Here is a 45,791-nt window from a genome sequence, read left to right as displayed (position 1 = left end):
CAGTCCACACAACTCACGATGATCAACGGTGGCCGCACCCATGCCCACACCGGCCCTACCAGCAAGATCACGATCTACGGCTGGAGTACTAGCCAGCAGAGCCCTGCCGAGCGGGCATGAAATCAGCCGGTTCAGCCGTAACCGGGATGCCAATCCAGCTGTTGGATGGAATCCAGATCGCCGCGAACCAACATGCCTATCACCTTGAGCATTTCTGCGCGCGGGACGTCACGAATGTGGCGGGGCCGCACATCACTGTCATCTAGATTTTCGAGTACCAGAGTTCCGTCTTGAAACGCTGAAACATTCCAGGAGGAATCATCGTCCGTGACCGCCACGTCTGGATGTTCCTCATCGACTGGCTCGTCGAGCTCGGCGACGAGGGCTGCAAGGTCGGCCTCAGTGCCGCCCTCCATGCCTCCATCGCGATGCGTTAGCGTGATCGACACTTTCTGCTCACCTCCTGTTACGTGGGGCGCCGTTCGGAACCGCCCACTCCGCATAGCCACCGGCCCCGCCGGGGTGCAGCAGATGCTGCCACAGCGACCCAGGATCATGCTGGGAGCGCGGTACAAGGCGCATTACACCCTGCCGCCCGCCGGCGTTGGAGGCCGGCTCATGCTGCCAAGTCCAACCGGCCGGGGTTCGCCTACCTCCCCGCGAGGAAACCGCACTCCCGATACCAGGAATGAGCTGATCCATCGATTGAGCGAAGCCCGCGTCCGACTGAAGCGCCGCATCAAGCGCCTCGTTCGCCCGCCTAAAATGCGTGCTGCGAGATCGACCGAAATCGGCGGCATTCAGCGTCATCTCGAAGGCAACCGAATAGGCCTGAGGGCCACCTCCACAAGCGCACGCATCACCAGCCGAGTTCACACCAGAGTTGCAGTTGTGAACTAGTACCGGCGCAGCCCCCGCCAGCACATAGTACGTGTGGAGGTCGTTGACCGTGAGGTTGTGGACCTTCGCGTGCCCCACTGTCCAACGGTCGACTGCCGTGATCTGGATGTAGGTGCCTGCGCTCGTGCGGAGCCATTCGCCGGCCGTGAGGTCGGTGGCGTCGATCCACTTGCCCAGCGCCTGAACCCAGAATGGGTGGCCGTCCGTTGCTGTGACTGAGGAGGTCTTGCTTCCCTTCTCGCCATCCGTGTCGATCGTGACCTTGACCAGGTGCTTGACGCCTTCGCCGACGATCTCGGCCGTGACGGTCTCGACGCTCGTCTCGCCCGTTTCCGGGTCTGTCGCGACGACCTTGTCGCCGTTCTTGACCTTTTCGATTGGCTTTGTCGATCCGTCCGCCATCACCACCTGGGTGCCGGGAACGAAACTGTTGCTTTCGTCCTCGCAGCTCTTCTTGGCGTTACTGCTGACCGATTTCCGCTCCTTCTGGGCAGCGCTCTTGACTTTCTCGTTCGTCTTGGCTGCTGCTTTTTTGGACTTCTGGGCGACGTTTCCGGTCTTCTCCGCTGCCTTTTTCGCTGCTCTGGTGGCTGCCTGCTGTGCTTTCTTCTTCGCTTGCTGTGCGGCCTTCTTGGCCGCTGCCTTGGCTGCTGCGGCAGCGCGCTTGGCCGCTTCGCGGGCTGCCTTGGCGGCTGCGATGATCTTGCGGGCCTTCTCCTGGGCCTTGCGCCAGGCGCTGATCGCGCTGAACGTCTTCTCGACCGCGCGCCAGATCTTCTTGCCCTTGCTGAAGACCGACGTCCACGGGATCGCGTCGATGATCAGCGAACCGCAGGCCCACATGTCGCCGCGCGAGAAGTAGCTCACGACATCGTTCCAGCCGACGAACTCCTTGAAGACCGCCCAGCCGACGTTGAGGATGATGTCGGACATCGACGTGTTCAGCTGCTGGTTGGCCCACGCCTCCTCCGCGGTCTCGGCCGTGCCGCCACCGCCGCCAAAGCCTCTGCCTCCGCTGCCGTCGTCCGACATCAGACCGCTCGGGTCGGCGAAGGTGACCGGGTTGTTCTCGCAGTAGACGTACCCGTTCATCTGGACCGGGTCGGCCAGGTCCAGCACGGGGTCGGCCGAGATGAACCGGCCCGTCTCCGGGTCGTACTCGCGGGCGCCCAGGTGCACGAGCCCGCTGGAGTTGTCATCGGTGCCTCCGATGTACCCCTTATGGGACTGCCAGTTGGCGCTCTCCTTGCGAGCGACACCGAACGGATCGGTCTTCTCGAACTTCACCGCGTTGCCCGCGGCCAGCTTGACGTCGGCGTAGGCAGTGCCGTTCTGGTCGGTGACCTGCATCGACAACTGGTCGGCGCCGCCGCCCTGCTTGAAGCGCATCACCACCGGGCCGCCGGCCTGCTGGTAGTAACGCTCGGTGTAGGCAGGCGTCCCGTCGACGTTGACCGAGACGGTGGTGTCCCCGAGGTACAGCGTCCGGGTGCTCGCGGTGAGCGCCATCAGCCGCTCACCGGAAGGCCCGTAGACGTACGTGGTCTCGTCCGCGGGGGCCCACGACTGGGCTGCCCCGCTCGCGTCACACGTACCGAGCTGAAGGTCCGTGCCCGAGGCCGTGTTGGCACCCGGGACCACCAGGCACTTGCCCGAGGCGACGTGCTTGAGTTTGTGACCGGCCTCGACCGCGGTCCACTGCTGGTCCGCGGCCCCGGTGCAGTCCGCGATCACGACCGCTGTTCCGTCGGCGGTCGCGCCGTCCTTCGGCACGACACACCGGCCGAGGACCTTCAACGTGCCCTTGGACGAATCGGTGGGTGTGGCACCCTCGATCCTCAACTGCTGGGCGCGGGTGCCGTTGCAGGCGTAGAGCTGGAGCGCGGTGCCCGCGACCGTTGAACCGGACGAGAGGTCGAGGCACTTGCCGGAGAGACCGATCCAGGCCCCCGCGCCGCTCTCGCCGAAGCCGGTGACCGACTCCAGCTTGCCGTCCCAGGTCCAGGTGAGGCCCTGTTCGTCGCCGCCGTCGGTTCGGGTCTCGGTGTTTCCGGCCTTGTCGTACGTCCGGGTCGAGGCCTTGGTGACCTTGGCACCCGCGTCCGTCAGGTAGGTGGACGATATCCCGGTCAGGGTGTGCGGCTGGGTGCCGTCCGCCTTGCCGTAGGTGTACGAGGTGGTGGCGTCCTTGGCCGGGTCGAGGACCGTGGTCGGGCTGCCTGCGGCGCCGAGGTAGTGGTCGACCTCGGTCTTGCGGTTGCCCATCGCGTCGTACGTGTACGACTTGTGGTACCCGTCGCCCGCGGCACCGATCGTCGGCGCGCTCGGCGTCCCGTCGGCCTGCACCGCGCACTCCGTGTCCGACGCCGTCCACGCCTCCGTCAGCTGACCGATGGGGTCGTAGCTGAAGCACTGGCGGTCGGTGACCGAGTCGACCTCGTCCTCGATCTTCGTGACGTTGCCAGCCGGGTCGTACGCGTAGGAACGCATGTTGACGCGGTTGCCGAGCACCGCCGAGGTGTCGCTGGTGGACTCGCGGTCGGTGTACGTCTTCGTCAGCTCACCGGTGCGCTCGTCGTACAGGTTGGTCGTCCAGACCCGGTTGGGATTCTCACCCGTGACGGCCCGGAGCACCTGGCCGTACACGCTGTAGTCGGTGTCCGCGTTGTACCAGTCAAGACCGGACGTCGAGACCGGCAGACCGTCCTCGTTGTACCGGGTGACGATCTTCTCCGGGGACAGTCCGCCCGCCGCCGGAAGGGACGCCGTCCTCAGCTGGCCGCTCTCGCTGTACTCGTAGGCGTAGGCGTACGTCTCCTGCAGCCCGTACTGCGCCGCGATCGTCGCGGGCAGCGTCAGCTTGGTCCCGGTCGGCTGGTACTCGGGGGTGTAGCCGGTGATCGTATCGGTGTACGGCAGCCCGTCCGTGTAGCGGGTGGACGAGGACGGCAGCCCGAGACCGCCGATGACCTGGTCGTAGACGGACGAGGCCAGTAGTTCACCGGTGGACGAGTCGCGTCGCTGCTCGGTCGCGCGGCCGAGTTCGTCGTACGCGGTCCAGATCGTGTTCTGCTTGCTGTCGGTGACCGTTTCGGGCCGGCCGAGCACGTCGTACGTGGTGCTGCTCGTGCCGGTGTCCGGATCGGTGGAGGTCAGCTGCCGGCCGAGCGCGTCGTAGGTCCAGGACCAGACGTTCTTGGACGAGTCCTCCGCCTTGACCTGGTCGCCCCGCGCGTCGAAGGAGTAGGTGGTCGAGCGGAACGCGGTGCGTGCCGCGTCCGTGAAGGTGTCGACCCGGACGGTCCGCCCCTGCGCGTCGCTCCAGCTGCGCTGGGCGGCGCCGCCGGAGACGTGACCGGCGACGGGGTGGCCGACCTTTACCTCCTGGACGCCACCGGTGACCTGCGGCTGTACCCGGCGACCACCACCGGTGACATCCACGTGTCGCTCCAGGCGGCCCACCGGGACGGTGTGAGCCTGGAAGCCGACCTCGACGAGGACGGCATCTCCGACGGCGGCGACTACTGGCTCGACCAGGCCGGGAAGCCGTCGCTGATCACGCACAACGGTGACTTCCTGCCCGGCGACGGCATCCAGGACCTGGTCGCCCGGACCGGCGACGGCAAGCTCTACATCTACCGGGGCGACGGCTACGGCAGTGTCGACGTCGAGCAGCGCACCGAGGTGTGGCTGCCGTCGAACGCCCCCAGTCCGTCGACGTTCACCCAGATCCTCGCGACCGGCGACATCACCGGCGACGGCCGCCCGGAGCTCTTCGCGACCTCGGGCGACGCCCTGTGGGTCTTCTCCGGGTACACCGGCGGCACCTTCCAGACCGCGACGCCGCTCTCCTTGTCGGCCTGGGCGGTCCGTGACCTGGTCAAACGTGGGCGACTACAACGGCGACGGCTCAGTGGACCTGGTGTATCGGACGTTCGTGTCCAACCGGCTGCTGCTGCGCCTCGGCAAGCCCGACGCGGGCGGCGGCACCAGCCTGACCTCCCTCGCCAGCGCGGCGAACTCCCTGACCGGGGTCGACGCCGAGTTCGGTACGGGCTGGAGCCTGGCGAGCATCCCGGTGATGACCGGCACCCCGGACGTCTCCGGTGACGGCATCCCCGACATCTGGGCGCTCATGGCCGACGGCAGCGTGCGCTTCTACAAGGCGACGGCCACCTGGGCCGGCAGCGCGACCACCGTCATCAGCGGCGGCTGGGAGAACAAAATGGCGCTCGGCTGATGCGGCCCCGCTCCAACCACCGGGCACGTTCGAGGGACAAGACGATGAAGCAGTACGCACGCGGCGCGGGCAGAAGCATCAGGGACGTCCGCCCCCGTCCCGCCGCACGCAGGGTCACGGCCGCCGTGCTGTCGGCTGCCGCAGTGGTCCTTGCGACGGCGTGCTCCGTGGCGGGGGGCGGTGGGGCGGGCTCGACAACGTACGGCCTGCAGCGCGGGGCGGCCGCCAGTCCGACCGCCATCGGGCCGGCCGGACTGGTCGGTAAAGCGCTGAAGAACGGCAGCGTCCCCGGGACGACGGTCACCACCCCGACGGGGAAGGAAGCCCCGAAGGCCGACGACGTCGAGGCGGACCAGGCATGCCGACCGCTCGCCCGCGCGGTGGCCGGCACGGCGCTCGGCGGCCCCGAGGACACCGTGGTGCGCCAAGTCTCCGGCGATGGCCTGGCGACCACTGTGACGCTCGCCTCGTACAAGGAGGAGGAGGGTGCCGTCGACGCTCTGGTGGGGCTCTCCACCGCCGCCGACTCCTGTGGGCAGGGCTTCACCATGAAGGTCGCGGGCAAGGAGCGGCAGGTGACGGGCGCGGTGCGGGAGTTGGCGCCCCAAGGGGCGGACCAGGCGATGGGGTTCGGAGTGACCCTGCGGACGGGCGGGAGCGAGTCCGCCCAGAAGGTGATCGTGATGCGCCGGGGGGCCACGGTCTCCCTCTTCACCACCACCACTGCCGGAGCGGCCGCGTCCCCGAAGGACCTGGCCGTGCCGCCCGCGGTCGTGGACGCGCAGTTCGCCGCCCTCTCCTGAGCTTGTGCCCGGCTCACGTGCTGCCCTGCTTCACCCTTGACGGCACCGACCACCCCACTGTGACCCCCGGACTGGGAAGACGTACGGGACGGGACGGGGAATGAGGGCGTCCGCTCCCGCGTTGTGCACGGGAGTGGAGGGTGGCTCCGCGCTGCCCGAGCCGTTCGTACGAGAACACGGAGAGAAGAAGAGACATGCGCGTCGAGATCTGGAGCGACATCGCCTGCCCCTGGTGCTACGTAGGGAAGGCCCGCTTCGAGAAGGGCCTGGCGGGGTTCGCCCACCGCGACGAGGTCGAGGTCGTGCACCGGTCCTTCGAGCTCGACCCCACGCATGCCAAGGGTGACACCGTGCAGGTGATCGACATGCTGGCGCAGAAGTACGGGCGCACCCGCGAAGAGGCGCAGGCCATGGAGTTGAACGTCGCGGCCAACGCGCAGGCCGAAGGGCTCGGCTACCTCGCCGAGGGCCGCGACCACGGCAACACCTTCGACATCCACCGGCTGCTCCACCTGGCCAAGGCCCGCGGTCGCCAGGACGAGCTGCTGGGCCTCGCCTACCGGGCGAACTTCGCCGAGGAGCGTTCCGTCTTCGACGGTGACGTGCTCGTCGAGCTGGCCGTCGAGGCCGGGCTCGACGCCGACGAGGCGCGCGCCGTTCTCGCCGATCCGGAGGCGTACGCGGCCGAGGTGCGGGCCGATGAGCGCGAGGCGTCCGAGCTGGGGGCCAACGCGGTGCCGTTCTTCGTATTCGACCGGCGGTACGGGATCTCCGGTGGCCAGCCCGCCGAGGTCTTCGCCCAGGCGCTCGAACAGGCATGGAAGGACCGGCCGCTGACCGTGATCGGCGGGGACGCCGCGGCGTGCGGCGCCGACGGCGCCTGCGAGGTCCCGCAGGCGGGCGGTGACGCCTGAGCCCGCAGGCGGGCGGTATCGCCTGAGCCCGCAAGCTGGCGGTATCGCCTGACGCCCCGCTCAGCTGCATGCATAAGTGTTGCTTGGGTGTGCCTCTTGGCTTTTATTAATTGACGATAAGTCAAGGGGGCTCCAGGCTGAGCGCATGGAGACCACTTCGCTCGGCCGTACGGTGCACGACGAGTTCGCGCCGGAGACCACCTACCTCAACACCTCCACCTGCGGGCTGCTGCCCCGACGCACCGTGGACGCGGTCAAGGCGCTCGCCGAGGCGCTCGCCACAGGCCGCAGGGCCGGCTCCGGCGACTTCGAAGCGGTGGAGGCGGCCCGGGCCGGCTTCGCCCGCCTCGCCGGAATCGACGCCGACCGGGTCGCCACGGGCAGCTCGGTCTCCGTGCACGTCGGGCTGATCGCGGCCTCGCTGCCGCCGGGAGCCGAAGTCGTGGCGCCCGAGGGGGAGTTCAGCTCCGTCGTCAGTGCGTTCGCGGTCCGTGGTGACCTCAAGGTGCGGTATGTCCCGCTGGATCGGCTGGCCGATGCGGTACGGCCCGGCACCGCGCTCGTCGCCTTCTCCTCCGTGCAGTCCGCCGACGGCCGGATCGCCGATCTCGAAGCGGTGCGCGCGGCGGCGGCCGCCCATGGCGCCCGGACGCTGCTCGACGCCAGCCAGTCGGCCGGCTGGCTGCCGCTGGACGCCGGGGCGTACGACTACACCGTCTCCGGTGGCTTCAAATTCCTGCTCTGCCCGCGCGGTGCGTCGTTCCTCACCGTCACCGAGGAGGCGCAGCGCACCCTGCCGACCGTCTTCGCCACGTGGGTCGCGTCCGACGAGCCCTGGAACAGCACGTACGGCCCGGTCGAGCGGTTCTCTTCGACGGCCCGTCGCTATGACGAACCGCCGGCCTTCCTCTCGTACCACGGCGCCGAGCACTCCCTCGCCTTGTTGGGCGAGATCGGCGTCGACGCCGTCCACGCCCACGCCACCGGGCTCGCCGCCCGCATGCGGGCGGGGCTGGCCGGGCTGGGATACGAGGCGGTGCCGGGGGATTCGGCGATCGTGGCCGTGCCCGGACTCGGCGGGCGGGAGCCGGAGCTGGCGCGGGCCGGGGTGATGGTCTCGAACCGGGCCGGGAGTCTGCGCGCGGCCTTCCACCTGTACAACACGGAGGCCGATGTGGACCGGGCCCTGGACGTGCTCTCCGGCTGAACCCGCCCGGATGCCGAGGGAGCAGCGGCGCTCGGGGCAGGCCGCGTCCTGGCGCCCGGCCGCGCCCCGGCAGCCCGTTCCGGCCGGTGCGGTGCGCGTGGTCCGTCGCGACGACTGACGGGTGAGACCTCGTTCAGGAGATTCTGCTGAACAGTCAGGGCCGGGCGTCTTTGAAGAGGTTCCGCACGTCCTCCTGCAGGCTCATGATGTCGGACATGCTCCAGAAGCCCTCGCCCGGCCGAGGATCCTCACCGCGCGGCGGGTGGGGCTGTCGTATCTCGATCCAGTATCTGGTGGGCGGGGTCGGGCATATAGGTCAGACCGACGACACCGAAGCGGGCACGACCCCGCTCGGCGGCCGCGGCCCGGTCCGACAGATCGGCCCAGGTGGGCGGACGGGTGAAGGAACCGGCATAGAACTCGATCACGGGGAACTCATTGGCGCCGTGCATCTCGAGCACGAAAGCGGCGTGGAAGCGGCCGGAGAGCTCGAAGGAGATCACGTCACCGGGCCGCAGGGACGACAGCGTCCGGGGCCGGCGCGGTCGGCGCGTCAGCGGAACCGGTGCCGACTGCAGCAGCTTCTTGATCTCCGCGGACTGCCGTTCGAAGGCATCGGAGAGCACGACGTCACGGTTGAGTGCATCCACCGCCCTCAAGGCGTTGGCCGTGGTGTCGGCATCCTGGAACCCGTACTTGTGCAGCAGCGTGGCGAGCGCGACCCGGGTGACGTTCTTCGTCGCCGGGCCGATGTCCTCGGCATCGAGCAGACACTGCCACCGGCTCAGGACCGGAGGCATCACCGCCTGCTCGACATCGGAGTGCGAGCTGCCCGGGTAGCACATCCGGTGCCCCACCCAGCGCGCCAGTTCCTCGTCCATCGCCTGGACAAGTCCCCGAGCTGCCAGTTTCTCCAGGATCTGTTGATGCTTCACGCGTTGATTCTTGCAGCAGCCCCAGGGGTGCCCGCCTGTTCGGGTCGCTGCCCGGTGGTCGCTACTTCCGGCCAGACTCGTCCAGCGGCGCACTGTGCCACTTCCACGAGGTGACACGCGGGTGACCGGGCAGTTCGCCGCGGCCGGTGGCCCAGAGCAGGACGGCCCACCGGTCGGCGTCCTTCGGGGCGTCCGGGAACAGCCGGGCCAGTACCCGGTCGCAGAGGCCGGCGGGCGGGGTCCAGGGGACGTCCAGGCTCGCGGCGAGGTCATGCGTGTGCACCAGGGTCTCCACGATGCCCATGGCGGCGAAGCCCTCCGGGTCGGACACCCCGTAGGAGTGGTACGAGCGGACCTCGGGCGAGACCGTCCGTACCATCGCCGCGAGCAGTGCGCCGCTCGCCTCCAGCGTCTGGAGCAGCCCGGCGGGTCCGGCCGACCGGTCCGCGAAGATCGCGTTCGCCGGACCGTCTTTGTACTCGGCGCTCCAGCGGTAGGGGACATACGTGTCCAACGGCGGTTGCTGCGGGCCCAGCTGGGCGGCGTAGGAGAAGAGATCATCGCTCAGATGCTCCGTGGTCTCCCAGCAGTTCCATTCCAACGACCCGGCCGGTACCAGCCAGTTGTCCGCCGGGGACTCCCGGAGCGCGGCGACCGCCAGACGGACCGCGGTGGTCACATCGTCCGCCGTGACCGGCAGCCGGGTTCCGGTCAGCGCGGCCCGTTCCACCGCGCTGCACTCGACGCAGAACTCATTGCCCTCCGGATCGGCGAGCGTCACCCAGCCCCGTCCGTTCGGCCTGCGGTGGTCGGCCACGAGGGTGGCGCCCAGGCCGAGCAGCCGCTCCACCTCCTCGTCGCGGGTACGGTCCTGCGGCTGGATGTCGAGGTGCAGACGGTTCTTGGTGCTCTTCGGCTCCGGTACCGAGATGAACAGCAGCGCGGCACCGGGGGCCTCGACCAGTGCCTCGGGATCGCCGGGGGCGTCCTCGTCGGAGAGCGGGGCGCCGAGCACTCCAGCCCAAAAACTGCCGAGATTGTAGGCGTCGGCGCAGTCGATCGTGATGTGACGTACCAGTGAAGTCATGGCCCCCATCGTCGCCGCTGACGCCTGTCGCGGTCCACCGCCTTTAGAGCGGGGGTGGGGCAACGAACGCCGCCCCACGCCCCGCCCGGTTCAGTTCGCCTGCACGTCACTTCACCGGTGTGAAGTCCCGCGCCCCGATGAACTCCGGACGCCGCGCCGGAGCTGCGAACGGCTCCTCGGCGGCGTTCTCCACGCTATTGAAGACGATGAAGACATTGCTGCGCGGGTACGGGGTGATGTTGTCCCCCGAGCCGTGCATGCAGTTGCAGTCGAACCAGGTCGCCGAACCCGCCTTGCCCGTGAAGAGCTTGATGCCGTGCCGGTCGGCCAGCTTCGTCAGCGCCTCGTCGGACGGGGTGCCGGCGTCCTGCATCTTCAGGGACTTCTTGTAGTTGTCCTGCGGTGTCTCGCCCGCACAGCCGAGGAACGACGTGTGCGAACCGGGCATGATCATCAGCCCGCCGTTGGTGTCGCGGTTCTCGGTCAGCGCGATCGACACGGACACCGCCCGCATGATCGGCAGGCCGTCCTCGGCGTGCCAGGTCTCGAAGTCCGAATGCCAGTAGAACCCCGAAGCGCCGAAGCCCGGCTTGACATTGATCCGGGACTGGTGGACGTACACATCCGAACCGAGGATCTGACGGGCCCGGCCCACCACACGCTCGTCGCTGACCAGCCGGGCGAAGACCTCGCTGATCCGGTGGACCTCGAAGACCGACCGTACCTTCTGCGATTTCGGCTCGATGATCGAGCGCTCGTCGGCCCGCACCGCCGGATCGGTGATCAGCCGGTCCAGTTCGGTGCGGTAGACGGCGACCTCGTCCGGTGTGATCAGCTGGTCCACGCCGAGGAAGCCGTCGCGCTCGAAGCCCTGCAGATCCTTCACGGCGACCGGCCCCGGGGCCCCGGGCGGGGACCAGATGACCGGGTCGTGACGGGGCGTGATCACCTCGGCTGCGCCGCGTGTGGGGTACAGATCCCTACGTACACCGGTGGTCATGGTTCAGCCCTCCTCGGTCGGGAGGGCGTCCCCCCAGGCATCCAGCTCCGGGGGAGGGTAGACACCGTTCTCGTCGTGCTCCTCCCGTCCGGTGACCGCAGGGTTGAAGACGCAGACACAGCGGAAGTCGGTCTTCGGCCGCATGGTGTGGTGCTCATGGCCGTTCAGCAGGTACATCGTGCCGGGCGTGATCCAGTGCTTCTCGCCGGTCTCGTCATTGGTGAGCTCGGCCTCTCCCTCGACGCACAGGACGGCCTCGATGTGGTTCGCGTACCACATCGATGTCTCGGTACCCGCGTACATCGTGGTCTCGTGGAGCGAGAAACCAACCTTCTCCTGTGCGAGCACGATGCGCTTGCTCTCCCAGGTGCCGGAAGCGGCCTTCACATGCCTGTCGGTGTTCTCGATGTCACTGAACGATCGAACGATCACGGTGGGTCGGTGCCTTTCTCTCTGCGGCGGTGTTTCTCGTCGGACCCGCGTCGGGGGCAGGTCCGGGATCAGGCGGTCTCGCGGACCGCGCGGGCCAGTGTCCGCAGGCCCTCGTCCAGCTCCTCGGGGGTGACGGTCAGCGGCGGCAGCAGCTTCACGACCTCGCTCTGCGGACCGGAAGTCTCGACGAGGAGGCCCAGCTCGAAGGCGTGGGCGCAGACCGCCGTGGCACGCGACTTGTCGGTGAACTCCATGCCCCAGACCAGGCCGCGGCCCCGGAACTGCGCACCGAGTCGGGCATGTTCGTCACAGATCGCAAGGAGTGCCTGCTCGATCTGCTCGCCCCGGGCCAGGGTCTGCTTCTCCGTCTGTCCGTCCGCCCAGTAGGCGTCCAGTGCGGCGGCGGCCGTGACGAACGCCGGGTTGTTGCCGCGGAAGGTGCCGTTGTGCTCGCCCGGCCCCCAGATGTCCAGCTCCGGTGTGAACAGGCAGAGCGACATGGGCAGTCCGTAGCCGCTGATGGACTTGGACAGGGTGACGATGTCGGGGGTGATGCCGGCCTCCTCGAACGAGAAGAACGCCCCCGTGCGTCCGCAGCCCATCTGGATGTCGTCGACGATCAGGAGCATGTCGCGGCGGTGGCACAGGTCGGACAGCGCCCGCAGCCACTCGGGGCGCGCCACATTGATGCCGCCCTCGCCCTGCACCGTCTCGACGATCACGGCGGCGGGCTGGTTGAGACCGGAGCCCTGGTCCTCCAGGAGCCGCTCGAACCAGAGGAAGTCGGGTACCCGGCCGTCGAGGTAGTTGTCGAACGGCATCGGGGTGCCGTGCACCAGCGGGATACCGGCCCCGGCCCGCTTGAAGGCATTGCCGGTGACGGCGAGCGAGCCCAGCGACATGCCGTGGAAGGCGTTGGTGAACGAGACGATCGACTCGCGCCCCTTCACCTTACGAGCCAGCTTCAGCGCCGCCTCGACCGCGTTGGTGCCGGTCGGGCCGGGGAACATCACCTTGTACGGGAGATCACGCGGGCGCAGCACGTTGTTCTGGAAGGACTCCAGGAAGGAGCGTTTCGCGGTGGTGGCCATGTCGAGGCCGTGGGTGATGCCGTCGCGTTCGATGTAGTCGATCAACGCGCGTTTCAGCACAGGGTTGTTGTGCCCGTAGTTGAGAGATCCGGCGCCGGCGAAGAAGTCGAGGTAGGTGTGGCCGTCCTCGTCGGTCAGATGGGCGCCCTGCGCATGGTCGAACACTGCGGGCCAACTGCGGCAGTAGCTTCGTACCTCCGACTCCAGGGTCTCGAAGACACTCAGCGCGGGCGGGGTGATGGTCACAGGGAATCTCCTGCTTGAGGGGGTGTGACGGGCGGCGGTGTGCTCAGGTGCGGAACGGGCCGAGGCGCTCGGACGTGGAACGGGCCGAGGTGCTCGGACGTGGAACAGGCCGATGCGCTCAGGCGTGGAACGGGCCGATGCGCTCAGGCGTGGAACGGGCCGATGCGCTCAGGCGTGGAACGGGCCGATGCGGTACAGCACTTCCGGCAGATGCGTTCCCTCGGGAAACAGCTCGCCGTGGAAGAGCACTTCACGCTCCAGGGCCACGTCGTGGCGCAGCGCGTAAGAGGTGAACAGCCGGTCCGACGCGGTGTTGTCCGGGGTGACAGTTGTCTCGACCGAGGCCAGGCACTGCGAGGCCGCGACCCGCGAGGTCAGCGCGTCCAGCAGCTTTCCCGCCAGTCCGGTCCCGCGGTGGCCGCGGTCGACGGCCACCTGCCAGACGACGAGTGTCTCGGGGCGGTCCGGCCGGAGGTATCCCGTCACGAAGGCAACGGGCCCGCCGCTCTCGTCGCGGGCGACCACGGAGGTGGCTGCGAAGTCACGGCACCACAGCAGATAGCTGTACGAGGAGTTGAGGTCCAGGACCTCGGAGTCGCGGGCGATGCGCCAGATCGCGGCTCCGTCCTCCACTCGTGGGGTGTCGATGGTGAGGAATTCGCTTCGGGCACTTGCAAAATCTGCGGGTGCGGCGGTCATGCGAATTGAATTTACCCAGCAAATTCTGAAATTGCATCGACGAAAGGGGTTGGGTGGATTGATCCTTTGTGTTATCGCGCGGGTGCGTGCACCGGCGCGACCCGGCCGCGCTTTCTTCCGTTTTGGGTGCCATTTATCCGGCATAACGGTCGCGATGTGGAGTCGGTCACAAGGTTATAACTCTGGGGTGGCGCAACGGAATTGTGTGGATCGAGCTCCTGGAAGCTTGGGTGTTTAGGGTCCGGAGAAGCGGGCAGAAGAATGCGGGGAGCTGCTCTGAATAAAGCAGCTCCCCGCATTTATGGAATATTGACGTTCCGGTGTGGATCTACTCGCTCGGCCAGGTTTCCGAAACGGCTTTGCGGGCAGTTTCGAAGTCGACCTGCCGGCCCGCATCGGCCAGCGCCGCCCCCAGAGCCGCGAGCGAGGACTGCACCGCGCCCCGCGTCGCGTCCACACCGTAGTGATTGACCCGGATCATCTCCTTGGACAGCGCACCGCCGCCCGCGATCAGCGGCAGCGAAGGGTCGGCCGCGAGCGCCCGCGCGACCAGCCCGGAGGCATCGACGCCCGCCGGGGCGCGCAGCGTCGTGGCGACCGGTGCCGCGTCTTTCGCCTCGTGCACATACGGCGACAGGCCGCCGCCGAGCGCCACCGCACCCGCACGCGTCGCCGCGGCAGCCGAGGCGTGGCGGGCCGTCAGCGCATCCAGGCCCTCGGACTCGATCCGCTCCACGCAGGCCTCCAGCGCCAGCATCTCCAGCTGGGCGGGGGCGTGCAGCAGCGCCCTGCGGCCGCCGTCGATCCAGCGCTCCTTCCAGTCCAGGAGGGAGAGGTACGAGTGGCGCGGGGCCTGCGGGTTGGCGGCGATCCGCTCCCAGGCCCGCTCGCTCACCGACACCGCCGACACCCCGGCCGGGCCGCCCATCGCCTTCTGCGCGCCGATCACGCAGAGGTCGACCCCCCACACGTCCGGCAGCAGCGGCTCGGCGCCCACCGAGGCGACGGCGTCCAGCATGAACAGCGCCCCGTGCGAACGGACCACCTCGCCGATCTCGGCGACCGGATTGGTGTTGCCGGTCGCCGCCTCCGCGTGCACCAGGGAGACGAAATCGATCTCCGGGTGCTCGGCCAGCGCCCGCGCGACCTGGTCCGCGGTGACCGCCGTGTGGAACGGAACCGCCAGATCGACGACATTGGCACCGCAGTCCCGCAGCCAGTTCCCGAAGGTCTGCCCGTACGGTCCGGTGACGACGTTCAGCGCGGTCGAACCGGGCCGGGCACCGCCCCGGATGCAGCCTTCGAGGGGGAGCAGCGCCTCGCCCTGCATGATGACGACGTCCTGCTCGGTGGCGAGGAGGCCGGCCACCCGCTTCTCGATGGCCGCGAAATGCGCGGCGCTGAGCGGGGCGAGGTCGAGGAAGGGGTGCGTCACAGTGGTGCTCTCTTCGGATCGGGTCGGTGCGCCGCGGTGCTGCGTACGGACAGTGCTTCCGTCGAAGCGTACCCAGGGCGCCGAGCGGTGCCTCGTACAGTGCTGTACATGAGTGATCACAGGGCACCGCAGGTGCTGCACGTGAAGGGGCGGGTGCTCGTCGGTCCCGAGGACGTCCGGGACGAGCTGTGGGTCGTCGACGGGCGGATCTCGTACGGGAGGCCGGCCGGCGCGGACGAGGCGGTGACCGTCACCGGCTGGGCGCTGCCGGGGCTGGTCGACGCCCACTGTCATGTGGGGCTCGACCGCCACGGCCCCGTCGACGCGGCGACCAGCGAGAAGCAGGCCATCGCCGACCGGGAGGCGGGTGCGCTGCTGCTGCGGGACGCGGGTTCGCCCTCCGACACCCGGTGGATCGACGACCGCGAGGACCTGCCGAAGATCATCAGGGCCGGCCGCCACATCGCCAGGCCCCGCCGGTACACCCGGAACTACGCCCACGAGATCGAGCCGGACGAGCTGGTCGCGTACGTCGCTCAGGAGGCGCGCCGCGGCGACGGCTGGGTGAAGCTGGTCGGTGACTGGATCGACCGGGAGGTGGGCGATCTGACCGCCTGCTGGCCGCGCGAGGCGGCCCGGGCGGCCATCGCCGAGGCGCACCGGCTCGGCGCCCGGGTCACCGCGCACTGCTTCGCCGAGGACTCGCTGCGCGATCTCGTCGAGGCCGGGATCGACTGCATCGAGCACGCCACCGGGCTCACCGAGGACACCATTCCGCTCTTTGCCGAGCGCGGTGTCGCGATCGTCCCCACGCTGGTCAACATCGCCACGTTCCCTTCGCTCGCGGCGGGCGGCGACGCCAAGTTCCCCCGCTGGTCGGCCCATATGCGGCGGCTGCACGAGCGGCGCTACGACACCGTGCGCGCCGCGTACGACGCCGGGATTCCGGTCTTCGTCGGCACCGACGCGGGCGGTGTGCTCGCCCATGGACTGGTGGCGGACGAGGTCGCCGAGCTGGTGAAGGCGGGCATCCCGGCGCTGGACGCGCTGTCCGCGACGACCTGGGGTGCGCGTGAGTGGCTCGGGCGGCCGGTGCTGGAGGAGGGCGCCCCGGCGGACCTGATGGTGTACGACGAGGACCCGCGGGCGGACGTACGGGTGCTGGCGGGGCCGCGACGGGTGGTGCTGAACGGGCGGGTGGTCGGCTGAGGGACGGGCGGCTCACGGGTCAGGCCTCCCGACCGGGGTGTGCCGTGTTGACAGGCGGTTACCGAATCCCCGCCGTGTCGTTCAAGCACTTCTGCGCGCACCCCGGCGCAGTCAACCTCCGGACCGTACGCGCTCAGTGGATCGGGTGACTCCGAGGAACGAACGTACCGAGATAATCGAATACAAGCGCGGAAACCCCCCTTTGGGGTGAACTCACGTCAGGTGTCTGCCAGTTCACCCTCCGTGCGTAAAGCTTTCGGGGTCGAGGTCACCGGTGCCCGCGATGTCCCCCATTGGACGGCGCCGGTGGCTCCATGTCTCTTGTGGGGGTTCCACCATCTTGAACAGCAACACCTTCCGCCTGGCCGCCCTGGCGGTCGCCGCCGCTCCCGTCGCCCTGCTGGTCGCCGTCCCGGCTCAGGCCGCGACCGCGACCACCACGACCACCGGCGACGGGAAGGCGAGCGCGGTCGTGCTCCGTACCGCACTCGACGTCTCGCTCCTGAACAAGACGATCGATGTGCCGCTCAAGGCCACGCTCAACGAAGTGCAGGCACCCGCCAGCGCCGGCAAGACCGCGCTGAGCGTGCGGCTCGACGGGGTGGACAGCGGACGGCCGTTCAGCGTGCTGAGCGCCGATGTGGCAACCGCGAAGGCGACCGTCGGCAAGCACAGGGCCGAGGGCTACAGCAATCTGGCGAAGGCCCGGATCCACGTGCCCGGACTGCGGCTGCTCTCACTGATCGAGGTCGAGAAGGTCACCTCCAAGGCGGTCTGCGAGGTGGGCAGGAAGCCGGTCGCCGAGTCGAACGTGCTGGGGCATGTGTCGGTCCTCGGCAAGCGGATCACCCTCACCGCGGGCGGCACCACGCAAGTGAAGGTGCCGGGCATCGGCGAGGTGACCCTCGACCTGTCGAAGACGCACACCACCTCGCGCACCGCAGCGGCGGCCGCGCTTCAGCTGAAGGTCTCCGTCAACCCGCTCAAGTTGAATGTCGCCGATGTGCAGGGCGAGGTCACGCTCGCCGAGGCGACCTGCGAGACGCCGAAGGCCACCGAGCCGGGCGGCGGCAACAACGGCGGTACGAGCAACGGCGGTACGAGCAACGGCGGTACGAGCAGCGGAGGGTCCAGCAGCGGAGGGTCCAGCGACGGAGGGTCCAGCGACGGAGGGTCCAGCAACGGCGGTACGAGTGCCGGAGGCGCCTCCGGCAGCGGTGGCTCCAGCGACGGCGGCAGCACCTCCGGCAACGGCGGCAGCACGTCCGGCAGTTCCTCCGGTTCCGCGGGCGGTGGTGACGGCGGTGATGTGAAGCCCCAGACCGGCACCGGCCACGCCCCGGCCGTCGACTCCAGCCTCGCGGAGACGGGCGGCAGCTCCACGACGCCGTACATCGCGGGCGGCGCGGCCCTGCTGCTGGCGGTGGGCGCCGGGGTGATGGTCGTGGCCAGGCGGCGCGCCCAGGGCTGACCCTCCGCAAGGCCCGAGTAGGGGGGGTGACCGGGGCCAGGAGGGGAGAGGGGAGCGGCGTTCGCGTGATGGAACGCCGCTCCCCGTGAGTCCCGTCGGTGTCAGTGTGCGACCGCGGTCAGCGTCTGCAGCGCCTGGTCGAGTGCCTGAAGGAAGCGGTTGGTCGTCGCACGGTCGCGTACCGCCAGCCGCAGCCACTGCGGATCGAGCCCCGGAAAGGTGTCTCCACGCCGCGCCGCGAACCCCAGCGCCCGCAACCGCTCCCGTACCTCGACGGCCCCCTCCAACCGCACCAGGACGAACGACCCCTCGGCCGGCTCCGCCACCCGCACTTCGGTGAACTCCCGTAGCCCCGCCACCAGATGGGCCCGGTCCACCGCGATCCGGTCCGCCGCGGCGGCCGCCTCGGTCAGGGCCCGCGGCTCCATGCACGCCTCGGCCGCCGCCAGAGCCGGGGACGACACCGGCCACAGCGGCTGTGCCTCCTCCAGTGCGCGGACGGTCTCCGGGGCGGCCAGTACGTATCCGATCCGCAGCCCCGCGAGCCCCCAGGTCTTGGTGAGGCTGCGCAGCACCACGAGCCCCGGGATGTCCGTACGCCCGCACAGCGCCTCGCGCTCGCCCGGCACCGCGTCCATGAATGCTTCGTCGACCACCAACGTCCGCCCGGGGCAAGCCAGTTTCTCCAGCACGGCCGCAGGATGCAGGACCGACGTGGGGTTGGTCGGATTGCCGACCACCACCAGATCCGCGTCCTCGGGCACGGCCGCCGGGTCCAGCCGGAAACCGTCCTCGGCCCGCAGCAGCACCCGCCGCACCTCGTGCCCGGCCGCGCGCAGCGCCGACTCGGGCTCGGTGAACTGTGGATGGATCACGACCGGACGACGGGCCGGAAGCGCCCGTGCGATCAGCACGAACGCCTCCGCCGCACCCGCCGTCAGCAGCACGCGCTCCACCGGCAGCCCGTGCCGGGCCGCCACCGCCGCCTGTGCCGGACGGCCGTCCGGGTAGGCGGCGAGCGTGCCCAGCGACGCGGCGATCCGCGCCCTCAGCCACGCCGGCGGCGTATCGGCCCGTACGTTGACGGCGAGATCGGTCAGATCACGGTCCCGTCCCCGTACCTCCGCGTCACCGTGGTGCCGCAGGTCGTGCGTGTTCGCGCCCGTCGCATCGGGACATTCAGTGGGAGTGTGCATGACCGCCGTGGGAGTGGTGATGGTGGCCGTCGTCGTCGGGGTGGAAGTGCGGCTGCTGCGGCAACCCCACCTTGTCCTCGAAGCCGGGCAGCGAGATCCGGTACACGCATGAGTCGCAGTTCATCCGCAGATCGCCCTTGACAGCCTCTCGGTAGCGCTCCATGACCAGGTCGTACAATTCCTCGGCCGCACCGATGACTTGGGCCGAGCGGACATCGAGCTCCGGGTGGGCGGCGGCCCACTCCTCGGTCTGATGACGCACCCGGTCCGGCAGGATGCCGGTGAAGAGGAAGTACGGCAGAACGACTATGCGCCCGGCACCCAGCTTCACGCAACGGTCGAGACCGGCCGGTACGTCCGGCGCCGCGAGCGAGACGAACGCCGTCTCCACCCCCGCGTAACCACGGCCCTCCCAGAACAGCCGCGCCGCCTTGTGCACCTCGGCGTTGGCGTCCGGGTCGGTCGAACCGCGCCCGACCAGCAGCACCGTCACCTCGGACCGGTCGGTGTCGCCCAGCACCGCGTCGACCCGGCGCTCCAGCACCTTCAGCAGCGCCGGGTGCGGGCCGAGCGGACGGCCGTAGGTGTACGAGATACCGGGGTGGCGCTCCTTCTCACGGGCCAGCGCCGCCGGAATGTCCCCCTTGGCGTGTCCGGCGGACACCAGCATCAGCGGCACCGCGGCGAAGCGTTCGACGCCGCGCTCGACCAGCTCGGTCACGGCGTCGCCCAGCGGCGGCGGGGACAGCTCGATGAAGCCGCCCGCGACCGGCAGTTCGGGGTGGCGGTCGCCCAGCTCGGTCACGAAGTCGCGGAAGGCCGCGGCGCCGCCCTCGTCCCTGGTGCCGTGGCCGGCGATGAGCAGTGCGGGCTGGGTGGACGGGGTGGTCACAGGTTCTCCTCGGTGTTCGTGGGAGGTATGGGGTGGTACAGCAGGGCGTTGAGCGCGGCGGCGGCGACCGCTGATCCGCCCTTCTCGGACACATTGCTCACGGCGGGCAGCCCGCTCTCGCGCAGCGCCGCCTTCGACTCGGTCGCGCCGACGAAACCGACCGGCAGCCCGATGACGAGCGCGGGCGCGGCATCGAGGACGAGCAGCTCCTCCAGCGCGGTGGGCGCATTGCCGATCACCCAGATCGCACCGGGCCCGACCTGCTCGTACGCGAGCCGGATCGCATGTGCCGAACGCGTCAGCCCGGGGCCGGACCTGGCCTCCTTCAGACAGCACACGGTCTCGCGGCGGGTGATGCCCGCCGCGACCATCTCCACATCGGTGACGACCGGCGCACCGGCGTGCAGCGCCGCATGGGCGACGACGAGCGACGCCTCGTCACAGACCAGGTCCGTCGCGTACTCCAGATCCGCCGCGGAGTGGATGACCCGCTCCACGACGGCCCGGGTCAGCGGTGCGAAGTGCGAGGTGTCCAGGCGGGCGCGCAGCCGCCGGAACGACTCCTGCTCGATGGGGTGAACGGTCCTCTCCCAGGGCCGGTTCACTCCGCTCCTCCCTGGGCCGGGACCGTGGCGGCCGACTGCCAGCGGTAGCCGCGCGGTGTCACCATGCGGCCCGCGATCTCCCGGGTGGCCGTGTTGCCGACGGTTACGACCGTCATCATGTCCACCGTCGCCGGGTCCAGACCGGCGAGCGAGGTCACCCGGCTGCTCTCGTCCGGGCGCGAGGCATTGCGTACGACACCGACCGGTGTCGCCGGTTCCCGGTGCTCGGCCAGGATCGACAGGGCCTTCGGGAGCTGCCAGTCACGGCCCCGGCTGCGCGGGTTGTAGAACGTCACGATGATGTCGGCCTCGGCCGCGGCCCGTACCCGGCGCTCGATGACCTCCCACGGCGTGTGCAGATCGGAGAGGCTGATCGACACATGGTCGTGGCCCAGCGGGGCGCCCAGGATCGCCGCAGCCGCCAGCGCGGCCGTCACACCCGGCACACCCACCACATCGATATCGGCGTCGGCCTCGGCGAGCGCGGGCGACGCCATCGCGTACACGCCCGCGTCACCGCTGCCGATCAACGCCACCGCATGCCCCTTGCGCGCCTCGGCGACCGCCGTACGGGCCCGCTCCTCCTCGGCGCCGAGCCCCGACTCCAGGATCGTGGTGCCGGGCCGCAGCAGGTCCCTGATCTGGTCGACGTACTGATCGAGCCCGACCAGCACCGAGGCCCGCCGCAGTTCCTCGCGGGCCCTCGGAGTCAGCAGATCGCGCGCGCCCGGGCCGAGACCGACGACGGCCAGGCGCCCGCGCGGGCTGCGGCGCACCACCGCACAGGTGACCATCGCCGCCCGCCCCTCGGGCGCCGACTTCCGCTTCGGTACGAGGAGTTCGCCTCCCGCGGCGAGTGCGGCGGCCTCCGCCACGGACGGCGTTTTGACGGCGGCGAGCGGCGCGCCGGACGGATTGGGCACCTCGATACGGGCCAGCTCCTCGGCGGCGTACGTCCGCAGCGGTACGCCGAACTGCGAGGCCGCGGCGACGATCCCCGGCTCGTTGGCCTTTGCCGCCACCGTCACCAACTCCGCGACGCTCAGCGGCGAGAGCCCGGCCTCGCGCAAGGTGTCCCGGACCAGTCCGACGACCTCATCGGTCGGTGCGTCCTTGGAAGCGCCGACCCCGACGGCGAGCGAAGCGGGCCGCAACACGGCTGCCTGCGAGCCGAGTTCCACGATCCGGTCGGTGACATGCAGCAACGCCGGGCCCTCGGCGCCAAGAGACACATTCGACGGCATCGGCGGCAACGGCCACACCGCATCCGCCCGCAGCCCCACCGGAGCTCCGTCGAGCATCGCGCGCGACACCCCCGCCACGTCTCCCTCCACCGGGAGGCCCAGCATGTCCAGCCCCGGCACCCCCGCCGCGTCCGTCGCCGTCGTCACGACCGGCGCCGCGCCCAGCACGTCGGCGACCGCCCCGGCCAGCGCGTTCGCCCCGCCGGCGTGCCCGCCGAGCAGCGCCACCGCATGGCGCCCCGCCTCGTCGACACAGACGACACCCGGGTCCGAGGACTTGTCCGACAGCACCGGCGCGAGCAGCCGCACCACGGCCCCCGTAGCCAGGAAACACACCAGCTGCTCGCACTCGGCGAACGCCCGCTGCACGGCCTCGCGCACCGGTCCCTCGTAGACCACGGTGCGGCCGGGCCAGGCCGCGGCCAGCCGGTCGCGGGCGACAGTGCCCGCCGCCGTGGCGGAGATCAGGCCGATCACTGGGTTGCTCCTTCACTCGCACGAGCCGCGGGGCGGGTGCCCCACAGCAGAAAGACCGGGTTGGTCGCGGCGAGCCGCGTCACCTCACCGGGCAGCGGCGCCAGCCGGGAGGACTGCAACAGCACACCCTCGGGCACGAACCCGGCACCGGCCAGCGCCGCACGCACCTCGGGCACCCGGTCCAGCGCCGCCAGCACCACCACCACCGAGCGCCGCGCCCGCCGGGCGCACGCCGTCACGATGGCGGGCAACTCACGCCCACCACCCCCGATGAACACCGCGTCCGGATCGCCCAGACCGTCGAGCACGGCGGGCGCGGAGCCGTGCACCGCGCGCACGTACACCCCGTGCGCGGCAGCGTTCGCCCTGATCCGCTCGACCCCGTCCGAGGTCTTCTCCACGGCGACGGCGGCCGCGCCGAGCCGCGCGCACTCCACCGCCACCGAACCCGAACCCGCACCGATGTCCCACACCAGGTCACCGGTGCGCGGTCCCAGCCGGGCCAGTGCCAGTGCCCGCACCTCGAACTTGGTGATCATCGAGTCGCGGTGCTCGAACTCCGTCTCGTCCAGCGCCCACAGGCCGGGCCCGGCGGGCGCTCCCGCGACGGTCCGTACCGGGGACAGGACCCGGGACTCGTCCAGACACAGCACCACACTCACCGGATCCGGCCAGTCGCGGGCCACCGCCTCGGCGGGCGTCAGCCGCTCGACGCGCTCCCGTTCCGGATCTCCCAGCGCCGTCGCGACGACCAGGGTGCGCCCCTCGGCTCCGTGCGCCAGCCCGGCCGCCAGTTCCGCTGGCCCGGCGCCGGGCCCGGTCAGGACGGCCACCTTCGGGTGCGCCAGACACACGTTCACCGCGGTCCGCGAGCCGCGGCCGTGCGCACTGACCACGACCGCGTCGTCCCACGCCAGACCGAGCCGGGCGAACGCGACCGCGACGGACGGCGCACCCGGCCGCACATCGAGCGCACCCGCCCCGAAACGCTCCGCCAGCGCCCGTACGATCCCGAAGAACCCGGGGTCGCCGGAGGCCAGCACGACCACGCGCGCCCCGTCCTCGGGCATCTGCTCCGCCACACGGTCGAGCGCGGGCGCCAACGGACCGAGCACGATGCGCTCGACCCGCTCCGGCAGCCGGGCGGCTTCCAGATGACGCCGGGCGCCGACCACCAGCGTGGCCACGGCCAGTGCCTCCCGGGCCCCGGGACCGAGCGGCTCGCCCGTCCCCGTACCGAAGACCCGGATCACGAGCCGGACCGCTGGGCGCGCAGCTGGGCCCGCGCCGCCTTGTCGGCCTTGCGGAAACCGTGGAAGTGCCCCGGATGGTAGAGGTGCGAACGCGTCCCCGAAGCCGAAAGCGCCGGCCCGACCAGGAAGAGGGTGTGTTTCCAGAGCTTGTGCTCCTTGACCGTCTCCTCCAGGGTCCCGATCGTGCAGTGCAGGATCAGCTCCTGCGGCCAGGTCGCCTGGTACGCGATCACGACCGGCGTCGATGTCGGATAGCCGCCCTCCAGCAGCTCCTGGGTGAGCTGGCCGGACCGGGCGGCCGACAGGAACAGCGCCATCGTCGTGCCGTGGCGCGCGAATTCCCGTACCTCCTCACCCGGCGGCATCGGCGTCTTGCCGCCACCGAGACGGGTCAGGATCACGGACTGCGCGACCTCCGGAATCGTCAGCTCCCGCTGCGCGATCGCCGCGACCGCCGAGAACGACGACACCCCCGGCACGATCTCGACCGCGACTCCCAGCGCGGCACACCGGTCGACCTGCTCCTGCGTGCCGCCCCACAGCGCCGGGTCACCGGAGTGGATACGGGCCACCTTCAGCCCCTCGGCGCCCGCGCGTTCGTACACGGCGACGACCTGCTCCAGCGACATCTGCGCCGAGTCGAGGATCTCCGCGCCCTCCCGAGCATGCTCCAGAACCTCCTCCTGCACCAGGCTCGCCGCCCAGATGACGATGTCGGCATCCGCGATGGCCCGCGCCGCCCGGAAGGTCAGCAGGTCGGCGGCGCCCGGGCCGGCACCGACGAACGTCACCTTGCCGTGGGCGGGCGCGGCGACCGGGCCGGCTGCGTCGACTGCTTCGGACATGGGACGGAGTCCTTTCGGAGAACGGGACAGATGACAGGACAGAAGATCGGGACGAATGGCGCAGGGCGCGGTGAGGTGCGCGTGCCGGCTTCAATCGGCCGGCAAGAGCGCATGGTGGTGTTCGTCGCGGTCGGCGCGTTCCTGATGACCCCGGCCGGCGGCCGGGTCGCCCAACGCGTCACCGACCGCCGCCACCTGGCGCTCGGCTTCTTCGGCTTCTTCGGCGGCGCGCTGCTCCGCCTCGCCGCCGAGATCCTCCCCGAGGCACACCACGAACGCCCGGCCCGCTCCGCACTGCTGTGCACGGTGGCCGGGGTGGGCTTCATCCGGCTGGCGGCGGGCATCGCGGACCGACCACCACGCCGCACCCGGGAACCTCACAATTTCCCACCCCGCCCGCCGTCGCGCGGCGCGGGCGCGATCAGCGTCGACAGATACGGCAACGGCTCCTCGGCCAGCTCCGCCGCCGGCCGTATCGACTCCTCGGGCAGCCCGAGCGCCGAACCCCACACCGCGTCCTCGATGCGCCCCGTCTCACGCAGTGCCGCGGCCACCTCCGCGGCCAGCCGCCCGAACTTGTACGCGACGACCGTCCCGGGACCTTCGAGCGCCGCCTTGAGCACCGCGGCCCCGGCGGTCACCGGCACCAGCGTCAACGGTTCCGTGCCCTCCGTCAGCACCGCACCGCTGCGCGCGGCCAGATCCTGCATGGCCGTAATCCCCGGCACGGTCTCCACGGCCGTCCCCGGCAGCAACTCACCGATGGTGTGCGCGAGATACGTGAACGTCGAGTACACATTGGGGTCGCCGATCGTCGCGAACGCCACCGAACCGTGCGTACGCAGCAGCTTCGCGACCCGCTCACCCGCCGCGTCCCACGCGGCCTCGCGGCGCGCCCGGTCCGTCCGCTCGTTGAGCGCGAACACCACACGCACGACCTTGTCGGCCGCCACGTAATGCAGCACGGTCGCCTCGGCCCGCCCCCGCTCACCGGTGTCCAACACCGGTACGACGACGACCGCGGCATCACGCAGCGCGTTCACACCCTTGACGGTCACCAGCTCCGGGTCGCCCGGCCCGACACCGACGCCGACCAGCCTGCTCGTACCGTGACCGTGGTTCATCCCTTGCACCTCTCAACGAATCGGCGGGCCATACCGGGCGCCGAGGCCCAATGCGTATGCAGATAACTCGCGTGCACACCCTGCTGTACGAACCCCTCCACGCGCCGCTCCGGCTGATGCAGGCCCCACGCCGGTTCGGCTCCGGCGCCCGGCTCCAGCACGGTCCGGTGGAACTCGTGCCCGCGCACCCGCGTCCCGGGCGCCGCCAGCACACTGTCGGAGACCGCCACGGCCTCCCGGTAGCCGAGCGTCAGCCGCTCGGACATCCGCCCCTCGGCATCGAGGACCCCGCACATCGGCAGCCCGTCGAGCGAACGCGCCAGATACAGCAGCCCCGCACACTCGGCGGCCGCCGGAGCCCCGGAACCCACCAGCTCGACAACGGCCTTGCGCAGCGCCGCGTTGGCGGACAGCTCGGAGGCGTACACCTCCGGAAACCCCCCACCGATGACCAGCCCCCGGGTGCCCTCCGGCAATGCCTCGTCCCGCAACGGATCGAACGGCACGACCTCGGCCCCGGCGGCGGCAAGCAGCTCGCTGTGCTCGGCATAGGAAAACGTGAACGCGGCCCCGGCCGCAACGGCGACGACCGGAGAGCCCAAGCCCGGCTCCTCCGTCCCATCTGCCCCTGCCGCTCCAACCGCCCCCACCGCATCCCACGCACCCGCACCCAACTCGGGCGCAGACCCGGCCAGCGCCATCAGCGCCTCCAGATCGCACCCCGCCACCACCTGCGCCCGCATGGCCGCGACAGCGGCCACCGCGTCGCCCCGCCGCTCGGCCACCGGCACCAATCCCAGATGCCGCGATGGCACTGCCGCCTGCTCGGCCCGCCGCAACACCCCCAGCACCGGCACACCCGACTCGTCCAACGCCTCCCGCAACAGCACCTCGTGCCGCTGGGAGCCGACCTTGTTCAGAATCACCCCACCGATCCGCACCTGCGGATCCCACGACGCGAAACCGTGCACCAGCGCGGCCACGGACCGCGACTGCGACGACGCGTCGACGACCAGCACCACAGGCGCCCGCAGCAGCTTCGCGACGTGCGCGGTCGACGCCAGCTCGCCCTGCCCGACCTGTCGCCCGCCGCCACCCTGCCCGAGCGCTTCGCGCCCTGTTTGAATTCCGGCCCCGTCGTACAGCCCCATCACGCCCTCGACGACCGCCAGATCGCAGCCACGCGCCCCATGCGCGAACAGCGGAGCGACCAGCTCGGGACCGCACATGTACGCGTCGAGATTGCGCCCCGGCCGCCCCGTGGCCAGCGTGTGATAGCCGGGATCGATGTAGTCGGGCCCGACCTTGTGCGCGGACACGGCGAGACCCCGCCCCGCGAAGGCCGCCATCAGCCCCGTGGCCACGGTCGTCTTGCCGCTCCCCGACGAGGGCGCGGCGATCACCAGACGCGGAACGTTCACCGCGGACCCCTCACCATTCGATGCCCCGCTGACCCTTCTGACCGGCATCCATCGGGTGCTTGACCTTCGACATGTCGGTCACCAGGTCGGCGGCGTCCACCAGCTCCTCAGGCGCGTTGCGCCCGGTGATGACCACATGCTGCGTACCAGGACGGCTCCGCAGCACCTCGATCACCTCGTCGGTGTCCACCCACCCCCAGTGCATCGGGTACGCGAACTCGTCCAGGACGTACAGCCGGTACGTCTCGGCGGCCAGGTCACGCTTGACCTGCTCCCAGCCCTCCCGCGCCGCCTCCTCGTTGTTCAGCTGCTTGTCGCGCTGCACCCACGACCAGCCCTCGCCCATCTTGTGCCAGGCGACGGAACCGCCCTCACCGCTCGCCCCGAGGACCTTCAGCGCGTTCTCCTCGCCGACCTTCCACTTCGCCGACTTGACGAACTGGAAGACGCCGATGGGCCACCCCTGATTCCAGGCGCGCAACGCGAGCCCGAAGGCCGCCGTCGACTTCCCCTTCCCGATGCCCGTGTGCACCACCAGCAGCGGACGGTTGCGGCGCTGACGGGTGGTGAGCCCGTCGTCCGGCACGTTGGTCGGCTGTCCCTGAGGCATTACGCGACCCTCCTGCCGACTGACTGAACGTCCCTGACGAGCCCGGCGATCGAGTCGGCCCGCAGTTCGTCCAGCGTGACGGCGGTGCCCCCGAGATCGCGCGCGAGGCTTCCCGCGAGCCCGAGTCGTACGGGCCCCGACTCGCAGTCCACGACGACGGACGCGGTGCCCTCGACCTCGTGCAGCCGCGCAGCCCGCGACGCCAGCGCCACCGGTTCGGGCCCCCCGGTCGCCCGTCCGTCGGTCACCACGACCAGCAACGGCCGCCGCGACGGATCACGCAGCCGCTCCACCCGCAGCACGTCATGGGCCTTCAACAGCCCGGCCGCGACGGGGGTACGCCCACCGGTCGGCAGCATCTCCAGCCGCGCCGCCGCGGCGTCCACCGACGACGTCGGCGGCAGCACCACCTCGGCGTCCTTGCCCCGGAAGGTGATCAGCCCGACCTTGTCCCGCCGCTGATACGCGTCCAGCAGCAGCGAAAGGACCGCTCCCTTCACGGCACTCATCCGCTGCCGGGCAGCCATCGACCCGGACGCGTCCACCACGAAGAGAACGAGGTTCCCCTCACGCCCCTCCCGGGTGGCCTGCCGCAGATCGTCCCTCCGGACCACCAGCCCCCGCCCGGAACGCCCCCGTGCCCGCTGATGCGGGGCGGCGGCCTGCACGGTCGCCGCCAGATGCAGCTTGGTCAGGGCACCCTGCGGACGCTGCGCACCGGTCGTACGCCCGTGCTCGGTACGCGCCCGGGACCGCCGCCCCGCGGCGCCCTCGCCCAGACCCGGCACGCTCAGCATCTTCGTACGGAACGGCTCGCCGGCGCGTACGGGCTGCTGCTCACCGGCCCCGGAAGACTGCCGGCCCTGCCCCTGCTCGGGCACGGACTGCGCGGGCGTGTCGCCCGCCTCGCCCTCGGGCTGCGGCGGCGTGTCGGGCCCGTCGCCCTGCGGGGGTCGGCCGCCGCCACCGGGGCCGTCCGGGTCCGGGTCGTCGTCCTCGCCGCTGTTCTGCTCCAGCGTGTCGTCGAGCTTGTCCTCGTCCAGACCCGGCGCGTCGAACGGATTGCGCCGGCGCCGGTGGGGGAGCGCGAGCAGGGCGGCCTGCCGCACGTCCTCGGCGAGCACATCCGTACGTCCCGCCCACGCGGCCAGGGCGGTGGCCGTCCGTGCCATCACGATGTCCGCGCGCATCCCGTCGACCTCGAAGGCCGCGCAGGTGGCTGCGATCTGCCGCAACGCCCCGTCCCCGAGACGCACTTCGGGAAGCAGTGCACGCGCGGCAACGATCCGGTCCCGCAACGCGCCTTCCTCGTCGGCCCACTCGGCGGCGAAACCCGCAGGATCGTCGTCGTACGCGAGACGCCGCCGCACGACCTCGACCCGCAGATCGGACTCGCGGGACGCGGCAACCTCGACGGTCAGCCCGAACCGGTCCAGAAGCTGAGGTCGCAACTCACCCTCTTCGGGGTTCATGGTCCCGACCAGCAGGAAACGCGCCGCGTGCCGTACGGACACACCCTCGCGCTCGACGTACGAGGCGCCCATGGCGGCCGCGTCCAGCAACAGGTCCACGAGGTGGTCGTGGAGGAGATTGACCTCGTCGACGTAGAGAATCCCGCGATGCGCATCGGCGAGCAGCCCCGGCTCGAACGCCTTCACGCCCTCGGCGAGCGCCCGCTCGATGTCGAGCGCCCCCACGAGGCGGTCCTCGGACGCGCCGACGGGCAGCTCGACCGTGCGCGCGTCCCGCGACACGCCGAGTCCGGCCTCGTGGGGGCCGTCCGGACACACCGGATCGGGCGAGGCCGGGTCGCACGAGAACCGGCACCCGGAGACGACCGGAACCTCCGGCATCAGCGCGGCCAGCGCGCGCACGGCGGTGGACTTCGCGGTGCCCTTCTCGCCACGCACCAGCACCCCGCCGACGGCCGGCGAGACGGCATTGAGCAGCAGCCCGAGCCGGAGATCGTCCTGCCCGACGATGGCGGTGAAGGGGTAGGGGGTACTCACGCGCTGATCACTCCTCCGGGTGATTCATGCCAGGTCACCATGGGCTCCGGCTGTCGAGCTGCAATGGTCAAGACGTGCTCCCCGCCGATGCGGGGGTGGTCCGAACGTCGACACGCGGGAACACGACCTGGTCGACTGCTCCCCGCCGACGCGGGGATTCCAGAGGAGGCAGTCACTCGCCTCCCTCCAGATCTCCCTCAAGTTCGAGGTAGGTCGCCCGGAGCCGGTCCAGGGTCTCCTGGTCCGGTTCCGCCCACAGCCCGCGCTCCGCCGCCTCCAGCAGCCGCTCCGAAATCCCGCGCAGCGCCCAGGGGTTGGACTTCTGCATGAACTCCCGGTTCTCCGGGTCGAAGACGTACTCCGCCGACAACTTCTCGTACATCCAGTCGTCGACGACCCCCGCCGTGGCGTCGTACCCGAAGAGGTAGTCCACGGTCGCGGCCATCTCGAACGCGCCCTTGTAGCCATGCCGCCGCATGGCCGCCATCCAGCGCGGGTTCACGACCCGCGCGCGGAAGACTCTGTGCGTCTCCTCGCCGAGTGTCCGCGTCTTCACCTGCTCGGGCGTGGCGCTGTCACCGACATACGCCTCAGGGCTCTCGCCAGTCAGATGCCGGACCATGGCCACCATGCCGCCGTGGTACTGGAAATAGTCATCCGCATCGTGGATGTCGTGTTCCCTCGTATCCACGTTCTTCGCCGCCACCGCGATCCGCCGGAACGCCGTTTCCATGTCCCCGCGCGCCGACCGCCCGTCGAGCCCGCGCCCGTACGCGTAACCGCCCCAGACCGCGTACACCTCGGCCAGATCCGCGTCCGACCGCCAGTTCCGCGCGTCGATCAGCGGCAGCAGCCCCGCCCCGTACGCCCCCGGCTTCGACCCGAAGATGCGTGCCGTGGCCCGGCGACGGTCGCCGTGCTCCGCCGTGTCCTCGTCGGCGTGCGCCCGTACGTAGTTGTCGTCGGTGGGCTCGTCCAGCTCCGCCACCGTCCGTACCGCGTCGTCGATCAGCCCCACCACGTGCGGGAACGCATCGCGGAAGAACCCGGAGATCCGCACGGTCACATCGATGCGCGGGCGTCCCAGCTCGCTCGGCGGGACGACCTCGAACCCGGTCACCCGCCGCGACGCGTCGTCCCACACCGGCCGGCAGCCGAGCAACGCGAGGATCTCCGCGATGTCGTCGCCCTGTGTACGCATGGCGGAGGTGCCCCACACGGTCAGGCCGACCGACTTCGGGTAGTCGCCCGTGTCGGCGAGGTACCGGGCGATCAGCGAGTCGGCGAGCGACTGCCCGACCTCCCACGACAGCCGGGACGGAATCGCCTTCGGGTCGACCGAGTAGAAGTTGCGCCCGGTCGGCAGCACGTTGACGAGACCGCGCGTGGGCGAACCCGACGGACCCGCCGGTACGAAGCCGCCGTCCAGCGCCCGCAGAATGTGGCCGATCTCGTCCGTCGTCCGGGCCAGCCGCGGTACGACCTCTTCGCATGCGAAGCCCAACACGGCCACAGCGTCCGGAAGTTCGAAGCCCAGCACATCCCGTACCAGCCCCGCCGCAGCCGTGACGTCCCAGCCGCGCTCCTCCATGCCTTCCGCGAGCCTGCGGCACAGCTGCTCCAGCAGATCGATCGCATCGGCACCGGTGCGCGCCGGACCGTCGACCAGCTCGGTCAGCTCGACGGGAACCTTCACCGCGGCGCCGGGCTCGGCCAGCAACTCCTTCTCGCTCAGCCCGAAGTGTTCGGCGATCGAGGCCCGCAGCCCCGGCAGCGCGTTCGCCGTTCCGCCCCACACCTGGGAGGCACGCAGCACGGCCAGCACCAGGTTGACCCGCGCCTCGTCGACCGGGCCGCCACCGAGGATGTGCAGGCCGTCCCGGATCTGGACGTCCTTGATCTCGCAGAGGTAGCCGTCGATGTGCATGACGAACGAGTCGAAGTCGTCGTCGCCGGGCTGCTCGTCGACATGGAGGTCGTGGTGCAGCTCGGCGGCCTTCACCAGCGTCCAGATCTGTGCCCGCACCGACGGAGCCTTCGTCGGGTCGAGATCGCTGACCAGCGCGTACTCATCGAGCAGCTGTTCCAGCTTGGCCAGGTCGCCATAGGTGTCGGCACGCGCCATCGGCGGCACCAGATGGTCCACCACCGTTGCGTGCCCACGTCGCTTGGCCTGGGTGCCCTCACCCGGGTCGTTGACGATGAACGGGTAGATCAGCGGCAGTTCGCCGAGTACGGCATCGGGGCCGCAACCGGCGGACAGACCGAGGCCCTTGCCCGGCAGCCACTCCATCGTGCCGTGCTTGCCCATGTGGACGACGGCATCCGCGCCGAAGGAGTTCTCCAGCCAGCGGTACGTCGCCATGTAGTGGTGCGACGGCGGCATGTCCGGGTCGTGGTAGATCGCGATCGGGTTCTCGCCGAAGCCGCGCGGCGGCTGGATCAGCACCACCACATTCCCGAACCGGAGCGAGGCGAGGACGATGTCGTCCCCGTCCACGTACAACGAGCCCGGCGGCTCGCCCCAGTGCTCCAGCATCGAGTCGCGCAGCTCCGGCTCCAGCTTGTCGAACCAGGCCCGGTAGTCGGCGAGCGGCACGCGCGCGGGGGCTGCCGCGAGCTGTTCCTCGGTCAGCCACTCGACGTCGTGGCCACCGGCGTTGATGAGACGGTGGATGAGCTCGTCGCCGTTGTCGGGGTAGCCGTCGACTCCGTAACCGGCGTCGCGCAGGGCATCCAGGACCCGTACCGCCGATGCGGGCGTGTCCAGGCCGACGGCGTTGCCGACGCGGGAGTGCTTGGTCGGGTAGGCGGTGAAGACGAGGGCGAGCTTCTTCTCGGCGTTCGTCCTGTGCTTGAGAACGGCGTGGCGCACCGCGATCCCGGCGACGCGCGCGGCGCGCTCGGGGTCGGCGCGGTACACCGGTACGTCGTCGGGGCCCTGCTCCTTGTAGGAGAACGGGACGGTGATCAGCCGGCCGTCGAACTCGGGGATCGCGACCTGCATCGCCGCGTCCATGGGGGAGAGCGCGGCGTCCGACGCCTCCCACGCGGCGCGCGAGGAGGTCAGGCACAGGCCCTGAAGCACCGGGATGTTCAGATCGGCGAGCGCACCGATGTCCCAGGCCTCGTCGTCGCCCCCGGCGGAGGCGTCCGACGCACGGGTGCCGCCTGCCGCGAGAACCGTGGCGACCAGGGCGTCGGCCCTGCCGAGCAGCTCGTACAGACCGGGGTCCGCGCCGCGCAGCGAACCGCAGTACACGGGCAGGGCGTTGGCGCCGCGCGCCTCGACGGCGTCGCAGAGGACGTCCACGAACGAGGTGTTCCCGGACAGCTGGTGCGCCCGGTAGAAGAGCACGCCGACGGTCGGGCGGCCCTCGATGAACTCGCGGCTGCCGTGCAGGCCCCAGTCGGGCATCTTCTGCGGCTCGGCGAAGCCGTGGCCGGTCAGCAGGACGGTGTCGGAGAGGAAGCGGGCCAGTTCGACGAGGTTTCCGGGGCCGCCCTCCACGAGGTAGCGCAGCGCCTCGGCGACGACACCGGCGGGTACGGACGACTCGGCCATCAGTTCCGCGTCCGGCACGGCCTCGCCGCCCAGCAGCACGGTCGGGACGCCGGACGCCCTGAGGACGGCCAGCCCGTCCTCCCAGGCGCGCTTGCCGCCGAGGAGGCGGACGACGGCGACGGAAGAACCCTCGATCAGTGCGGGGAGCTCCTCGTGGGCGTCGATGCGGGTGGGATTGCCGATCCGGTACGGCGCGCCACAGGCGCGGGCGGCGAGGAGGTCCGTGTCGGCGGTCGACAGCAACAGCACGGTGCTCATAGAGGCGTTCATGCGTGTGCTCCAGGTGCTCCGGGGGCGATGAAGGGAAGTCCTGACGGTGCGCCCGACTCGATGAGCCGCAGCAGCGCGTCGGTGTCCGCGTGTTCTTCGATGAGGTCGCCGAGGCGGTCGAGCTGTTCCTCGCGCAGCGCGGCGAAACTGGTGTCGGGGGCGGGGACGAAGCGCCGGCCGGCGGCCCGCGCGACCTCGGACAGGAAGCGACGCCGGAATTCGTCGCTCTCCAGCGAGCCGTGCCAGTGGGTGCCGTGGACTGCGCCGACCCGGCATCCGTCCAGGAACGGCTCGCCGCCGCGTACATCGGCGACGCCATGGTGGATCTCGTACCCCTCGACGGGGGCGCCGAGCGCCTCGCCGACGGGCCGGGCGAGGGTCTTCTCGCGGTCGAAGCGGATGCGTACGGGCAGCAGGCCGAGTCCGTCGATGTGCCCGGCCCGGGACTCGACCTCGTCCTCGATGTGTTCGCCGAGGATCTGGAAGCCGCCGCAGATGCCGAGGACCGGCCGGCCCTCGGCGGCGCGCCGCACCAGGGCGTCGGCGAGGCCGCGCTCGCGCAGCCAGGCCAGCGCCTTCACGGTGCCGCGGGTGCCCGGCACGATGACGAGGTCGGCGTCGGTCAGCTCCTGCGCACGGTCCACGAACCGGACGACGACGCCGGGTTCGGCGGCCAGCGCGTCCACATCGGTGAAGTTCGACATCAGGGGCACGGCGCACACCGCGACGCGCAGCACGTCCTCGCCGTGTGGCGGCGCGACGACCGATTCGTGTACGGCTCCGCGCAGCGTTGTGCTGTCCTTGAAAGCGGGCCGCAGACCGTCCTCCTCGTCGATGCCGAGGCCGTGGGCGAAGGGCAGCACTCCGTACGTCTGCCGTCCGGTGATCCCGCGCAGCATCTCCAGGCCGGGCTCCAGCAGCGACACATCGCCGCGGAACTTGTTGACGAGGTAGCCCGCGATCAGCGACTGGTCCTCGGCGTCGAGCAGCGCCGTCGTACCGAAGAACGAGGCGAAGACCCCACCGCGGTCGATGTCGCCGACGACCACCACCGGGAAGCGTGCCGCCCGCGCGATGCCCATGTTCACGATGTCCGTGCGTCGCAGATTGATCTCGGCCGGACTGCCCGCCCCCTCGCAGATCACCGCGTCATACGTGCCCCGAAGCTGCTCCAGACAGTCCACGACCGTGCCGAGGAGTGCTTCCTGCCTGCCCCCGTGGTAGCCGCGCGCGCTCATCTCGCCCACCGGTCTTCCCATCAGGACGACCTGACTGGAGCGGTCGCCGCCGGGTTTGAGCAGGACCGGGTTCATCAGCGCGGTCGGCTCCACCCGGGCGGCCTGGGCCTGCATGGCCTGGGCGCGCCCGATCTCGGCGCCCTCACGGGTGACGAACGAGTTCAGCGACATGTTCTGCGCCTTGAAGGGCGCCACCTTCACGCCCCGGCGTACGAGCCAGCGGCAGATGCCTGCCGTGACAACGCTCTTGCCCGCGTCCGAGGTGGTTCCGGCGACCAGCAGTCCGCCGCTCATGTCCGTCTCCGTCCTGCGATCAGACGTCTCGTGGTCCGACGTTCTGCGCTTCGATGTCCTGCGATCCGTCGTGCGGCGAGGCTCGTGCCCAGCCGTCCCGCCACACACACGCCGAGGGCCAGCGCGCTCACCCGGCGCGACAGCCGTACCGCGCGTTCGATGTCCTCGGTCTCCACCGCCCGGCCCGTCTCTCCGTTGAGGACCGGGCGGTGCTCGACCCGGCCGCCGTATGCCAGGGTTCCGCCGAGCCGTACGCCGAGCGCACCCGCGAACGAGGCCTCCACCGGGCCCGCGTTGGGGCTCGGATGCCCGGCCGCGTCGGCCCGCCAGGCCCGTACCGCTCCACGTGGCCGCCCCCCGGCGGTCACGGCGAGCAGGGCTGTGAGCCGGGCACCGGGCCAGCCCGCGAGGTCGTCGAGGCGGGCCGAGGCCCAGCCGTAGCGCCGGTGGCGGGGCGACTTGTGGCCGACCATGGCGTCAAGGGTGTTGGCGGCCCGGAAGCCGACGAGCCCGGGCACACCGGCCAGCGCGCCCCACACCAGGGCGCCGACCACGGCGTCCGAGGTGTTCTCGGCCACGGATTCCACCACGGCGCGGGCGATCTGCGGTCCGTCCAGGGAGTGCGGGTCGCGTCCGCACAGATGCGGCAGCCGCTCGCGGGCCAGCTCGATGTCACCGGCGGCCAGGGCACCGCCGATGGCCCGGGCCTCACGCCCCAGGGATGTACCGCCGACGACGGACCAGGTGGCGGCGGCGGTCAGCGCGACCGAGGCGGCGGGGTGGCTGCGTACGGCACGGGTGATCAGCGCGGCACCACCCGCGGCGCCTCCGGCGCAGACGAGGGTGTGCAGCGCGCCCCACCCGCGATGGTCGCGCCACAGACGGTGCTCGACGCCCGCTGCGGCCCGCCCGAAGGCAGCGACCGGATGCCCCCTGCGGGGGTCACCGAGCAGCAGATCGCCGATCAGACCGGCCGTGGCGCCGTACGCGAAAATGCGATCGGCACGCACGGCTCAACCGGCCGTTACGCCTCGAAGTACCTTCGTACAGGCGGCTCTCGTCGAGAGCGCCACAGCAACGGACGCACGGCAGCCAGGCATGGCGATATGTCCTCACTCAGGGTCCGCGCCCTGGTTCGACGTGACCGGCGACGAGAGTCTCCTGGCTCCCGGATCCGCAGTTCCCCCGGCCTTCCAGCCCGCTCGCGCGTGCCGTGACTTCCGGTGTGGGGGACTGCTCCCCGGTGACAGTGGCGGGACCGCGCCGGATTCGCACCGGCTTCCTCTGCTGTCGCCGTAATTGGCTCCGGCAGTCCACCACGCTCTGCGAACCTCCGTCAACTCGCCGTTGACCTGCGACGGGGCAGTGTGCTGAGGCCCACATCTGCCCGGGTACGCCACCGGCTCCACCACAGCGGGCCGGACACACGAGGTGTGTCCGGCCCGACGGGGGAGTGGGTGGCGGGGTGCTCAGGCGACGATCAGATAGATGCCGTACACGACCGCCGCGGCGCACAGCGCGAAGCAGACGTACCCGCCGGCGCGGGCCAGCAGCAGCGAGCCGCCCTGCGTCGCCGGTTCGGGCTGCTTGGAGAGACCGACGATGCCCAGGGTGAAGAGACCCACCAGCGCGACGGTGACGACGAGGGAGACGCCGAAGACGGAGCCGAGGGCTGCCCAGTCGATGTTCATGCTGAATCCTTAGACGGCCTGCCTGGACGGCTGGGCTAGACGGAGGCGGTTCGCGCCGGGTCCTGGGTGGTTTCGGCCGGGGCCGGAATGGTGGTCTTGAAGTCCTGGGCCGCGGTGGGCGGCGGGCTGACGGCGGCGACGGCCGTGGTGACGACGCCCGCGGGCTCGGCTTCGCCGTGCGTCGGCGCGACATCGTCGTGGCCGACCGGCTTGCGGCGCGACACCAACCAAATCGAACCGGAGCCCACGACCAACAGTGCCGCGGCGACGACGACACCCCAGGTGCCCTGCTCGGTGAGGAGTTCCGCGCCCGCGCCGATCAGGGCCGCGGCCGGCAGGGTCAGACCCCAGGCGACGAACATCCGGGTGGCGGTGGACCAGCGGACCACGCCGCCCTGGCGGCCGAGGCCCGCGCCCATCACGGCGCCGGAGCAGGCCTGGGTGGTGGAGAGGGAGAAGCCGAGGTGCGAGGAGGCCAGGATGACCGTGGCCGCACTGGTCTGGGCGGCGAAGCCCTGCGGCGGCTTGAGGTCGGTGAGGCCGCTGCCCATGGTGCGGATGATGCGCCAGCCGCCCAGGTAGGTGCCGAGCGCGATGGCCGTACCGGCAGAGACGATGACCCAGACCGGCGGGTTGGAGCCGGGGTTCAGGACGCCGCTGGTGACCAGGGCCAGGGTGATGACGCCCATGGTCTTCTGCGCGTCGTTGGTGCCGTGGGCGAGGGAGACCAGTCCGGCCGAGGCGATCTGACCGGCGCGGTAGCCCTTGGCGGTGGCCTTCTGCTGCGCGTCGTTACGGATCTTCCCGCCGATCCGGTACGTCAGCTTGGTGGCCAGCAGCGCGGCCAGACCGGCGACGATCGGGGCGGCGACCGCGGGGATCAGCACCTTGGTGACGACGGTGTCGCCGTTGACCGACGACCAGCCCGACGACATCACCGCCGCGCCGATCAGGCCGCCGAACAGGGCGTGCGAGGAGCTGGACGGCAGTCCGACCAGCCAGGTCAGCAGATTCCACAGGATGGCGCCGACGAGTGCCGCGAAGATGACTTCTGTCTGCAGCCCTTCCTCGTTGATGATCCCGCCGGAGATCGTCTTGGCGACCTCCACTGACAGGAACGCGCCGACGAGATTGAGAACGGCGGACATGGCCACCGCGGTCTTCGGTTTGAGTGCGCCGGTCGAGATGGTGGTCGCCATCGCGTTGGCGGTGTCGTGGAAACCGTTCGTGAAATCGAACACTAGGGCTGTCACGATCACAATCGCGAGCAGCAGCGTGATGTGTTCCATTTACCCAGGCAATCGTTCGATGTCAGTGGTAGGTGGACCGTAGGCAACCTGGGTGAACGGAAGGTGAACTGGGCGGGGCGCTGTGGTGACTCGATCCGGAGCCGGGATGCCCACTTGCCCTCCGTTTGTCCTCCACTTGTTCTCCGACGGGCAGCAGGGGCCGGGCGCAGGGCCCTGCTGGGCCCGATTCGGTCCGCCGCCACCCCTTTGTGAACCTCGCCCGGTGAAGTTCTCCCTGTGACCTTTCTCCTTGTGAACCGCTCCGGCCGATCGCATGTCCGTTCGCCTCCCGGGCTGAGAGGATCTCCGTATGAGCGATCAGCAGCGGGACGCGATCGAGCGGGCCTGGGACGGTGTCGTCGCCACCGCCCGCAGGACGGCGGCGGACGGCCTCGTCATCGGGACCTCGGGAAACGTGTCGGCACGGGTCGGCGCGACGGTCCTGGTCACCCCGAGCGGAGTGCCGTACGACCGGCTCGGCCCCGGGGATGCCGTCGGCGTCGATCTGGAAGGCAACCGCGTCCTCGGTGAGCTGGCGCCGACCAGCGAACTCCCACTCCATCTCGCGGTCTACCGGAACAGTGACGCGGCCGCCGTCGTGCACACCCACGCGGTGCACGCCACGGCCGTCTCCACCCTGGTCGCCGAGGTCCCCTCGGTCCACTACGCCGCCGCGATGCTCGGCGGCCCCGTCCGGGTCGCGGCCTATGCGCGCTACGGCACCGAGGAACTGGCCGAGAACATGCTCGCCGCCCTGCGGGGCCGTACGGGCTGCCTGCTCCAGAACCACGGAACCGTCACCTACGGGGCCACCCTGGACGAGGCGTACGACAGGACCGCCCAGCTGGAATGGCTCTGCCGGCTCTGGCTCAACGCGAGTTCCGTACCCGGGCACACCCCGAACCTGCTCTCCCCGGCGCAGTTGCGCGACGTACAGGAGGCGCTGAAGGGATACGGACAACCGGGCTGACCCACCCCCGCCCCTGCTGCCCTTGCTGTCCCTTGCTGTCCCTGCTATCCCCGCCGATCCAGCCGTCGCGCCCCTGCTCGGTCACCGGACGGCCCCGTCCGCTGGCAGGGTGCGGCACACCCCACGACACTGGAGCAGTGCGCCCGGCAACAGTCACGGCAGCAGCCGTCACCACGATCCTCGGCGTCGGAGCGGCAGCGGTCGCGGTCGGCAGGTACGCCAGCGACGCCGTCCTCAGGGCGCCGTCCGGACACCCTCTCCCCGCCGACCGCAGACTCACCGTGCACGCCACGGCGGCCGGGCAGGTCACCCTGACCCGGTCCTTCGCCGCCCTGCGGCCCGGTACCTACGGGCTGGTGGGCGATGACGTCCATGCCGTCGTCGGCCCGGTGGTCGAGCATGCCCACCACGCCCCCGACACCGTCGTCCGCAGACTGGAGCGCGTCAACCGCGGCAGCCTGGAACCCGGCGTCAAGGTCCGCGTCACCCCACAGTTGCACAGCGGCGACCCCTCCTCGGCTCTCGGTCTCGATCACAAGGAAGTCGAGATCCCCGGTGAACTCGGCGCCCTGCCCGCCTGGTTCCTGCCCGGCCCCCGCGACACCTGGGTCATCACCGTGCACGGTCTCGGCACCACCAGGGAACACCCCATGAACGTCATGGAGTTCCTGCACGATCTGCACCTGCCCGTGCTCGACCTGGCCTACCGCGGCGACGCCGGAGCCCCGCGCTCCCCGGACGGCCTCGCGCACCTCGGCGAATCCGAGTGGCGCGACCTGGACGCGGCGATCCGCTTCGCCGTGCGGTACGGAGCCGAGAAGGTCGTTCTGCACGGTTGGTCCACCGGTGCCTCGATGGCGCTGCACGCGGCCGTCAACTCCGCGTTGCGCGACCGGATCTGTGGTCTCGTCCTCGACTCCCCGGTCCTGGACTGGGCCACCACGCTGCGCGCCCTGGCCGTCGCCCGCGGCGTCCCGACCGCACTGCTGCCGCTCGCCGTCCGCGCCGCCCAGGGACAGACCGGGCTGCACGGCGCCCGGCTCCTGGACGTCTCCCTCGCACCGGCGCTGCATGTCCCGACCCTGATCTTCCACGGCCCGGACGACACCCTGGCCCCCTGGCAGCCGTCCCGCGACCTCGCCGCCCGCCGCCCGGAACTGATCGCCCTGCGCGCCGTACCGCAGGCTCCGCATGCGGCGATGTGGAATGCCGATCCGGTCCACTACGAAGAGGCGCTGCGCCGCTTCCTCACGCCCCTGATGTGACCTGATGCGGGCGATCGGCTGATTGGTGCCGGACTTCGTCCACCGCCCTCCCCACCGCGAATTCAGGTTCCGTTTGGGCTTTCGGGCCGTCAGGGGCAAGACTGCTCCCCGTGACGTCCCGTACCCCGCGCGACTCCAGGCTGCGACTTGTCCGCCCGCGACCCCTTGCCACCGCTCGCAAGGCCGTGACCACCCGGCGCACCAGGCCGGCTCCCCGCCCCCCGGAAGGCACCCCGCCCCGGGCGGAACTGGCCCGCCAGGCCAGGACGGCCCTCGCCGATGCCGTACGGATCGCCCGCTGGGCAGCCGACGGCGCCATCCCCGGCGCGCCTCCGCTCGCCACCCAGGCTCTCGAACGGGCCGCGACGGCCCTGGAGTTGTCCCCGGCCCAGGTGCGCTCCGGCTGGGACCGGGCCCGTCTCGCCGGTCTCGTCGAACTGCACGGCGACACCGCACGCCCCGGCTGGCGGCTGCGCGCCTGGGACCGCGACGACTCCGCCGTACTCCGCGGCTGGGTGGCGCTGTTCGACGCCTGGTCGTTGGTCCACCCCGCGCCCGACGGCATCGAGTCCACCGCGGTCGCCGAGGCCGTCGAGGCCGTGCCCCAGGTGCTCTCCCTCCTCCAGCTCTCGGCCGGCCCGGTCACCGTGCCCGCCCTCCTGGACCTTCTCGGCCAGCGCGTCGCGGAACTCCACGAGGAGCGCTGCGAGGTGCCGTACGGGCCGCAGACGCCGCCCGCACCGGCCGAATCCGCCCCCGCCGAGCTGGTCGCCCTTCTTCTGGACTGGGCCCTGGAGGGACTGGCCGCCGTCGGTGCGCTCACCCTCGGCGCCGGTCACGCCACCCTCACCCCGCTCGGCAACTGGGCGGTCTGGGTCAAGCTGGAGCAGATCTGCGTCGCGGCCCAGAGCCCGGCCGGGAACATCGAGCAGTCCGCCGCAGACATGCTGCTCGGCTGCGCCCGGCTCACCCCCGGCCCGGCTCGCGACGAATACCGCGCCTGGCTCGCCGCCCGCCCCGTCGGCAGCGCCGTCGCCGAACTCCTCACCGTCGCCCGCGGCGAGGACGCGCTGCTGCGCGGGCTCGCCTTCGAGGCACTCCGGGTCGTCGGCGCCCCCGCCGAGCCCGAGGTGCGCTCCGTCGTCGGCGACCCCTCGCTGCGCCCGTACGCGCTGCTGTGGCTGGCCGAGTACGACGGGACCGACCCCGAGGACGCCCAGGACGTCCTCAGCCGGGAGGAAGCCACCTGGCTCTGGGTCGACACCGCGGCGGCCGTCGCCGACCACGGCGAGACCGGGCTGCTGGTCCGCCATCTCGACTCGGCCGTCCAGGGCACGGTGCCGGCGCTGCTGGACGAGGTGCGAGCCGTCGGCCACCCCCGCACCGTGCAGGTCCTGGTGGCCCTGGCCGCCGCGCACCCGGACCCCGCACTGGCCAAAGCGGTCCGCCGGGCGGCGTTCCAGGTGCACACGGGCGGCGCGTAGCGCGGCTGCGACCGCGTCGGACGGGCTTGATCCCGAGCCCGTCCGACCGTCAGTCGGCCGATCCCGGGGCGTATGTCCCGAAGCTCCACACGTTGCCCTCCGCGTCCCGCGCCATGTAGTCGCGCGAGCCGTAGTCCTGGTCCGTGGGCGGCATCAGGATCTCCACCCCGTGCTCCACGGCCCGGGCGTGGTGCGCGTCGACCTCCTCCACCACGACGTAGACGCCGGCCGGGCCCGCGCCCTGCATCGCCTTGGCGAAAACACCCTCGCGGCCCTTGGAGCCCAGCATCACCCTGCCGTTGCCGCAGGACAGCTCCGCATGGAGCACCGTGCCGTTCTTGCCCTCGTACACCGCTTCCTGGGTGAAGCCGAGGCCCTCCGTCAGCGTCCTGATGGCGGTCTTCGCGTCGTCGTACAGAATCGTCGGATAGATCGTCGGAACGCCGGCCGGTGCGCCTGCCATGGCGCTCACCCCTTTTCTTACTCCCGTGACTCGTTTCTGTGATCTGCGTCTCAGTCTTTCATCGGCCGCCGACAATGGCCCGGCCCAGTGGAGGGTGTTGCAGTGGGCCATGTCGCCGCCGCGGAAGCCCGTCGTGAACCACTGCTGTCGTTGCGTGCCCGAGCCGTGTGTCCAGGACTCCGGTGCGACCCGGCCCTGGAACTTCTCCTGGATCCGGTCGCCGCCGGCCTTCGGACGTGTCCGGATCGGCGTCGTCGTCGAACCGCATGGGTCACCACCCTCTGCTCCGGCCGCGGTGGTCGCGCCACCTCTGCCGTGCATTGGGTGGTTCACACCGGCATGCCCTTTTTTTGGTCGCACGGTGGAGTGGAACGGCAGCCCAGGGCGAGCTTCCAGGCGCGTTTTTGGGCGAGTTCTCGGCAAGTGCCGTGAGGGCATGCGGGAAAGAAGTTGCACACCGCCAGTAGAATGACCCGCATGGCAATTCTCCTTGTGCATGAGTAGCGGCGTCGAGTCGAACTCTGTAATCGCCCCGTCCGCCGCCCCCACCGCCCTGGAGTTTTACCGTGATCACCGCTTCCGGCATCGAGCTGCGCGCCGGCGCCCGCATCCTCATCGAGTCCGCTTCCTTCCGTATTGCCAAGGGTGACCGCATCGGCCTCGTCGGCCGCAACGGAGCGGGCAAGACCACTCTCACCAAGTGCCTCGCAGGTGAGGGCAACCCCGCCGGCGGCACCATCGCCCGCTCCGGCGAGGTGGGCTACCTCCCGCAGGACCCCCGCACCGGTGACCTCGACGTACTCGCCCGCGACCGCATCCTCTCCGCCCGCGGTCTCGACGAGATCCTGCGCAAGATGCGCGAGAACGAGGAGCGGATGGCGAACGGCAAGGGCGCCACCCGCGAGAAGGCGATGAAGAAGTACGAGCGCCTGGAGACGGAGTTCCTCACCAAGGGCGGCTACGCCGCCGAGGCCGAGGCCGCCACCATCGCCGCCGCGCTCAGCCTGCCCGACCGGGTGCTCGGACAGCCGCTCCATACGCTCTCCGGCGGTCAGCGCCGCCGTGTCGAGCTGGCCCGCATCCTGTTCTCGGACGCCGACATCATGCTGCTCGACGAGCCGACGAACCACCTCGACGCCGACTCGATCGTCTGGCTGCGCGACTACCTCAAGACCTACCGCGGCGGCTTCATCGTGATCTCCCACGATGTCGAGCTCGTCGAGACGGTCGTCAACAAGGTCTTCTACCTCGACGCCAACCGCTCGCAGATCGACATCTACAACATGGGCTGGAAGCTCTACCAGCAGCAGCGCGAGGCCGACGAGAAGCGCCGCAAGCGCGAGCGGCAGAACGCCGAGAAGAAGGCCGCGGCCCTCAACTCGCAGGCCGACAAGATGCGTGCGAAGGCCACCAAGACCGTTGCCGCGCAGAACATGGCCAAGCGCGCCGAGCGGCTGCTCTCGGGCCTGGAAGCCGTCCGGGTCTCCGACAAGGTGGCCAAGCTGCGCTTCCCCGAGCCCGCCCCGTGCGGCAGGACTCCCCTGATGGCGGAGGGCCTGTCCAAGTCGTACGGCTCTCTCGAAATCTTCACCGATGTGGACCTCGCCATCGACAAGGGCTCCCGGGTCGTCATCCTCGGCCTCAACGGTGCGGGCAAGACCACGCTGCTCCGGCTCCTCGGGGGCGCCGAGAAGCCGGACACCGGCCAGGTCATCGAGGGCCACGGACTCAAGCTCGGCTACTACGCCCAGGAACACGAGACCCTCGACCCGGAGCGCTCCGTCCTGGAGAACATGCGCTCCGCGGCGCCCGACCTCGATCTCGTCGACGTCCGCAAGACGCTGGGCTCGTTCCTCTTCTCCGGTGACGACGTCGACAAGCCCGCCGGAGTCCTCTCCGGCGGTGAGAAGACCCGTCTCGCGCTGGCGACCCTGGTGGTCTCCTCCGCCAATGTGCTGCTCCTGGACGAGCCGACGAACAACCTCGACCCGGCCAGCCGTGAGGAGATCCTCGGTGCGCTGCGTACGTACAAGGGCGCCGTCGTCCTCGTCACGCACGACGAGGGCGCGGTCGAGGCCCTCCAGCCGGAACGCATCATCCTGCTGCCGGATGGTGTCGAGGACCTGTGGGGTGCGGACTACCAGGACCTCGTCGCACTGGCCTGACCCCGGCCAGGTCACTGTCTGATCCACTCCGTCTGGATCATTCGGCCTACGCGTGATCCATCATCTGAGTGAGTACGTCTCGTACATCGGCGCGGCGCCCGGCAGATACCTGCCGGGCGCACCCATATGGGGCCGCAATCCCCATGTGGCCCTGACCTGGCAATTCGCCCCGGGTCTGTCCCTGCCCGCCTCCACAACCCTGCGGAATGTGGGATTCCGGTTGTGTTGGCTCCCTCACTGGACGGGAATCAGGTGGCACGGACCTTGCCGAATGGGTGGCCAGGAAGCCCCCGAGGGGTGATCATGAGAGTCCAGAGCGCACTTCCCATGAGGAGGCACGGGTGGCCGAGACTCTGAAGAAGGGCAGCCGGGTTACCGGCGCCGCGCGCGACAAGCTCGCGGCAGACCTGAAGAAGAAGTACGACTCCGGTGCGAGCATCCGGGCGTTGGCCGAAGAGACAGGCCGCTCCTACGGATTCGTCCACCGGATGCTCAGTGAGTCCGGAGTCACGCTGCGAGGACGCGGCGGAGCGACACGAGGCAAGAAGGCCGCCGCGGCCTGACGGCCTTCGGCGGATCGGGGCAGGTCGTCCGGCCTGTCCCGGGGCTCACCGGTTTCGGCGGTGGCCACCCGGTCGATCGTGATGTCGGTCGGGTGGTTACTGTTCAGTCACTTAGCTCGAAGTGCTGACTGACCCGATCCGGAGGCGTTCCATGACCTCGCTCGACTCTGTGCTCGACAAGGACGGCGTACGACTCACCGTCGATGACGCGGTTGCCACGGTGACCCTCGCCAATCCGGACAAGCGCAACGCTCAGTCTCCCGCTCTGTGGCGGGCGTTGACAGAGGCCGGACGGGCACTGCCCGGCAATGTGCGCGTCGTCGTGCTCCGCGGCGAGGGCAAGTCCTTCTCCGCGGGCCTCGACCGGCAGGCGTTCACCCCCGAGGGGTTCGACGGTGAGCCGTCCTTCCTCGACATGGCGCGCGGCCCGGAGGCCGAGCTCGACGCGACCATCGCCGAGTACCAGGAGGCGTTCACCTGGTGGCGCCGCAACGACATCGTGTCGATCGCGGCCGTCCAGGGGCACGCGATCGGTGCCGGCTTCCAGCTCGCCCTTGCCTGCGATCTGCGGATCGTCGCCGAGGACGTGCAGTTCGCCATGCGTGAGACCAGCCTCGGTCTGGTCCCCGACCTCACCGGCACGCACCCCCTGGTCAACCTGGTGGGGTACGCCCGCGCGCTCGAAATCTGCGCCACGGGCCGCTTCGTGCACGCCGAGGAGGCCGAGCGCACCGGTCTGGCCAACCTCGTGGTCCCCGCCGACGAACTCGACGCCGCAGCCCGTGACCTGGCCGGCGCACTGCTGGCCGCCCCGCGCGACGCGGTCGTGGAGACCAAGGCGCTGCTGAGCGGTGCCGTCTCCCGTGGTTACGAGGAGCAGCGCGTCGCCGAACGTGCCGCGCAGGGCCGCCGACTGCGCGATCTGGCGGGCATCGCCGACTGAGCGGCATGTGTCCTTCACCGCCGTGCGGGCTCGCCCCTCCAGCAGCCGGTCCGGCGGTCGGTCGTTCCTCGGCCCCGTCAGGCGGTCGGTCGCTCCTCAGCCCCGTCCAGCGGTCAGTCCCGCTCCACCACCGCAGTGACCAGCACCGCGACCGACGGACGCCCCTCCACCGCTTCCGCCACCGCCTCCCGCACCGCACGTGCCACATCGAGCGCTCGATGGGCCGAGTCCGTCGCCAGCTCGATC

General features: G+C 70.6%; 38 protein-coding genes, 4 pseudogenes and 1 riboswitch (1 of these 43 running past the window's edge). Of the genes and pseudogenes, 14 read left to right on the top strand and 28 right to left on the bottom strand.

Annotation, left to right across the window (positions count from 1 at the left end; all coding sequences use genetic code 11):
• Positions 1-131: 131 nt before the first annotated feature.
• Positions 132-449: a hypothetical protein gene (locus ACZ3IC_RS27675; RefSeq protein ID WP_467420389.1), complete on the bottom strand. Its 318-nt coding sequence runs from the start codon at positions 447-449 to the stop codon at positions 132-134.
• 7 nt (positions 450-456) lie between these two features.
• The gene (locus ACZ3IC_RS27670; RefSeq protein ID WP_467420388.1) at positions 457-4,464 is read right to left on the bottom strand and encodes a polymorphic toxin-type HINT domain-containing protein; all 4,008 of its coding nucleotides are present in this window, start codon (positions 4,462-4,464) and stop codon (positions 457-459) included.
• Here ACZ3IC_RS27670 and ACZ3IC_RS27665 point away from each other — a divergent pair.
• A pseudogene (locus ACZ3IC_RS27665) lies at positions 4,372-4,617 on the top strand (hypothetical protein); the annotation flags it as partial. The gene ACZ3IC_RS27670 and the pseudogene ACZ3IC_RS27665 sit on opposite strands and share 93 nt — an antisense overlap.
• Here ACZ3IC_RS27665 and ACZ3IC_RS27660 read toward each other — a convergent pair.
• Positions 4,551-4,784, bottom strand: a complete 234-nt coding sequence (locus ACZ3IC_RS27660; RefSeq protein WP_467420405.1) for a hypothetical protein — start codon at positions 4,782-4,784, stop codon at positions 4,551-4,553. The pseudogene ACZ3IC_RS27665 and the gene ACZ3IC_RS27660 overlap by 67 nt on opposite strands.
• A 2-nt stretch (positions 4,785-4,786) precedes the next feature.
• On the opposite strand from ACZ3IC_RS27660, the gene ACZ3IC_RS27655 reads away from it, so the two are divergent.
• From ACZ3IC_RS27655 to ACZ3IC_RS27640, 4 genes are all read left to right on the top strand, one after another.
• A complete protein-coding gene (locus ACZ3IC_RS27655; RefSeq protein ID WP_467420403.1) occupies positions 4,787-5,140 on the top strand; it encodes a hypothetical protein in 354 nt (117 codons plus the stop codon).
• 44 nt (positions 5,141-5,184) lie between these two features.
• Positions 5,185-5,943: a hypothetical protein gene (locus ACZ3IC_RS27650; RefSeq protein WP_467420386.1), complete on the top strand. Its 759-nt coding sequence runs from the start codon at positions 5,185-5,187 to the stop codon at positions 5,941-5,943.
• Positions 5,944-6,137: 194 nt separating this feature from the next.
• Positions 6,138-6,857 (top strand): DsbA family oxidoreductase, encoded by a 720-nt coding sequence (locus tag ACZ3IC_RS27645; protein WP_467420384.1) that lies wholly within the window; start codon positions 6,138-6,140, stop codon positions 6,855-6,857.
• Between the two features lie 145 nt (positions 6,858-7,002).
• Complete coding sequence (locus tag ACZ3IC_RS27640) at positions 7,003-8,064, top strand: aminotransferase class V-fold PLP-dependent enzyme (RefSeq protein ID WP_467420382.1); 1,062 nt, start codon at positions 7,003-7,005, stop codon at positions 8,062-8,064.
• 248 nt (positions 8,065-8,312) lie between these two features.
• Here ACZ3IC_RS27640 and ACZ3IC_RS27635 read toward each other — a convergent pair whose 3' ends face one another.
• From ACZ3IC_RS27635 to ACZ3IC_RS27605, 7 genes are all read right to left on the bottom strand, one after another.
• Complete coding sequence (locus ACZ3IC_RS27635; protein ID WP_467420380.1) at positions 8,313-8,999, bottom strand: hypothetical protein; 687 nt, start codon at positions 8,997-8,999, stop codon at positions 8,313-8,315.
• A gap of 61 nt (positions 9,000-9,060) precedes the next feature.
• Entirely contained in the window at positions 9,061-10,086 is a 1,026-nt protein-coding gene (locus ACZ3IC_RS27630; RefSeq protein ID WP_467420379.1) for a VOC family protein, read from the bottom strand.
• A gap of 106 nt (positions 10,087-10,192) precedes the next feature.
• Positions 10,193-11,086: an ectoine hydroxylase gene (thpD, locus tag ACZ3IC_RS27625; RefSeq protein ID WP_467420377.1), complete on the bottom strand. Its 894-nt coding sequence runs from the start codon at positions 11,084-11,086 to the stop codon at positions 10,193-10,195.
• A gap of 3 nt (positions 11,087-11,089) precedes the next feature.
• Positions 11,090-11,518 (bottom strand): ectoine synthase, encoded by a 429-nt coding sequence (locus tag ACZ3IC_RS27620; RefSeq protein ID WP_467420376.1) that lies wholly within the window; start codon positions 11,516-11,518, stop codon positions 11,090-11,092.
• A gap of 68 nt (positions 11,519-11,586) precedes the next feature.
• Positions 11,587-12,855 (bottom strand): diaminobutyrate--2-oxoglutarate transaminase, encoded by a 1,269-nt coding sequence (ectB, locus tag ACZ3IC_RS27615; protein WP_467420373.1) that lies wholly within the window; start codon positions 12,853-12,855, stop codon positions 11,587-11,589.
• Between the two features lie 168 nt (positions 12,856-13,023).
• Positions 13,024-13,554 (bottom strand): diaminobutyrate acetyltransferase, encoded by a 531-nt coding sequence (gene ectA / locus ACZ3IC_RS27610; protein WP_467420371.1) that lies wholly within the window; start codon positions 13,552-13,554, stop codon positions 13,024-13,026.
• A gap of 328 nt (positions 13,555-13,882) precedes the next feature.
• A complete protein-coding gene (locus tag ACZ3IC_RS27605; RefSeq protein ID WP_467420369.1) occupies positions 13,883-14,989 on the bottom strand; it encodes a pyridoxal-phosphate-dependent aminotransferase family protein in 1,107 nt (368 codons plus the stop codon).
• 132 nt (positions 14,990-15,121) lie between these two features.
• Between ACZ3IC_RS27605 and ACZ3IC_RS27600 the strand changes: the two genes are divergently transcribed.
• The gene (locus ACZ3IC_RS27600; protein ID WP_467420402.1) at positions 15,122-16,198 is read left to right on the top strand and encodes an amidohydrolase family protein; all 1,077 of its coding nucleotides are present in this window, start codon (positions 15,122-15,124) and stop codon (positions 16,196-16,198) included.
• Positions 16,199-16,538: 340 nt separating this feature from the next.
• A complete protein-coding gene (locus ACZ3IC_RS27595; protein WP_467420366.1) occupies positions 16,539-17,669 on the top strand; it encodes an SCO1860 family LAETG-anchored protein in 1,131 nt (376 codons plus the stop codon).
• 101 nt (positions 17,670-17,770) lie between these two features.
• On the opposite strand, the pseudogene cobC reads toward ACZ3IC_RS27595, so the two are convergent.
• The 6 genes and pseudogenes from cobC to cobM all read right to left on the bottom strand — a co-directional run.
• Positions 17,771-18,817: pseudogene (gene cobC / locus ACZ3IC_RS27590) on the bottom strand (Rv2231c family pyridoxal phosphate-dependent protein CobC); the annotation flags it as partial.
• 31 nt (positions 18,818-18,848) lie between these two features.
• Complete coding sequence (locus ACZ3IC_RS27585) at positions 18,849-19,757, bottom strand: sirohydrochlorin chelatase (RefSeq protein ID WP_467420364.1); 909 nt, start codon at positions 19,755-19,757, stop codon at positions 18,849-18,851.
• On the bottom strand, positions 19,754-20,362 hold the full coding sequence (locus tag ACZ3IC_RS27580) for a precorrin-8X methylmutase (RefSeq protein ID WP_467420362.1): 609 nt from the start codon (positions 20,360-20,362) through the stop codon (positions 19,754-19,756). The genes ACZ3IC_RS27585 and ACZ3IC_RS27580 overlap by 4 nt, the downstream gene beginning before the upstream one ends.
• On the bottom strand, positions 20,359-22,083 hold the full coding sequence (cobJ, locus tag ACZ3IC_RS27575) for a precorrin-3B C(17)-methyltransferase (protein ID WP_467420359.1): 1,725 nt from the start codon (positions 22,081-22,083) through the stop codon (positions 20,359-20,361). Before cobJ ends, ACZ3IC_RS27580 begins: the two co-directional genes overlap by 4 nt.
• Positions 22,080-23,336, bottom strand: coding sequence for a precorrin-6y C5,15-methyltransferase (decarboxylating) subunit CbiE (gene cbiE / locus ACZ3IC_RS27570; RefSeq protein WP_467420357.1), 1,257 nt, complete (start codon positions 23,334-23,336; stop codon positions 22,080-22,082). The genes cobJ and cbiE overlap by 4 nt, the downstream gene beginning before the upstream one ends.
• A complete protein-coding gene (cobM, locus tag ACZ3IC_RS27565; protein WP_467420355.1) occupies positions 23,333-24,181 on the bottom strand; it encodes a precorrin-4 C(11)-methyltransferase in 849 nt (282 codons plus the stop codon). Before cobM ends, cbiE begins: the two co-directional genes overlap by 4 nt.
• 210 nt (positions 24,182-24,391) lie before the next feature.
• Here cobM and ACZ3IC_RS27560 point away from each other — a divergent pair.
• A pseudogene (locus tag ACZ3IC_RS27560) lies at positions 24,392-24,529 on the top strand (ZIP family metal transporter); the annotation flags it as partial.
• A 29-nt stretch (positions 24,530-24,558) separates the two neighbouring features.
• Here ACZ3IC_RS27560 and cobI read toward each other — a convergent pair.
• The 9 genes from cobI to ACZ3IC_RS27515 all read right to left on the bottom strand — a co-directional run bounded on the left by cobI (position 24,559) and on the right by ACZ3IC_RS27515 (position 37,692).
• Complete coding sequence (cobI, locus tag ACZ3IC_RS27555; RefSeq protein WP_467420353.1) at positions 24,559-25,305, bottom strand: precorrin-2 C(20)-methyltransferase; 747 nt, start codon at positions 25,303-25,305, stop codon at positions 24,559-24,561.
• Positions 25,302-26,774: a cobyrinate a,c-diamide synthase gene (locus ACZ3IC_RS27550; protein WP_467420351.1), complete on the bottom strand. Its 1,473-nt coding sequence runs from the start codon at positions 26,772-26,774 to the stop codon at positions 25,302-25,304. The genes cobI and ACZ3IC_RS27550 overlap by 4 nt, the downstream gene beginning before the upstream one ends.
• On the bottom strand, positions 26,737-27,336 hold the full coding sequence (cobO, locus tag ACZ3IC_RS27545; RefSeq protein WP_467420350.1) for a cob(I)yrinic acid a,c-diamide adenosyltransferase: 600 nt from the start codon (positions 27,334-27,336) through the stop codon (positions 26,737-26,739). The genes ACZ3IC_RS27550 and cobO overlap by 38 nt, the downstream gene beginning before the upstream one ends.
• Positions 27,336-29,345 carry a putative cobaltochelatase gene (locus ACZ3IC_RS27540; protein WP_467420349.1) on the bottom strand — a complete coding sequence of 670 codons (2,010 nt, stop codon included), beginning with the start codon at positions 29,343-29,345 and terminating at the stop codon, positions 27,336-27,338. Before ACZ3IC_RS27540 ends, cobO begins: the two co-directional genes overlap by 1 nt.
• A 172-nt stretch (positions 29,346-29,517) precedes the next feature.
• Complete coding sequence (gene cobN / locus ACZ3IC_RS27535; RefSeq protein WP_467420399.1) at positions 29,518-33,168, bottom strand: cobaltochelatase subunit CobN; 3,651 nt, start codon at positions 33,166-33,168, stop codon at positions 29,518-29,520.
• 8 nt (positions 33,169-33,176) lie between these two features.
• Positions 33,177-34,712 (bottom strand): cobyric acid synthase, encoded by a 1,536-nt coding sequence (locus ACZ3IC_RS27530; protein ID WP_467420347.1) that lies wholly within the window; start codon positions 34,710-34,712, stop codon positions 33,177-33,179.
• Entirely contained in the window at positions 34,709-35,722 is a 1,014-nt protein-coding gene (locus ACZ3IC_RS27525; RefSeq protein ID WP_467420344.1) for a cobalamin biosynthesis protein, read from the bottom strand. The genes ACZ3IC_RS27530 and ACZ3IC_RS27525 overlap by 4 nt, the downstream gene beginning before the upstream one ends.
• Positions 35,723-35,867: 145 nt before the next feature.
• Positions 35,868-35,996, bottom strand: a riboswitch (cobalamin riboswitch).
• 185 nt (positions 35,997-36,181) lie between these two features.
• Positions 36,182-36,403, bottom strand: a complete 222-nt coding sequence (locus ACZ3IC_RS27520; RefSeq protein ID WP_467420342.1) for a hypothetical protein — start codon at positions 36,401-36,403, stop codon at positions 36,182-36,184.
• Positions 36,404-36,438: 35 nt separating this feature from the next.
• The gene (locus ACZ3IC_RS27515; protein WP_467420340.1) at positions 36,439-37,692 is read right to left on the bottom strand and encodes an inorganic phosphate transporter; all 1,254 of its coding nucleotides are present in this window, start codon (positions 37,690-37,692) and stop codon (positions 36,439-36,441) included.
• Between the two features lie 310 nt (positions 37,693-38,002).
• On the opposite strand from ACZ3IC_RS27515, the gene ACZ3IC_RS27510 reads away from it, so the two are divergent.
• The 3 genes from ACZ3IC_RS27510 (at position 38,003) to ACZ3IC_RS27500 (ending at position 41,411) form a co-directional block, all read left to right on the top strand.
• Positions 38,003-38,662 (top strand): class II aldolase/adducin family protein, encoded by a 660-nt coding sequence (locus tag ACZ3IC_RS27510; protein ID WP_467420338.1) that lies wholly within the window; start codon positions 38,003-38,005, stop codon positions 38,660-38,662.
• 137 nt (positions 38,663-38,799) lie between these two features.
• A complete protein-coding gene (locus ACZ3IC_RS27505; RefSeq protein ID WP_467420337.1) occupies positions 38,800-39,927 on the top strand; it encodes an alpha/beta hydrolase in 1,128 nt (375 codons plus the stop codon).
• Between the two features lie 185 nt (positions 39,928-40,112).
• Positions 40,113-41,411 (top strand): hypothetical protein, encoded by a 1,299-nt coding sequence (locus tag ACZ3IC_RS27500; RefSeq protein WP_467420398.1) that lies wholly within the window; start codon positions 40,113-40,115, stop codon positions 41,409-41,411.
• Positions 41,412-41,460: 49 nt separating this feature from the next.
• Here ACZ3IC_RS27500 and ACZ3IC_RS27495 read toward each other — a convergent pair whose 3' ends face one another.
• Positions 41,461-41,874, bottom strand: a complete 414-nt coding sequence (locus ACZ3IC_RS27495; RefSeq protein ID WP_467420396.1) for a VOC family protein — start codon at positions 41,872-41,874, stop codon at positions 41,461-41,463.
• A 105-nt stretch (positions 41,875-41,979) separates the two neighbouring features.
• Positions 41,980-42,195, bottom strand: a pseudogene (locus ACZ3IC_RS27490) (neutral zinc metallopeptidase); the annotation flags it as partial.
• Positions 42,196-42,440: 245 nt separating this feature from the next.
• Between ACZ3IC_RS27490 and ACZ3IC_RS27485 the strand changes: the two are divergent.
• The 3 genes from ACZ3IC_RS27485 (at position 42,441) to ACZ3IC_RS27475 (ending at position 45,545) form a co-directional block, all read left to right on the top strand.
• Positions 42,441-44,039, top strand: a complete 1,599-nt coding sequence (locus ACZ3IC_RS27485; protein WP_467420335.1) for an ABC-F family ATP-binding cassette domain-containing protein — start codon at positions 42,441-42,443, stop codon at positions 44,037-44,039.
• Between the two features lie 341 nt (positions 44,040-44,380).
• Entirely contained in the window at positions 44,381-44,602 is a 222-nt protein-coding gene (locus ACZ3IC_RS27480) for a helix-turn-helix domain-containing protein (RefSeq protein WP_007263382.1), read from the top strand.
• Between the two features lie 151 nt (positions 44,603-44,753).
• Positions 44,754-45,545, top strand: coding sequence for an enoyl-CoA hydratase/isomerase family protein (locus tag ACZ3IC_RS27475; RefSeq protein ID WP_467420333.1), 792 nt, complete (start codon positions 44,754-44,756; stop codon positions 45,543-45,545).
• 113 nt (positions 45,546-45,658) lie between these two features.
• Here ACZ3IC_RS27475 and ACZ3IC_RS27470 read toward each other — a convergent pair whose 3' ends face one another.
• Positions 45,659-45,791, bottom strand: the 3' portion of a protein-coding gene (locus ACZ3IC_RS27470; protein ID WP_467420332.1) for a hypothetical protein. 569 nt of this gene lie beyond the right edge of the window; 133 of the gene's 702 nt are visible here — the last part of the coding sequence; its start codon lies beyond the right edge, outside the window; the stop codon is at positions 45,659-45,661.

The sequence above is a fragment of the Streptomyces sp. NPDC002958 genome, from assembly GCF_055563255.1.
Note: the sequence above shows the minus strand (reverse complement) of the source record. Positions and strands in the feature narration are given on the sequence as shown.

Coding starts and splice junctions, on each gene's coding strand:
- cobM (WP_467420355.1), bottom strand. CDS start 24,181: ATGTCCGAAGCAGTCGACGCAGCCGGCCCGGTCGCCGCGCCCGCCCAC.
- ACZ3IC_RS27630 (WP_467420379.1), bottom strand. CDS start 10,086: ATGACTTCACTGGTACGTCACATCACGATCGACTGCGCCGACGCCTAC.
- ACZ3IC_RS27495 (WP_467420396.1), bottom strand. CDS start 41,874: ATGGCAGGCGCACCGGCCGGCGTTCCGACGATCTATCCGACGATTCTG.
- cobO (WP_467420350.1), bottom strand. CDS start 27,336: ATGCCTCAGGGACAGCCGACCAACGTGCCGGACGACGGGCTCACCACC.
- ACZ3IC_RS27645 (WP_467420384.1), top strand. CDS start 6,138: ATGCGCGTCGAGATCTGGAGCGACATCGCCTGCCCCTGGTGCTACGTA.
- ACZ3IC_RS27520 (WP_467420342.1), bottom strand. CDS start 36,403: ATGAACATCGACTGGGCAGCCCTCGGCTCCGTCTTCGGCGTCTCCCTC.
- ACZ3IC_RS27550 (WP_467420351.1), bottom strand. CDS start 26,774: ATGCCGGTCAGAAGGGTCAGCGGGGCATCGAATGGTGAGGGGTCCGCG.
- cobI (WP_467420353.1), bottom strand. CDS start 25,305: ATGAACCACGGTCACGGTACGAGCAGGCTGGTCGGCGTCGGTGTCGGG.
- thpD (WP_467420377.1), bottom strand. CDS start 11,086: ATGACCACCGGTGTACGTAGGGATCTGTACCCCACACGCGGCGCAGCC.
- ACZ3IC_RS27475 (WP_467420333.1), top strand. CDS start 44,754: ATGACCTCGCTCGACTCTGTGCTCGACAAGGACGGCGTACGACTCACC.
- ACZ3IC_RS27650 (WP_467420386.1), top strand. CDS start 5,185: ATGAAGCAGTACGCACGCGGCGCGGGCAGAAGCATCAGGGACGTCCGC.
- cobN (WP_467420399.1), bottom strand. CDS start 33,168: ATGAGCACCGTGCTGTTGCTGTCGACCGCCGACACGGACCTCCTCGCC.
- ectA (WP_467420371.1), bottom strand. CDS start 13,554: ATGACCGCCGCACCCGCAGATTTTGCAAGTGCCCGAAGCGAATTCCTC.
- ACZ3IC_RS27515 (WP_467420340.1), bottom strand. CDS start 37,692: ATGGAACACATCACGCTGCTGCTCGCGATTGTGATCGTGACAGCCCTA.
- ACZ3IC_RS27510 (WP_467420338.1), top strand. CDS start 38,003: ATGAGCGATCAGCAGCGGGACGCGATCGAGCGGGCCTGGGACGGTGTC.
- ACZ3IC_RS27530 (WP_467420347.1), bottom strand. CDS start 34,712: ATGAGCGGCGGACTGCTGGTCGCCGGAACCACCTCGGACGCGGGCAAG.
- ACZ3IC_RS27640 (WP_467420382.1), top strand. CDS start 7,003: ATGGAGACCACTTCGCTCGGCCGTACGGTGCACGACGAGTTCGCGCCG.